The sequence below is a fragment of the Rhodococcus sp. UFZ-B548 genome, from assembly GCF_903819475.1.
In the GTDB taxonomy this organism is placed as follows: domain Bacteria; phylum Actinomycetota; class Actinomycetes; order Mycobacteriales; family Mycobacteriaceae; genus Rhodococcus_F; species Rhodococcus_F erythropolis.
In genome coordinates, this window is the sequence record NZ_CAIJDS010000002.1 from 334602 (window position 1) to 391518 (window position 56917).

Annotated in this window: 60 protein-coding genes (2 of these 60 only partly in view); 18 read left to right on the forward strand and 42 right to left on the reverse strand. The window is 63.4% G+C overall.

Annotation, left to right across the window (positions count from 1 at the left end; genetic code table 11):
• Together H7C86_RS04355 and H7C86_RS04360 are read left to right on the forward strand one after the other, a co-directional pair.
• Positions 1-130 carry the 3' portion of a DEAD/DEAH box helicase gene (locus H7C86_RS04355; RefSeq protein ID WP_029537929.1) on the forward strand. It extends 1475 nt beyond the left edge of the window, so the window shows 130 of its 1605 coding nt (coding positions 1476-1605); its start codon lies off the left edge, out of view; its stop codon occupies positions 128-130.
• 9 nt (positions 131-139) lie between these two features.
• A complete protein-coding gene (locus tag H7C86_RS04360) occupies positions 140-1342 on the forward strand; it encodes a PQQ-binding-like beta-propeller repeat protein (RefSeq protein WP_019747803.1) in 1203 nt (400 codons plus the stop codon).
• Between the two features lie 15 nt (positions 1343-1357).
• On the opposite strand, the gene H7C86_RS04365 is transcribed toward H7C86_RS04360, so the two are convergent.
• The gene (locus H7C86_RS04365) at positions 1358-2155 is read right to left on the reverse strand and encodes a ParA family protein (protein WP_003940948.1); all 798 of its coding nucleotides are present in this window, start codon (positions 2153-2155) and stop codon (positions 1358-1360) included.
• 71 nt (positions 2156-2226) lie between these two features.
• On the opposite strand from H7C86_RS04365, the gene H7C86_RS04370 reads away from it, so the two are divergent.
• Complete coding sequence (locus H7C86_RS04370; RefSeq protein ID WP_182261142.1) at positions 2227-2850, forward strand: acid phosphatase; 624 nt, start codon at positions 2227-2229, stop codon at positions 2848-2850.
• 17 nt (positions 2851-2867) lie between these two features.
• On the forward strand, positions 2868-3347 hold the full coding sequence (locus tag H7C86_RS04375; protein ID WP_003940724.1) for a GNAT family N-acetyltransferase: 480 nt from the start codon (positions 2868-2870) through the stop codon (positions 3345-3347).
• A gap of 26 nt (positions 3348-3373) precedes the next feature.
• Here the strand turns inward: H7C86_RS04375 and H7C86_RS04380 are convergent, their stop codons facing one another.
• The gene (locus H7C86_RS04380) at positions 3374-3844 is read right to left on the reverse strand and encodes a membrane protein (protein WP_019747799.1); all 471 of its coding nucleotides are present in this window, start codon (positions 3842-3844) and stop codon (positions 3374-3376) included.
• A gap of 41 nt (positions 3845-3885) precedes the next feature.
• On the opposite strand from H7C86_RS04380, the gene H7C86_RS04385 reads away from it, so the two are divergent.
• The gene (locus H7C86_RS04385; protein ID WP_019747798.1) at positions 3886-4842 is read left to right on the forward strand and encodes a diacylglycerol kinase family protein; all 957 of its coding nucleotides are present in this window, start codon (positions 3886-3888) and stop codon (positions 4840-4842) included.
• A 255-nt stretch (positions 4843-5097) separates the two neighbouring features.
• The gene (locus H7C86_RS04390; RefSeq protein WP_003940950.1) at positions 5098-5352 is read left to right on the forward strand and encodes a WhiB family transcriptional regulator; all 255 of its coding nucleotides are present in this window, start codon (positions 5098-5100) and stop codon (positions 5350-5352) included.
• Between the two features lie 119 nt (positions 5353-5471).
• Here H7C86_RS04390 and H7C86_RS04395 read toward each other — a convergent pair whose 3' ends face one another.
• The gene (locus H7C86_RS04395; protein ID WP_019747797.1) at positions 5472-6974 is read right to left on the reverse strand and encodes a sensor histidine kinase; all 1503 of its coding nucleotides are present in this window, start codon (positions 6972-6974) and stop codon (positions 5472-5474) included.
• Between the two features lie 8 nt (positions 6975-6982).
• Entirely contained in the window at positions 6983-7198 is a 216-nt protein-coding gene (locus tag H7C86_RS04400; RefSeq protein WP_007731208.1) for a biotin/lipoyl-binding carrier protein, read from the reverse strand.
• 136 nt (positions 7199-7334) lie between these two features.
• On the opposite strand from H7C86_RS04400, the gene H7C86_RS37920 reads away from it, so the two are divergent.
• The gene (locus H7C86_RS37920) at positions 7335-7409 is read left to right on the forward strand and encodes a 50S ribosomal protein bL37 (RefSeq protein ID WP_022597109.1); all 75 of its coding nucleotides are present in this window, start codon (positions 7335-7337) and stop codon (positions 7407-7409) included.
• A 102-nt stretch (positions 7410-7511) separates the two neighbouring features.
• Here H7C86_RS37920 and rsrA read toward each other — a convergent pair whose 3' ends face one another.
• Both rsrA and H7C86_RS04410 read right to left on the reverse strand, forming a co-directional pair.
• Positions 7512-7793: a mycothiol system anti-sigma-R factor gene (rsrA, locus tag H7C86_RS04405; RefSeq protein ID WP_003940722.1), complete on the reverse strand. Its 282-nt coding sequence runs from the start codon at positions 7791-7793 to the stop codon at positions 7512-7514.
• Positions 7790-8488 carry a sigma-70 family RNA polymerase sigma factor gene (locus H7C86_RS04410; RefSeq protein WP_019747795.1) on the reverse strand — a complete coding sequence of 233 codons (699 nt, stop codon included), beginning with the start codon at positions 8486-8488 and terminating at the stop codon, positions 7790-7792. The genes rsrA and H7C86_RS04410 overlap by 4 nt, the downstream gene beginning before the upstream one ends.
• A 207-nt stretch (positions 8489-8695) precedes the next feature.
• On the opposite strand from H7C86_RS04410, the gene ybaK reads away from it, so the two are divergent.
• Both ybaK and H7C86_RS04420 read left to right on the forward strand, forming a co-directional pair.
• Positions 8696-9190: a Cys-tRNA(Pro) deacylase gene (gene ybaK / locus H7C86_RS04415; protein ID WP_019747794.1), complete on the forward strand. Its 495-nt coding sequence runs from the start codon at positions 8696-8698 to the stop codon at positions 9188-9190.
• A 24-nt stretch (positions 9191-9214) separates the two neighbouring features.
• Positions 9215-9928, forward strand: coding sequence for an SIMPL domain-containing protein (locus tag H7C86_RS04420; protein WP_182261143.1), 714 nt, complete (start codon positions 9215-9217; stop codon positions 9926-9928).
• Between the two features lie 3 nt (positions 9929-9931).
• On the opposite strand, the gene H7C86_RS04425 is transcribed toward H7C86_RS04420, so the two are convergent.
• A complete protein-coding gene (locus H7C86_RS04425) occupies positions 9932-10684 on the reverse strand; it encodes an SOS response-associated peptidase (protein WP_020969226.1) in 753 nt (250 codons plus the stop codon).
• A gap of 49 nt (positions 10685-10733) precedes the next feature.
• Here H7C86_RS04425 and aroA point away from each other — a divergent pair, with 49 nt between their 5' ends.
• Entirely contained in the window at positions 10734-12047 is a 1314-nt protein-coding gene (aroA, locus tag H7C86_RS04430) for a 3-phosphoshikimate 1-carboxyvinyltransferase (RefSeq protein ID WP_182261144.1), read from the forward strand.
• Positions 11996-13033 (forward strand): ribosome small subunit-dependent GTPase A, encoded by a 1038-nt coding sequence (gene rsgA / locus H7C86_RS04435; RefSeq protein WP_084326448.1) that lies wholly within the window; start codon positions 11996-11998, stop codon positions 13031-13033. Before aroA ends, rsgA begins: the two co-directional genes overlap by 52 nt.
• Positions 13034-13125: 92 nt before the next feature.
• On the opposite strand, the gene H7C86_RS04440 is transcribed toward rsgA, so the two are convergent.
• From H7C86_RS04440 to H7C86_RS04465, 6 genes are all read right to left on the reverse strand, one after another.
• Entirely contained in the window at positions 13126-14367 is a 1242-nt protein-coding gene (locus H7C86_RS04440) for a fatty acid desaturase (RefSeq protein ID WP_182261145.1), read from the reverse strand.
• 138 nt (positions 14368-14505) lie between these two features.
• Complete coding sequence (locus tag H7C86_RS04445; protein ID WP_020907111.1) at positions 14506-15768, reverse strand: acyl-CoA desaturase; 1263 nt, start codon at positions 15766-15768, stop codon at positions 14506-14508.
• 24 nt (positions 15769-15792) lie between these two features.
• Complete coding sequence (locus H7C86_RS04450; RefSeq protein WP_003940928.1) at positions 15793-16911, reverse strand: ferredoxin reductase; 1119 nt, start codon at positions 16909-16911, stop codon at positions 15793-15795.
• Positions 16912-17003: 92 nt separating this feature from the next.
• The gene (locus tag H7C86_RS04455) at positions 17004-17504 is read right to left on the reverse strand and encodes a DUF6912 family protein (protein WP_029255041.1); all 501 of its coding nucleotides are present in this window, start codon (positions 17502-17504) and stop codon (positions 17004-17006) included.
• Positions 17505-17527: 23 nt separating this feature from the next.
• Entirely contained in the window at positions 17528-18937 is a 1410-nt protein-coding gene (locus H7C86_RS04460) for a wax ester/triacylglycerol synthase family O-acyltransferase (RefSeq protein WP_003940935.1), read from the reverse strand.
• Positions 18931-19356, reverse strand: coding sequence for an HAD-IA family hydrolase (locus H7C86_RS04465; RefSeq protein ID WP_021343720.1), 426 nt, complete (start codon positions 19354-19356; stop codon positions 18931-18933). The genes H7C86_RS04460 and H7C86_RS04465 overlap by 7 nt, the downstream gene beginning before the upstream one ends.
• 55 nt (positions 19357-19411) lie before the next feature.
• On the opposite strand from H7C86_RS04465, the gene H7C86_RS04470 reads away from it, so the two are divergent.
• On the forward strand, positions 19412-20005 hold the full coding sequence (locus H7C86_RS04470) for an Rv3235 family protein (RefSeq protein ID WP_020969220.1): 594 nt from the start codon (positions 19412-19414) through the stop codon (positions 20003-20005).
• Positions 20006-20057: 52 nt separating this feature from the next.
• Here H7C86_RS04470 and secA read toward each other — a convergent pair whose 3' ends face one another.
• The 18 genes from secA to H7C86_RS04560 form a co-directional block, all read right to left on the reverse strand.
• A complete protein-coding gene (gene secA / locus H7C86_RS04475; RefSeq protein WP_019747784.1) occupies positions 20058-22901 on the reverse strand; it encodes a preprotein translocase subunit SecA in 2844 nt (947 codons plus the stop codon).
• A 130-nt stretch (positions 22902-23031) separates the two neighbouring features.
• Positions 23032-23712, reverse strand: coding sequence for a ribosome hibernation-promoting factor, HPF/YfiA family (gene hpf, locus H7C86_RS04480; RefSeq protein ID WP_003940893.1), 681 nt, complete (start codon positions 23710-23712; stop codon positions 23032-23034).
• A 175-nt stretch (positions 23713-23887) separates the two neighbouring features.
• Positions 23888-24619 carry a ComF family protein gene (locus H7C86_RS04485; RefSeq protein ID WP_182261146.1) on the reverse strand — a complete coding sequence of 244 codons (732 nt, stop codon included), beginning with the start codon at positions 24617-24619 and terminating at the stop codon, positions 23888-23890.
• Positions 24620-24652: 33 nt separating this feature from the next.
• A complete protein-coding gene (lpqB, locus tag H7C86_RS04490; protein ID WP_182261147.1) occupies positions 24653-26431 on the reverse strand; it encodes an MtrAB system accessory lipoprotein LpqB in 1779 nt (592 codons plus the stop codon).
• Positions 26428-28167 (reverse strand): MtrAB system histidine kinase MtrB, encoded by a 1740-nt coding sequence (gene mtrB / locus H7C86_RS04495; protein ID WP_019747781.1) that lies wholly within the window; start codon positions 28165-28167, stop codon positions 26428-26430. The genes lpqB and mtrB overlap by 4 nt, the downstream gene beginning before the upstream one ends.
• Positions 28164-28841: an MtrAB system response regulator MtrA gene (gene mtrA / locus H7C86_RS04500; protein WP_003941013.1), complete on the reverse strand. Its 678-nt coding sequence runs from the start codon at positions 28839-28841 to the stop codon at positions 28164-28166. Before mtrA ends, mtrB begins: the two co-directional genes overlap by 4 nt.
• Before the next feature lie 116 nt (positions 28842-28957).
• The gene (locus H7C86_RS04505) at positions 28958-29599 is read right to left on the reverse strand and encodes a dTMP kinase (protein WP_182261148.1); all 642 of its coding nucleotides are present in this window, start codon (positions 29597-29599) and stop codon (positions 28958-28960) included.
• 80 nt (positions 29600-29679) lie between these two features.
• Positions 29680-31158 carry an adenosylhomocysteinase gene (gene ahcY, locus H7C86_RS04510; protein ID WP_021332564.1) on the reverse strand — a complete coding sequence of 493 codons (1479 nt, stop codon included), beginning with the start codon at positions 31156-31158 and terminating at the stop codon, positions 29680-29682.
• 60 nt (positions 31159-31218) lie between these two features.
• Complete coding sequence (locus H7C86_RS04515; RefSeq protein ID WP_182261149.1) at positions 31219-31860, reverse strand: TetR family transcriptional regulator; 642 nt, start codon at positions 31858-31860, stop codon at positions 31219-31221.
• Between the two features lie 48 nt (positions 31861-31908).
• Positions 31909-32091, reverse strand: a complete 183-nt coding sequence (locus H7C86_RS04520; protein ID WP_003940894.1) for a rubredoxin — start codon at positions 32089-32091, stop codon at positions 31909-31911.
• The gene (locus H7C86_RS04525; protein ID WP_081098345.1) at positions 32088-32273 is read right to left on the reverse strand and encodes a rubredoxin; all 186 of its coding nucleotides are present in this window, start codon (positions 32271-32273) and stop codon (positions 32088-32090) included. Before H7C86_RS04525 ends, H7C86_RS04520 begins: the two co-directional genes overlap by 4 nt.
• The gene (locus H7C86_RS04530; RefSeq protein WP_020907102.1) at positions 32273-33499 is read right to left on the reverse strand and encodes an alkane 1-monooxygenase; all 1227 of its coding nucleotides are present in this window, start codon (positions 33497-33499) and stop codon (positions 32273-32275) included. Before H7C86_RS04530 ends, H7C86_RS04525 begins: the two co-directional genes overlap by 1 nt.
• Positions 33500-33610: 111 nt before the next feature.
• A complete protein-coding gene (locus tag H7C86_RS04535) occupies positions 33611-35107 on the reverse strand; it encodes an amino acid permease (protein WP_182261150.1) in 1497 nt (498 codons plus the stop codon).
• Positions 35108-35193: 86 nt separating this feature from the next.
• The gene (locus tag H7C86_RS04540; protein WP_019747775.1) at positions 35194-36153 is read right to left on the reverse strand and encodes a cation diffusion facilitator family transporter; all 960 of its coding nucleotides are present in this window, start codon (positions 36151-36153) and stop codon (positions 35194-35196) included.
• Positions 36154-36181: 28 nt separating this feature from the next.
• Positions 36182-37414, reverse strand: coding sequence for a mannose-6-phosphate isomerase, class I (gene manA / locus H7C86_RS04545; protein WP_020907101.1), 1233 nt, complete (start codon positions 37412-37414; stop codon positions 36182-36184).
• Positions 37415-38509 (reverse strand): hypothetical protein, encoded by a 1095-nt coding sequence (locus tag H7C86_RS04550; RefSeq protein WP_021332559.1) that lies wholly within the window; start codon positions 38507-38509, stop codon positions 37415-37417.
• 163 nt (positions 38510-38672) lie between these two features.
• Positions 38673-40046 (reverse strand): phosphomannomutase/phosphoglucomutase, encoded by a 1374-nt coding sequence (locus H7C86_RS04555; RefSeq protein ID WP_182261151.1) that lies wholly within the window; start codon positions 40044-40046, stop codon positions 38673-38675.
• Between the two features lie 127 nt (positions 40047-40173).
• On the reverse strand, positions 40174-40560 hold the full coding sequence (locus tag H7C86_RS04560; protein ID WP_020969213.1) for a DUF3499 domain-containing protein: 387 nt from the start codon (positions 40558-40560) through the stop codon (positions 40174-40176).
• Positions 40561-40640: 80 nt separating this feature from the next.
• On the opposite strand from H7C86_RS04560, the gene H7C86_RS04565 reads away from it, so the two are divergent.
• Entirely contained in the window at positions 40641-41129 is a 489-nt protein-coding gene (locus H7C86_RS04565; protein ID WP_003940797.1) for a metallopeptidase family protein, read from the forward strand.
• A 175-nt stretch (positions 41130-41304) separates the two neighbouring features.
• Here H7C86_RS04565 and H7C86_RS04570 read toward each other — a convergent pair whose 3' ends face one another.
• The gene (locus H7C86_RS04570; protein WP_020907098.1) at positions 41305-41583 is read right to left on the reverse strand and encodes a WhiB family transcriptional regulator; all 279 of its coding nucleotides are present in this window, start codon (positions 41581-41583) and stop codon (positions 41305-41307) included.
• A gap of 380 nt (positions 41584-41963) precedes the next feature.
• Between H7C86_RS04570 and cofD the strand changes: the two genes are divergently transcribed.
• From cofD to H7C86_RS04585, 3 genes are read left to right on the forward strand one after another with little or no spacing between them, the layout of a single operon-like run.
• Positions 41964-42956: a 2-phospho-L-lactate transferase gene (gene cofD, locus H7C86_RS04575; RefSeq protein ID WP_003940958.1), complete on the forward strand. Its 993-nt coding sequence runs from the start codon at positions 41964-41966 to the stop codon at positions 42954-42956.
• Complete coding sequence (locus tag H7C86_RS04580) at positions 42953-44338, forward strand: coenzyme F420-0:L-glutamate ligase (RefSeq protein ID WP_182261152.1); 1386 nt, start codon at positions 42953-42955, stop codon at positions 44336-44338. Before cofD ends, H7C86_RS04580 begins: the two co-directional genes overlap by 4 nt.
• Positions 44339-44341: 3 nt before the next feature.
• A complete protein-coding gene (locus tag H7C86_RS04585; RefSeq protein WP_182261153.1) occupies positions 44342-44902 on the forward strand; it encodes an NUDIX hydrolase in 561 nt (186 codons plus the stop codon).
• On the opposite strand, the gene H7C86_RS04590 is transcribed toward H7C86_RS04585, so the two are convergent.
• Genes H7C86_RS04590 through rfbD form a run of 4 tightly spaced genes read right to left on the reverse strand, consistent with a single transcriptional unit; the run spans position 44893 to position 48572 of the window.
• Positions 44893-45663 carry an SGNH/GDSL hydrolase family protein gene (locus tag H7C86_RS04590; RefSeq protein ID WP_019747767.1) on the reverse strand — a complete coding sequence of 257 codons (771 nt, stop codon included), beginning with the start codon at positions 45661-45663 and terminating at the stop codon, positions 44893-44895. The genes H7C86_RS04585 and H7C86_RS04590 overlap by 10 nt on opposite strands.
• Before the next feature lie 32 nt (positions 45664-45695).
• Complete coding sequence (locus H7C86_RS04595) at positions 45696-46778, reverse strand: sugar phosphate nucleotidyltransferase (RefSeq protein ID WP_019747766.1); 1083 nt, start codon at positions 46776-46778, stop codon at positions 45696-45698.
• On the reverse strand, positions 46775-47689 hold the full coding sequence (locus H7C86_RS04600; RefSeq protein WP_019747765.1) for a glycosyltransferase family 2 protein: 915 nt from the start codon (positions 47687-47689) through the stop codon (positions 46775-46777). Before H7C86_RS04600 ends, H7C86_RS04595 begins: the two co-directional genes overlap by 4 nt.
• A 43-nt stretch (positions 47690-47732) precedes the next feature.
• A complete protein-coding gene (rfbD, locus tag H7C86_RS04605) occupies positions 47733-48572 on the reverse strand; it encodes a dTDP-4-dehydrorhamnose reductase (RefSeq protein WP_020907092.1) in 840 nt (279 codons plus the stop codon).
• A gap of 114 nt (positions 48573-48686) precedes the next feature.
• Here rfbD and H7C86_RS04610 point away from each other — a divergent pair, with 114 nt between their 5' ends.
• Positions 48687-50171, forward strand: coding sequence for an LCP family protein (locus H7C86_RS04610; protein WP_182261169.1), 1485 nt, complete (start codon positions 48687-48689; stop codon positions 50169-50171).
• 21 nt (positions 50172-50192) lie between these two features.
• Positions 50193-50906, forward strand: a complete 714-nt coding sequence (locus H7C86_RS04615) for a TIGR03089 family protein (RefSeq protein ID WP_182261154.1) — start codon at positions 50193-50195, stop codon at positions 50904-50906.
• Positions 50907-50909: 3 nt separating this feature from the next.
• Here H7C86_RS04615 and H7C86_RS04620 read toward each other — a convergent pair whose 3' ends face one another.
• The 6 genes from H7C86_RS04620 to purE all read right to left on the reverse strand — a co-directional run.
• On the reverse strand, positions 50910-53360 hold the full coding sequence (locus tag H7C86_RS04620; RefSeq protein ID WP_182261155.1) for an ABC transporter permease: 2451 nt from the start codon (positions 53358-53360) through the stop codon (positions 50910-50912).
• On the reverse strand, positions 53357-54154 hold the full coding sequence (locus H7C86_RS04625) for an ABC transporter ATP-binding protein (protein WP_020969206.1): 798 nt from the start codon (positions 54152-54154) through the stop codon (positions 53357-53359). Before H7C86_RS04625 ends, H7C86_RS04620 begins: the two co-directional genes overlap by 4 nt.
• Positions 54155-54288: 134 nt before the next feature.
• A complete protein-coding gene (locus H7C86_RS04630; RefSeq protein WP_019747759.1) occupies positions 54289-54981 on the reverse strand; it encodes a response regulator transcription factor in 693 nt (230 codons plus the stop codon).
• A gap of 35 nt (positions 54982-55016) precedes the next feature.
• A complete protein-coding gene (locus tag H7C86_RS04635; RefSeq protein WP_019747758.1) occupies positions 55017-56204 on the reverse strand; it encodes a sensor histidine kinase in 1188 nt (395 codons plus the stop codon).
• A 35-nt stretch (positions 56205-56239) separates the two neighbouring features.
• The gene (locus H7C86_RS04640) at positions 56240-56617 is read right to left on the reverse strand and encodes a hypothetical protein (protein ID WP_020907086.1); all 378 of its coding nucleotides are present in this window, start codon (positions 56615-56617) and stop codon (positions 56240-56242) included.
• 7 nt (positions 56618-56624) lie between these two features.
• Positions 56625-56917: the 3' portion of a 5-(carboxyamino)imidazole ribonucleotide mutase gene (gene purE, locus H7C86_RS04645; protein WP_019747756.1), read on the reverse strand. Its footprint extends 220 nt past the window's final position; 293 of the gene's 513 nt are visible here — the last part of the coding sequence; its start codon lies beyond the right edge, outside the window — the gene reads right to left on this strand; it ends in the stop codon at positions 56625-56627.

Genomic DNA, 56917 nt, shown 5'->3' on the forward strand with positions numbered 1-56917 from the left:
CACCACAGCTCCCCCTTCGGCACCGGCTGCAACCGCTACCGAGAACTCGGACGAAGACGGAGCGGCCAAGCCGCGTCGCCGTCGGCGTCGTCGCCCCGCGGCTTCCGCGACGGCAGGCGCCGCAGAGTAAGCTGCCGATGTGCTGGCTCCCGAAAGGCGTACTCGCTCAGATGTGATCGGTGCGCTGGCAATCGCGCTGGCCGTAATCGTGGCGGTGACCGTGGTGTGGTTGCGCAGTGATGCGCGCGGAACCACCTCGGTCACCGCCGAATCTCCACTCCCACCTCTGTCGACGTCGGTGTTGTTACCCGACATCCTGAAGCAGATGTGGGAATCTCCCAGTGCCGACTCGACGGCACCGATCACCGTCGGAAATGCCGTCGTCACCGCCGACGGTTCCGACGTGATCGGCCGCGACCCGGCAACAGGCGAAGAAGTGTGGCGATACGCGCGCAACATTCCCCTGTGCGGTGCGATCGGTTCGTGGGATCGCGTCGTCAGCGTCTATCAGGACAATCGCGGTTGCTCTCAGGTCACGTCACTGGTCGCCGACACCGGCGCCCGAAAGGACCAGCGCAACAGCGACGCCGATTCCGCGGTCAGTTTGTCGGCGGACGGCACCTATCTGATCTCACGCGGCAGTGAGCGAATGGAACTGTGGCGCTCGGACCTCGTCCGAACTCTCGAGTACGGCCGGGTCGACGCGAAGGTCAATCCGAACAAGCAACCCCGCACCGGATGCACACTGCTCGACGCTGCGTCGAGCGCCAACCGAGTCTCGGTACTCGAGCGTTGCCCGGGTGAAGCCTCCAACAGGTTGACGGTGATGAACCCCGCACCGAAGGACGCCCAGGAACCCGAAGAATACGGATCATCGATTCTCCTCGGCTCCGAAGGCGCCCGCCTTCTTGCCGTGGCCGGCGAGAAGACGGCGGTCTACCTCCCTGCCGCCAACGGAACCGCTTCTCGCATCACCATTTTCGACGGAACCGGCAATCCGATCGTCGACTATCCGATCGAGGGAGCGGTGACCGAAGGGGCCCGCACCCACGCCGACAAGGCTTCGATCACGTGGTGGACCGGCTCTCAGACGGTCAACCTCCGCCTGAGCGACCTGGCTCCGACGTGGATCGTCAACGGAACGTCAGGGCCCGGAAGCATGGTCGCCGGTCAGATGCTCATCCCCGTTCCGGGCGGCATTGCAGCCGTCAGCCCGTCGGACGGAGCGGTGCAGCGCATGATCGCAGTCGACCGCGGTGAGACGACGACGCCGATCGTGCTCGCCAGTGCGGGCGAGACGATTCTGGAACAGCGCGGCGATACCTTGTTTGCGCTGCGCTAGAAGCTCTCGCCTTCCTCAGAGCGCCAGTTCCGGCGCGAAAGTCACGACTTCATTTCCAGCCCAATGCTTTACGAGATTGTCGGCGAGTTCTCGATAGGCATCCGCGCCCTTGTTCTTTCGCCCGGCAAGGACCGTCGCGCCGGAAGCAGAGGCCTCGGCGAACTTGACGGTGCGTGGAATCGGAGGCGCCAGAACGGCGAGGGAGTAGCGGTCACTGACGTCAGCGAGTACGTCGCGACTGTGCGTGGTTCGAGCGTCGTACAGAGTCGGAAGTGCGCCGAGCAGAACAAGATCCGGGTTGGTGATGGCTTGGACTTCACGAACCGTACGCAGCAACTGTCCGACGCCGCGGTGTGCGAGGGTTTCGCATTGCAGTGGAACCAGAACCGACTGCGCCGCAGTCAATCCGTTGAGTGTGAGCACACCCAACGACGGTGGGCAGTCGATGATGATGACGTCGTAAGAACCCAGGAGCGGAGACAGCGCCCGCTTGAGCGCGAACTCTCGACCGGGTCGCATCAGGAGCAGCGCTTCGGCGCCGGCGAGATCGATGGTGGCCGGCAGGAGATCCATACCGTCGTCCGTTTTCAGCACGGCGTCGACCGCGTCGAGATCACCCGCCAGGACCTCGTTGACCGAACGCTCGAGGCGATCCGGGTTGTGTCCGAGCGAGAACGTCAGGCAGCCCTGCGGGTCGAGATCCACCACCAGAACTCGTTGTCCGAGCGCGGACAAAGCCGCACCGAGAGAAGCGACGGTAGTGGTTTTAGCCACGCCGCCCTTTTGATTCGCCACTGCGAGAACCGTCGTCACACGTAGATCCTTGCGCACTTCGCGCCAGGAGGCGAGCTACACACGCGAGGCAGCCTGCAATGATGGTCGACATGACCTCCCAGTCCGCCCCCTCGTCGATCCCCCTCGGTGCTCGCGTCGTACTCATGCGCCACGGTGAAACCGAGTGGGCACGCACCGGGAAACACACGGGCCGGACCGAGGTTCCGCTGACTCCGCTCGGCGAGATGCAGGCAACCGCGACCGGAAATCGCTTGCGAACCCTCGACCTCCGGAACCCCATGATTCTGACGAGTCCGCGGCTGCGCGCACAGTTGACGGGTGATCTCGCCGGCCTGCCGGAAGAGCGAACCTGGGTTGCACTTTCCGAATGGGACTACGGCGACTACGAAGGCCTCACGACGCCCGAGATCCGCGCAACGGTGCCCGATTGGACCGTCTGGACACACCCGTGCCCCGGCGGCGAGCAGACCGATCAGATCCATGCCCGCACCGACATGGTGCTGTCGATGGTGCGTTCGCAGCTACCCGAGCGGGACGTGATCCTGATCGGGCACGGCCACTTCTCACGCGCGCTCATCGCCCGCTGGCTCGAGCTCCCGGTCACCGAAGGAAAGCGTTTCGCGTTGTTCCCGGGCGCTTACACGGTTCTCGGTTACGAGCACGGCGCCAGCCACCTCGTCCATCACAACGTGCCGCCGCTCGTGGAGGCTTGAGGCTTAAGATTCTCCCCATGATCCGACGCGCCACGCCCGCAGACGTCCAGCCGATCACCGACATGATCTACGAGTTGGCGGACTACCAGAAGGCCCTCGACGAGTGCACCGTGAAGGCGGAACAGATCGGCGAGGCATTGTTCGGGCCGGCCGCGACGGCCTTCGCGCACGTCGCTGTGAATTCGGCTGACGACGTCGTCGGCATGGCGCTGTGGTTCCGCAATTTCTCCACGTGGGACGGCGCCCACGGCATCTACCTCGAAGACCTGTACGTCAAGCCCAGCCAGCGCGGATCAGGCCACGGAAAGGCTCTTCTGGCCGCGCTCGCCAAGGAGTGCACCGACAACGACTACACCCGGCTGTCCTGGTCGGTGCTCAACTGGAACACCCCCTCGATCAAGTTCTACGAGTCACTCGGTGCCGACGCGAAGACGGAGTGGACCACGTATCGCCTGACCGGCACCCACCTCGGGGCTCTTGCCGCCGAAGCCGAGTAGGACTGAAGCAGGGTAGGCGTTCCGCCCTACTTGTCCCGCGGCTCTTCGGTCTCGTCCGGGCGTCCCTCTTCCGGCGACACCTCGTCTGCGTACGCTCCGTACTCCGCTGCCATCCATCGAGACGTCGGAGCCGAGAACAGGCAGCCCAGAGCGCCGAGAACGACGACACCCAGAACGATGCCGAGCGGCACCTGATGCGAATCGGTCAGGAGCGACCAGGCGACCGGCAGGAGCAGCAACTGCGCGACGACGGCGATTGCCCGGCCCCACCGGCGGCCCGTCAGCAAAGCGATACCGGCAGCCAACACCGCGCCGCCGAGGATCGCGACCCAGGCGGCAAATCCGTATCCGTTGGTGACGCTCTGATCGTGACCGGTCGCGCCGCGAATCACTGCGACGATCGCGAACCCGGCGGCAACCAGCCCTTGCAGCGTCACGAGGGCACCTGCCCATGTGACTGTCTTGGGCAGGGCGTTCGGACTGGCGGTATTCGGCACGAGGCCAGCCTAGAACACGACACCGGATAGGCTCATGCCCCGTGCGCGCACTGCTGATCGTCAACCCCAATGCCACCTCCACCACTGCTGCCGGTCGTGACCTGTTGGCACACGCCCTCGAGAGTCGGGTGCGACTTACTGTGGCGCACACCACACATCGGGGACACGCCGCCGAACTGGCGCGCGAAGCCCACGAAGACGGCTTCGGCTCGGTGATCGTCCACGGCGGCGACGGAACGGTCAACGAAGTGGTCAACGGACTGCTCGGGTCACCGCATCCGGCGTCGATGAAATCGGTTCCGGTCGGTCCGATCCCGACGATCGCTGTCGTCCCGGGAGGCTCGGCAAACGTTTTCGCGCGCTCACTCGGTATTGCCGCCGACCCGATCGACGCCACAAACCAACTCGTCGATCTACTCTCGGAACGAACGAGACGCCGAATCGGGCTCGCACACTGCGACAACCGTTGGTTCACGTTCAACGCCGGAATGGGCCTCGACGCCGATGTATGCGAGGCCGTCGACGCCAGCCGTAAGAACGGTGACGCCGCCACACCCGCCCGGTATGTCCGAACCGCAATCGCGGCGTTCTTCCGTGCCAAGCGAGCCGAGCCCGCCCTGACAGTCCACCTCCCCGATCAGGATCCCGTCTCCGGAGTCCACTACGCGTTCGTGTCGAACTCGAGCCCGTGGACATATCTGGAAGAGCGTCCCGTACACACCAATCCGGGAACGACCTTCGACAGTGGACTCGGCATCTTCGCCATGACGAGCACCAAAGTCCTACCGTCTCTGCGGGTTGTGCGACAGCTCCTCGCACGCGGCGCAGAACCGAAATCGAAGGTCCTTCTACGCACCGACGACGTCCCGACAATCACCATCGAATCGTCGCGACCGATCGGACTGCAGATGGACGGCGACTACATCGGACTTCGCGAAAAAGTCGAATTCACCTCGGTCCCGGATGCACTGGAAGTGTTCGCACCGATTCCGACGTGAGTCAGGCAACACGTTTGACCTGCAAAAACTCTGGTGCCGAATAGTCGAAATCGGGTAAAATGCCGGTGACGCCCAGGTGGCCGTCAGGTGTGTCACAAATTAGTGAGTTGGCCCACGAACCCGTTCAAACCTATTGACATACCGCGAGTTCGTGAAAGCATTCACAAGTAACAGTGCGGAAACATTGATGACGCACACACAAACTCATTGGTACCAAATGGTGTGAATACACACCCAATTAAGGAGCGAAAAAAGATGGACTGGCGCCACAACGCAATCTGTCGCGACGAGGATCCCGAACTGTTCTTCCCGGTGGGAAACAGTGGACCGGCCCTCGCTCAGATCGCTGATGCCAAGGTTGTCTGCAACCGCTGCCCCGTCACCGCCGAGTGCCTGTCCTGGGCTCTCGAGTCCGGTCAGGATGCAGGCGTCTGGGGCGGAATGAGCGAAGACGAGCGTCGCGCACTCAAGCGTCGTAACGCACGTACCCGTGCACGCACTTCCGTCTAGGTAGAACCGAGACGTTCGACTCGCGGCGGAGAACAGCCCCTCCGCACAGTCGAAGACGACAGCCCGACACCACATGGTGTCGGGCTTTTTGTCTGCTCGAATCGCTAACGCTGCTCGAATCAGTAACGCGCAGTGCGTCTACCGAGCGGCACACGCAGAACCGCGTCGGTGCCGCCACCGCTTCCCGGGTGCAGTCCGAGCGAGCCACCGAGTTCGGCGCCCAGCAAAGTCCGCACGATCTGGAGTCCGAGCCGATCGGACTTCTCGAGGTCGAAGTTCTCCGGCAGGCCGCGCCCGTTGTCGTGGATGATCACGTCCAACCAGCGCGCAGAACGCTCGGCGCTGAGTGTGACCGTGCCGGTCACTCCCGGATCGAAAGCGTGCTCGATCGCGTTCTGCACCAACTCCGTCAGCACCATGACCAGCGGGGTGGCGCGCTCGGCGGAGAACACTCCGAAACTGCCCTCACGCCGAATCGCCACCGGCACACCCACTCCCGCGACATCTGAGAGCATGGGAACCAACCGGTCGATCACCTCGTCGAGATCCACCTCTTCGTCCACCGACATCGACAAGGTGTCGTGAACGAGGGCGATGGACGTCACGCGCCTCACCGACTCTGTCAACGCCTGTCGCGCTTCGTCGTTGCCGGTTCGCCTGGCCTGTAGACGCAGAAGCGCCGCGACGGTTTGCAGGTTGTTCTTCACTCGATGGTGAATCTCGCGGATGGTTGCGTCCTTGCTCAGGAGAGCGCGATCACGACGCTTGACCTCGGTGACGTCGCGGACGACGACCGCCGCACCGACATGCCGGCCGCCCGGCTTGAGAACCAGGGCTCGCAGCAGAACGGTCGCCCCGCGCGCCTCGATCTCCATACGGCGACCGGGCTTGTCCGCCAACGTATCTCGGATGTATCCCGCAGCTTCCTGAGACTCGAACGGGTCGGTGACCAACGAACGGGTCAACGCCGCGAGGTCTTGGCCCACCAGATCCGAACTCAGACCCATCCGGTGATAGGCCGAGAGCGCGTTCGGGCTGGCATAGACGACGGTGCCTTCGGTATCGAGACGGATGAAGCCGTCGCCCGCACGTGGGCTCGAGTTCGTGTCGGAGCGCGATTCTCGGATCGGGAAGGTTCCGTCGCTGATCATCTGACACAGGTCTTCGGCGCAATCGAGATACGCGAGCTCGAGCGGACTCTGCGCTCGCTGGTGCGACAGGTTGGTGTCGCGGCTCAGAACCGCGATGACTCGCCCGTCCAGACGCACCGGAACGGCTTCCCGACGCGGCGGCATTCCTTCACGCCACGTCTCGTCTTCCCCGCGCACGACGCGGCCCTCGACGAGAGCGCGAAGAACCTGCGGGTGCTCGGACTCGGAAACGACCGTTCCGACCGCGTCCTCCGGAAAAGCCGTCGATGCCGTTGTCGGCCGGCAATGCGCGACGCAGATGACCGTCCCCTCGGATCGGTTCTTCTCCGATTCGGTGCCCACCCACAGGAGAACGTCGGCAAAGGAGAGGTCGGCGAGCAGTTGCCACTCCCCCACGACGCGCTGGAGATGGTCGACCGCCGCACCGGGAAGATCGGTGTGTTCGGCGAGGAGGTCACTGAGAGTGGACATCGTCCGGCTTAGGAGATCACGGCGATCAGATCGCCTTGCTGAATCACGTCGCCGACCTTGACGCCCACCGTCGTCACCGTTCCCGGAACCTCGGCCAGGACGGGAATCTCCATCTTCATGGATTCGAGGATGACCAGGGTGTCGCCGTCCGCAACGACGTCTCCCTCGCTCACGACGACCTGGTAGACCGTCGAAACCATCTCGGCGCGCACGTCTTCTGCCATCGTGAACCTCACTTCTGTCGGAACTGCACTCTGACCACGAAAATACGTCGACGGATCACTCGATCGACCTGCCAATGGAACCACACCGGCATCGGCGTGAAACAATGACGCGAAAGAAACAGAAGGGAGACCAATCATGGGTAAGCGTGGTCGTAAGAAGCGCAGCCGTAAGGGCAACGCCGCTAACCATGGCAAGCGTCCAAACGCCTGACATGTAGCGCAACAAAACGTCCGAGGGGCGGGGAAGCATTGCTTCCCCGCCCCTCGGCGTTACTGCCTTCCGACTGCTGCCGCTCAGATCTTCGCTGACGGGTTAGCTGTCGGTTTCGGTAGTCGTTATGACGATGGTCCGACGCAACTCGACGGTGAGCCGCTGACGCAGGCTTTCCGGCGCGTGATCTCCACCGCACTTACGGTTGATCAGGCTCTTGACCTTCTCCTCGATCCCGTAGGCCTCGAGGCACGATCCACAATCGTCGATATGACGCTGCAGGCGAGCACGACTTGAATCGTCGCATTCACCGTCGAGCATCAACCAGACGTCGGCGATGACTGCCGAGCAGTCGAGCCTTTCGAATTCGTCCTGCTCACTCATCGTGTGACACCTTCCGTCTCGGTGGCTGCGACTGTGGCTGTGTCGACCGCGCCGTCCCGATTGAATCCCCGGTCTTTTGCGACATCGGCCAAAAGACCACGCAATTGCTTGCGACCACGGTGCAGTCGCGACATCACCGTTCCGATGGGTGTGCCCATGATCTCCGCGATCTCCTTGTACGGGAATCCTTCGACATCGGCGTAGTACACGGCCATACGGAATTCCTCGGGAAGCGACTGCAGCGCCGCCTTGATGTCATCGTCAGGCAACGCGTCGAGCGCCTCCACCTCGGCCGATCGCAGCCCCGTCGAGGTGTGCTCGGCGGTGGCAGCCAACTGCCAGTCGGTGATCTCGTCCGTCGGATACTGCGCGGGTTGGCGCTGCTTCTTGCGGTACGAGTTGATGTAGGTGTTCGTGAGAATCCGGTACAGCCAGGCTTTCAGGTTGGTACCGGCACGGAACGAACGGAAAGCGGTGTACGCCTTGACGTACGTCTCCTGCACGAGATCCTCGGCATCAGCCGGATTCCGCGTCATGCGCAGGGCAGCGCCGTACAACTGGTCGAGCAGCGGGAGCGCGTCGCGCTCGAACCGGGCAATCAACTCATCCGCAGTTTCGGGCGTTTCGGACACAGCGCCGTCGATAGGTTCAGTTACCCCTGACGGTTCGTCCTTGGGCCGGTCGTGTTCCAGCACTCTGATCCCTTCACTAGCCGTAGGGATCAAGGTTACCGCCAACTGAAGATCCGACCCACGGGCCGGTGGTGGCTCACACACAGCCAGCACGGTCGCTCCTTCGCTTCTCGGGACAAGTTTCATCAACTGGTACCAACACGGGAGTCTGCGACTCTGTTCCCGGCCTGGTCGGATGTACCTGTCGGCGATCCACATAGGGTGTTCCTCATGGCCGGAACAGCGACCCCTGCGACCGTACTTCTCGACAAGTCGAAGACACCGCACCGCGTTCACAGCTACGACCACGATCCTCGCGCCGAATCGTTCGGCGACGAGGCGGTCACTGCACTGGCCGAGTTGGTAGGAGTCGAGGCCGCACAGATCTTCAAGACCTTGGTCGTCAAACTCGACACCGGCAAGCTCGCCGTCGCGGTCCTGCCGGTCCCGAACAAGCTCTCGCTCAAAGCCGCAGCCGCTGCCCTCGGTGCAAGCAAAGCCGTCATGGCCGATCGCGCCGAAGCCGAGCGCTCGAGCGGCTACGTCTTCGGCGGTATCTCACCGCTCGGCCAACGCAAGAAACTGCCGACCGTGATCGATGCGTCGGCGCTCGACTGGGACCGCATTCTCTGCAGCGCCGGACGGCGCGGGCTCGAGATCGAGCTGGCTCCGACGGACCTCGCGCAGTTGAGTGGCGCGGTCACGGCGCAAATCACGGCGGGCTGAGTATCCGGTCGCTACGGTCTCACCATGCGACCACACCTGAAAACTCTTGCACTGACCGCTGCAGCGGCAGCTCTCACCGTCTCGCTGACGGCCTGCGGGAGTTCGGACAATGCCGCCAAGGAAGTCACGGTAGCCGGATCAGGGCAGGTCCGCGGGGCGCCGGACATCCTCAATGCCGACATCGGCATCGAGGTGGTTGCCCCGGATGTATCGGGAGCGGTCTCGGAGGCGAATGACAAGGCCCGTCAGATGATCGACGCGATAGTCGCCGCCGGTGTGGCCCCCGAGGACGTGCAGACAAGCGATCTGTCCGTCCAGCCGCAGTACGACGCCAGCGGCGGACCGTTCGTCGGCGGCAACGTGACCGGCTACCGGGCAACCAACTCGGTACGAATCGTCGTGCGCGATCTCGACAAGGCCTCTTCTGTCCTGGACGCCGGCATCGCGGCGGGTGGAAACGCGGCACGGCTCGGTAACGTCGCCTTCGCCATCGACGACGACTCTCAGCTTCTGGCCGACGCTCGCACCCGGGCCTTCGAGGACGCGAAGAACCGTGCCGAGCAGTACGCGGATCTGTCCGGTACGTCGCTCGAGAACGTCGTGACCATCACCGAGGCACACGACACGAGCGGCGGTCAGACCATGCGCGCTCCCGACGCCTCGATGTCCGACATGGTTCTCGCCCCGGGAACCCAGCAGGTCTCGTTCGAGGTGACCGTTACCTGGGCTCTCGGCTGACCACTAGAGCAGGCTGATCTGCTCGCCGGCACGGTCGACGTCCGGCTCGATCAACTCGTGCCCGTTGTTCTTGACACTGTTGACCAGCGGCCGGACTCGATCGACGTCGATCCGCTCGAAGAGGTCCGGCACCGGTTCGAGCAGAGCCGAATCGACGGTGTTGTCGGGATCGAGCCACGCCTCCCAGCGGTCACGAGGCAGGGCGAGGGGCATGCGGTCGTGAACCTGCTCGAGGTGACCGAGAGAGTCGACTGTGACGATCGAGCAGCTCAGGACGGGGCTCGCGTTCTCGACCCTCGGGTCCCGCCAGGCAGACCACACGCCCGCCATGAACAGCCGTGATCCGTCGTCGGGGTGCATGTAGTAAGGAATCTTCGCTGCCTTTTTCCCGCCGGTGGCCTCGGTCTGCCACTCGTACCACCCGTCCATGGGGACCAGGCAACGCTTGAACTTGAAGGCGGTCCGAAACGCCGGCTTCTCCGCCAGCGAGTCGGCGCGGGCGTTGAACAGGACCGGGCCTTTGCCCAGTTCCTTGGTCCACGACGGCACCAATCCCCACCGCATCCGCCGAATCCTCTTGGTCGGATCGCTGTCGGGGTTCTCCCGATCGTGGCGTTCGACGACGGTCAACACCTCGGTCGTGGGGGCCACGTTGTAATCGGCTTCGACGGGCGCCGAGTGGTCCGTCTCGTCGAGCGCATCGAGTTCCACCGCCAGGGTGGCCGGGTCCGCTGTGGTCGCATACCTTCCGCACATGACACCCAGGGTGGCACGGTTTCGACCATTCCCCCACCGATGAGAGAAGATGGACCATGTGAGTCTGAGTCTGTGGAGCGCCCCGAGGGCCCAAGCACCCGTCGATGCAGTGGTGACGCTGCCCGGATCCAAGTCCATCACCAATCGAGCTCTGATTCTTGCCGCACTTGCGGATGGCCCGTCCACGATCACCGGTGCACTTCGCAGCCGTGACGCCGACCTGATGATCGCAGCTCTGCGTGACCTCGGCATCGGCGTCGAGGAAGCCGGCGATCCGACCACGCTTCGCATCACCCCTGGGCCCCTGCGCGGCGGCGAGGTCGACTGCGGCCTGGCCGGCACCGTGATGCGCTTCCTGCCGCCACTCGCCGCGATGGCCGACGGCATCGTCCGCTTCGACGGCGACGAGCAAGCACGCACACGCCCCCTCGGCACCATCTTGGAGGCACTGCGCGGTCTCGGCGCTCGGATCGAGGGTGACGCACTCCCGTTCACCGTCACCGGAACCGGATCCCTACGCGGAGGAACGGTCACCATCGACGCATCCGGCTCGTCGCAGTTCGTCTCCGGTCTCCTGCTCTCGGCTGCTGCCTTCGAAGAGGGTGTCACCGTTCACCACGACGGCAAGCCCGTCCCGTCCATGCCACACATCGACATGACCGTCGAGATGCTCCGCCAAGCCGGAGTCTCCGTGACGACACCAGCCACGGGCGGAGACGCAGACACGTGGCGGGTGGCACCGGGGCCGGTGCGCGCCGTGGACTGGGCGATCGAACCCGATCTCTCCAACGCCACACCGTTCCTGGCCGCAGCCGCTGTTACCGGCGGAACCGTCAGCGTCCCGATGTGGCCGTCGTCGACGACGCAGCCCGGCAACGCGATCCGCGGGATCCTCGCCTCGATGGGCGCCGACGTCACTCTTGCCGACGGCGTGCTAACCGTTCGCGGCCCGGAGAAACTGCGCGGCATCGACATCGACCTCCACGACGTGGGAGAGCTGACCCCCACCGTCGCGGCCCTGGCTGCTCTCGCCGAGGGCACCTCGCATCTACGAGGTATTGCACACCTGCGCGGGCACGAGACCGACCGTCTGGCCGCCCTCGCCGACGAGATCAACAAGCTCGGCGGCTCCGTCACCGAAACCGACGACGGCCTGACGATCGTTCCCGCGGAACTCCACGGCGGACAATGGCTTTCGTATGCCGACCACCGCATGGCAACAGCCGGCGCCATCATCGGCCTGGTCGTCGACGGCGTCGACGTCGACGACGTCGGAACCACAGCCAAGACACTGCCCGGCTTCGAGAACATGTGGATCGACATGCTCGAGAGCTCGCCGGCGACACCGAAGGCAAGCTTCTGAGTCCGCGGCAGTACGACGAGTCCGACGTCCGGGTACGTCCCGGCCGCGGATCCCGCCCCCGTACGAAGACTCGGCCCGAACATCTCTCGGCCGAATCGGGGATGGTGGTGTCGAAGGATCGTGGCCGTTGGGGTTGCGTCCTCGGCGGCGATCCCGACCGGCTGATCGTCACGATGCGCGCCCGCGAACTTGGCCGCACCCCCATCGTCGTCGGCGATCAGGTGGACATCGTCGGCGATCTGTCCGGCAAAACCGATACCCTCGCCCGCATTGTCCGGGTCTCCGAGCGTTCTACGGTTCTGCGACGGACGGCCGACGACACTGATCCCTTCGAACGCATCGTCGTCGCGAACGCGGAGCAGTTGCTCATCGTCGTAGCACTCGCCGATCCCCCACCGCGCACCGGTTTTGTCGAGCGCGCACTGGTCGCCGCCTACGTGGGTGGCCTGACACCGATCGTCTGCCTGACCAAGAGCGACCTCGAACCACCCGAGGAATTCGCGAGCACATTCGCCGACCTCGACATCCAAGTGGTCGTCGCCGGTCGCGACGATCCCCTGGACGAACTGACGCAGATCCTCGAGCACAAGTTGACCGCCCTGATCGGACATTCCGGCGTCGGAAAATCGACATTGGTCAATCGCCTTGTCCCCGATGCCAATCGAGCGGTCGGCATCGTATCCGGCGTCGGCAAGGGCCGGCACACATCGACGCAATCGGTGGCACTCCCCCTCGCCGGTGGCGGCTGGGTGATCGACACCCCTGGCATCCGTTCGTTCGGTCTGGCGCACATCTCGCCCGAGAACGTGGTGGCTGCATTCTCGGATCTCGCTGCGGCGATCGAGGATTGCCCGCGCGGATGCACGCACCTCGGGCCGCCGGCAGACCCCGAATGCAAGCTCGACCTGCTGGAGGGCAAATCCGCTCGACGCGTCGTCGCTGTGCGACAACTGCTGGAAGCGATCAAGTCCAACGATCAGTACTGAGCGACACCCCTTAGCGAGAACAGCAAAGCGGCCCGGCACCATGTCGAATGGTGTCGGGCCGCTTGTTGCGTCTGGTCAGCGCAGGCGGGAAATCAGCGCAGGCCGAGGAGGCTGCGCAGCTTTCCACTCTTGCGCTTACGTGCGATGGCGCTCTTGAGACCGTTACGACGCCCGGTCACGGGATCGACAGTCGACGTCAGTTCGCCGTCGAACATCCGCTCCGACGCCGTCTCGGGCGCATTGTCGACGGTGTCCTTGAGGTACTTGTTGGGCAGCGACAGCTTGGCGATGGTGCGCCAGGACTTGGCGTACTGCACGGCAAGTGGGCCCGTCGTGTACGGCAGGTCGTACTTGTCCGCGAGCTGACGCACCGTGACCGCGATGTCCTTGTAGCGGTTGCTGGGCAGATCGGGGAACAAGTGATGCTCGATCTGGTAGCTCAGGTTGCCCGTCATGAAGTCCATGAGCGCGCTGCCCTCGATGTTGGCGCTACCGAGCATCTGACGCAGGTACCACTGAGCCTGCGTTTCCTTGTCGATGTCTTCCTTGGTGAACTTCTCGGCACCGTCCGGGAAGTGACCGCAGAAGATGACCGCGTTGGTCCACACGTTCCGCAGGGTGTTGGCGGTGAAGTTGGCCGACAACGTGCTCTTCCACGCCGGGCCGGTGATGGCCGGGTAGATGACGTAGTCGCGCAGGACCTGCTTGCCGATCTTCTCGCCGACCTCGCGGAGCTTGCGCTGGGTCTCTTCCTTGTCGGCGCGGCCCTTGGCCACCTTGCCGAGCTCGAGGTGCTGTGCGGCGATGCCGTACTCGAAGAACAGCGCGAGCAGCGTGTTGTAGACCAGATTGCCGGCGTTGAAGGGCTTCCATCGCTGATCGCGGGTGACGCGCAGGAGTCCGTATCCGACGTCGTCGTCCATTCCGAGGACGTTGGTGTACTTGTGATGCAGGTAGTTGTGGGTCTGCTTCCAGTGCGCAGACGGGCCGGTGACGTCCCACTCCCACGAGGTGGAGTGGATCTCCGGGTCGTTCATCCAGTCCCACTGCCCGTGCATCACGTTGTGCCCGAGTTCCATGTTCTCGATGATCTTCGAGAGCGTCAGCAGGCCAACTCCGGCGAGCCACGCCGGACGACGACGGCTGGCGAAAAGCACTGCGCGGCCGCCAATTTCGAGTGAACGCTGCAGGCGGATGACGTTGCGCACGTAGCGCGCGTCCTTCTCGCCACGCGACTCCTCGACGTCGCGACGAATCGCGTCGAGTTCGCGGCCGAGCGCCTCGATGTCGGCGTCCGTGAGATGTGCATATTCCTTGACATCTGCAATCGCCATGGAAAGCCTCCTAGCAGTGAGTTAGGCGCAAAGTAGTAAGTGCAGAACGATCATGACTTCGAATCGTTCAGATCAACTGCACCTACTGTAGCGTAACTTACGACACCGTAGGTTAGGTTTTTCCCGATGTAACCTATATCACTTCCGGCGCTTCGGCATGCGAGAACGCGCCTGCGACTTGAGTGCGGTCAACAATCCGAGGCGCTTGCCGGTGACCGGATCGGTACGCAGGTCCTCGACCATCGCCATGGCTGCGTCCCGGAACCCTGAGTCACGGAACCGTAGTTCCGAGGACGTTTCCGGAGCATTGTCCGAGGTCGCAGTCAGCCACTTGTCCGGCAAGGCCAGCTTGTGGATCGTGCGCAGCGCCAGGAGATACTGCTTGAAGAGCGAACCGGTGGTGTACGGGAGATCGAACTTCTCGCACAATGCACGCATCTTCACGGCAATTTCGGGGTAGCGGTTGCTCGGCAGATCAGGGAAGACGTGGTGCTCGATCTGGTAGCTCAAGTTGCCGCTCATGAGTCCCATGAGCTTGCCCGAATTGAAGTTCGCGCTACCGAGCATCTGGCGCAGGTACCACTCGTGACGAGTCTCCTGCTCGAATTCGGCAACGGTGAACTTCTCGGCGCCGTCCGGGAAGTGACCACAGAAGATGACGACGTACGCCCACAGGTTGCGCACGAGATTCGCGGTGGCATTGGCCGTCATGGTCGACTTCCACGCCGGCCCCGTCAGCGCGGGGAACAAGATGAAGTCCTTGCCCACCTGACGAAAGATCTTGCGCGCGAAGTCTTTGTTCGCCTGCGAGTTCAGTTGCCCCTTTTCCGCGCCCTCCAACTCGGCTGCCGCCGTGAGGTCGTGCAGCGCGATGCCCCACTCGAACGTGGCCGCCAAGATCACGTTGGCGATCGGCTGGAAGAGGTTGATCGGCTTCCACGGCTCGTCCCGCGTCATACGCAGGATCCCGAAACCGAGGTCCTCGTCCATCCCGACGACGTTGGTGTACGTGTGGTGCTGGTAGTTGTGCGCACGCTTCCAGTGCTCGGAAGGACCGGTCTGATCCCACTCCCACGAGACGGAGTGAATCTCGGGATCGTTCATCCAGTCCCATTGCCCGTGCATGACGTTATGCCCGAGCTCCATGTTCTCGATGATCTTCGACAGGCTCAGCAGGGTCGTGCCGACCAGCCATGCCGGTCGGTACCGACTGCCGAACAGCGCGATACGCCCACCGAGCTCCAACGCCCGCTGGACGCGAATGACGCGACGAATGTAGCGGGCGTCCCGGATTCCACGAGAGTCTTCGATGTCGAGTCGAATCTGATCGAGTTCACGTCCGAGAGCTTCGACATCGGCCTCGGTGAGGTGCGAAAACTCTTTGATATCGGTGATGGCCACCGTGGTCCTCCGTGTGCCTAGAAGCTATGCGTCCAGCGTACAGTCGCCGGCGGCAGCGGAGATGCACGTCTGAATGCGCTCGCCCTCCGCGTGCTGTTTTCCCGAGCGTAGGTCGATTGCGTGGCCGGCGACGAGAGGCACGACACACGTCTGGCAGATGCCCATGCGGCAACCGAAGGGCATCAAGGCGCCGGACTGCTCGCCGGCTTCCAGAAGCGTCGTCGCGCCGTCGACGGTGATCGTCTTACCCGACTTCTCGAACGTGACCGTGCCGCCGTCCGCCGAGGCGTCGATGCGCGAAACCGCGAATCGCTCCATGTGGAGTCGATCCTCGATGCCTTCCGCCTTCCAGACGTCTTCGAGCTCGTCGAGCAACGGAAGGGGTCCGCACGCCCAGGTGTGGCGCTCACGCCAGTCGGGGCAGACCGTGTCGAGGGAACTGAGTTTGAATTTTCCGTCGCGGCGCGTGAGCTGAACGTGACTCACGAAGTCCTCGTGCTCGGCGTGCAGTGCCGTGAGTTCGTCGGCGAACATCACGTCGGATTCCGTCGGAGCCGAGTGGATGTGCATGACGTCGGGCAATTGACCGCGCCGGTTCATCGTCCGCAACATGCCCATGACCGGAGTGATGCCACTGCCGGCGGTGATGAACAGGATCTTCTCCGGCGGCGGATCCGGCAACGCGAAGTTGCCCGAAGGCGTGGCCAGTCGAACGATGGTTCCCGACGGCACGGCCCCGCTGACGAGGTGGCTCGAGAGAAAGCCCTCTGGCATGGCCTTGACCGCGATGGAAATGCGCTTGTTCTCCCAGTTGGGAGGCGAAGTAAGTGAGTACGACCGCCAATGCCAGCGTCCGTCGATATGCAGACCGATGCCGATGTACTGCCCCGGCTGGTAGTTGAAGTCGAATCCCCACCCCGGCTTGATGACGATGGTCGCCGAATCCGTGGTCTCAGGCCGGACTTCGACGATCTGACCACGCAGCTCGCGGGCGGACCACAACGGATTTGCGAGGTGCAGATAGTCGTCGGGAAGCAATGGTGTGGTCAGCCGAGCCGCCGCACCACGAAGCAGATTGAGCTTCGACCGCGCTGCCGGAACTACCGACGCTGCCGGTGCCTCGATCCAGTCCTTCAGACCCATCAGACCTCCACCTCTCACCTTCCGAACCCACTGCCTACGGTACCGTAGGTTATCAGGTTACGGTACCGTAGGTTACTTCACGGTAAGCACATTCACAGCAGGTCGAGCAAGAACGGCAACTCCTGCGCGGCGTACCACGCCAACTCGTGGTCCTCCGCGTCGCCGAGCGTGAACTCGGCATCAGCATCGCCGAGATCCGCCGCGTCGACTATGCCAGCAGCGCGCTCGATGTCCGATTCTGCCTGTTCGAGGTCGACATGCACAGATGCAACCTGAGCCATCGTCAGAGGACCCGCCAATCGAACTACAGAATCGTCGAGATCGGGCCGCAACTTCACATCGGCATCGTCGACGTCGGCGGCAACGACAGCACGCCGGAAGGTGACGTCACCCTCGGTTCCGGCGATAAGCCGCAGCGACGCACGCGCAGCCTCACCCATGGCGACCTCGGCCAACTCGTCGTCATCGCCCGCCGCGTACGACTCACGCAGAGTCGGGGTGACCGCAAAAGCCGTCCGGCTCATCGGGTCGAACTCCTGATCTGCGACCAACTTCTGCAAAATCTCGACCGTCGCCGGTACGTACACCCTCATGAGACCACCTTCATGCTCGTTCGTCACCGACTCGCATCCGTCAATTCCTCGAGTGACTCGAAGATCAGCGAACGAACGACGTCGACGTCCGACATCGCGTCACGGTCGGCATTCAAACCGTAGTAGACATTTCCGTCGTACGACGTCAGGGCGATGCTGAGTGTCTGATTCTTGAGCAGTGGCGACACCGGATACATCTCCAGCATCCGAGCCCCACCGAGGTAGAGCGGGAACTGTGGCCCTGGCGCATTGGTGATCATCAAGTTGAACATTCGCTGCGACAGACTACTGGCCGCACGGGAGCTCATCGCATGCAGCGTCGCCGGCGCAAACCCAGACATTCGCACCATCGTCTGCGCGGTGACCCGCCGACCCTGACGCGCGAATGCCTCCGTCGCATGCGCCACGTGAGAGAGCCGAACAACCGCGTTGGGTTCACCGACAGGCAGGTCGATGAGGAACGAGGAAACATGCCCCGGCGCCTGCGGATCGTCGACGTCGGGACTCTCGGGGCCGTCCGTGTACACCGACATGGGCACCATCGCCCGCACGATGGTCGCCTCGGTCACCGGCTCACCACGCGAGAGCAGCCAGTTCCGCATCGCACCTGCGATGACGGTGAGAATCACGTCATTGATCTCGCACCCGTACCGCGCGCGAATACGTCGATAGTCCTCGAGAGACGTCTTGGCCACCGCAAGGCGTCGATTGCGCGAGATGGTGGCGTTGAGCGGGCTCGACGGGGCCACCTGGGTCGCCGTTCGAACCACTTCTGCGAGTTTCCCGAGTGCACTCACAGCCTCGGTGACGGATGTGGTCACGTCGTTGAACGCTGCACGCGCCCGTGCGATCCCCTCCCCCGGGCTCGTCACGAGATCTGCCATTGCACTGACCAACAAGCTGGTATCGCTCGGCGGCCTGGCGGGCATCCACAATTCTTCGGGGCCTGGCGCTCGATTCTTCTCCGGATCGAAGATCACCTGACTGATCTCTGGAGCCGCCTCGCCGTCCACCAACGACGAATGAGACTTCGTGAAGATGGCAAATCTGTTTCTGGTCAGCCCCTCGACCAGGTACATCTCCCACAACGGCCTCGTGCTGTCGAGTGGTCTCGACGTCAGCCGCGCGATCAGATCCATCAGCTGTTCGTCGGAACCTGGTTTGGGCAGAGCCGATCGGCGTACGTGATAGGTGATGTCGAAATCCGAGTCGTCCACCCAGACGGGGCGGGCCAGGCCGAACGCCACCTCACGCACTCGCTGGCGGTAACGCGGAACCGATCCGAGCCGCTCTTCGACCAGACGAAGCAATTCCTCGTGATCGATCCCGTTTCGCAGTTGCCTGAAGATCCCCAACGAGCCGACATGCATCGGCGTCGTCCCGGCTTCGAGGAAGTAGAAAGCAGCATCCTGAGTCGTCAGCCTGTTCACCATGGCTTCGTGTCCCCTCCGTCGCCGAGATCGAACAGAATCGACAACTCCTCGATGGTCGATTCCGAACCGACGTGGTGGACCCCGACCATCCCGACTGCCACCGCCGCCCGGACGTTGATTTCGAGATCATCCACGAAAACGAAGTCCTCCGGCTCGACGCCCAAACGACTCGCCGCCAACAGATAGATCTCGGCGTCGGGCTTCGCCATCTCGACATCACCGGACAAGATCACGTCGTCGACCAAGACCCCGTCTCCGAGATCCCGCAACCACTGAGCATTGGCACCGCCGGGATCGTTGCTGACGATTCCCGTCACGATTCCGCGGGCCTTCACCGCGCGCACGACCGCGCTCAAGCCGTCGAGATCCGATCCCGGACCGAACAGCACGCCACCGACATCCAACAGAAGTCCCCGCACGCCATCACCCTAAGTCGCGATGGTGATCACGGCGACATCTCGAGCGTTTCGTGTCATGCTTCTCACCATCGCTCGGGGGAGCGAAGTCCGAGACGACCACCTCGGACGCACGATCATCCGGGGGGATGTCATGGAGCAGGACTGCACAATCATTCTCGAGCCGGCACCACAATTCGAGCCTCACGCGCATACCGTCGCGCTTACGCGGCCGCAGTGCCGACCCGACCGAGCGCAGTGCCGAACAGACCGAATGCTGCGTCGCCCACGAAAGTCGCCACACAACGGGACGTCGCCCAGTGCCGGTTTCACTCACGTGCTGGAACCGCAGTTGGCGGGTGCCGACATCTTCTGGAACCGATCGCTTCGCCTGGTTCTCGAAACCGTCGACCGGCGACGAAATCCGCGGCAACTCAAGGGCGTATTGACGCCGTCCGTCCTGGAAGTTGTTGCGCGACTTTATACTTCGGAATTCTCGGCCCGGAAGCTGGGCGGCGCGGCCGTTCACCGCACCCACGTTCAAGCAGTGTCGAAGAGTACCGCCGAAGTCTGTGCGACGTACACACGAGGCACGCAGACATTTGCCGTCGCGGGTCGGATCGACCATACAGACGGAACAGGCTGGACGGTCACCGCACTACACGTGGTGTGACCGTCCAGCCTGCTGAGCACTAACTGCGCTGGTAGCTCAGCTGTACTGAACCTCAGCGCTTGCGCTTGGACTTCGGAGCTCGATTGCTCTTCGACTGCGTCCGTGCTGCTTCACGACGTTCGCGGCGCGAGGCGGCCCCGTCACCGGAGTCGGCGGCCGAGTCACGCGTTGCCTTCGCCTTGCCGTCCTCGTCCGGGCCGGTGTACGTCAATCGCGACGGACCTTCGTCGTCAAGTCCCTTGGCGCGCAACGCCGTCGGGGCAGCAGTTCCGGTTGTCCTGGCTGCGGCTTCCTGCGTCGGGAGCGGCTTGGGCGCCGTGGCGGACGCCGCAGCGGCCGAGCCGGCCGTGACGGAGATTCCGCTCGCGGGCTGCGCCGGAGCTGCCTCGACCTGCAAGTTGAAGAGGAATCCGACGGACTCTTCCTTCAATCCGTCGAGCATGCCGATGAACATGTCGTAACCCTCGCGCTGGTACTCGACCAGCGGATCGCGCTGGGCCATCGCACGCAGACCGATTCCCTCCTTGAGGTAATCCATCTCGTAGAGATGCTCTCGCCACTTGCGGTCCAGGACCGAGAGGAAGACACGACGCTCGAGTTCACGCATACCGTTTTCGCCGGCGATCGCATCGATCTCGGCTTCGCGCTTCTTGTACGCCGCGTGGGCGTCTTCGAGCAAAGCGGTTCGCAGGTCGTCACGGCTCAGGTCACTGTTGATGCCTGCGCCGTCCTCCCCTGCCAACGTCTTGTGATCGATGCCGACCGGGTAGAGCGTCTTGAGCGCGGTCCACAGCTGCTCGAGATCCCAGTCCTCGACGTATCCCTCGGCGGTGGCACCGTCGACGTAGGCGGTGACCACGTCAGTGATCATCTGCTCGACCTGGCCCTCCATGTCCTCACCCTCGAGGATCTGGCGGCGCTCCTTGTAGATGACCGTTCGCTGCTGGTTCATGACCTCGTCGTACTTGAGGACATTCTTGCGAATTTCGAAGTTCTGCTGCTCGACCTGAGTCTGAGCGCTCTTGATGGCCTTCGAGACCATCTTGGCTTCGATCGGGACGTCGTCGGGAAGGTTGAGGCGCGTCATGATCGACTCGAGGGCCGAACCGTTGAAGCGACGCATGAGCTCGTCACCGAGCGAAAGGTAGAACCGCGATTCGCCGGGATCACCCTGACGTCCGGAACGACCGCGCAACTGGTTGTCGATACGACGCGATTCGTGACGCTCGGTACCCAGAACGTACAGGCCGCCGGCGTCGCGGACCTTCTCCGCGTCTGCCTTGACCTCAGCCTTGACCTCGTCCAGGACTGCGTCCCAGGCTGCTTCGTACTCGTCCGGCGTCGTGACCGGATCGAGGCCCTTCTTGCGCAGCGCGATGTCCGCGATGATGTCCGGGTTACCACCGAGAACGACGTCGGTACCGCGGCCGGCCATGTTGGTCGCGACGGTGACCGCACCGGAGCGACCGGCCTCGGCGATGATGGTCGCTTCCTTCTCGTGGAACTTCGCGTTGAGGACGTTGTGTGCAACGCCGCGCTTGGTGAACTGCTTGGACAGGTACTCCGAGCGCTCGACGCTGGTGGTACCGATCAGGACGGGCTGGCCGTTCTCGTGGCGCTCGACGACATCGTCGACCACCGCGTCGAACTTGGCTTCCTCGGTCTTGTAGATGAGGTCGCCGTTGTCGACTCGGACCATCGGACGGTTGGTCGGGATCGGGATCACACCGAGGGTGTAAGTCTGGTGAAGCTCGGCAGCTTCCGTCTCGGCGGTACCCGTCATGCCCGACAACTTGTCGTACAAACGGAAGTAGTTCTGCAGCGTGATGGTGGCGAGAGTCTGATTCTCCGCCTTGATCTCCACCTTCTCCTTGGCCTCGATCGCCTGGTGCATGCCCTCGTTGTAGCGACGGCCGACCAGCACGCGGCCGGTGAACTCGTCGACGATGATGACCTCACCGTCGCGGACGATGTAGTCCTTGTCCTTGGTGTAGAGCTCTTTGGCCTTGATCGCATTGTTCAAGTAGCTCACCAGCGGAGAATTCGCGGCTTCGTACAGGTTGTCGATACCGAGCTGGTCCTCGACCAGTTCGACGCCCGCCTCGTGCACACCGATGGTGCGCTTGCGGATGTCGACCTCGTAGTGGACGTCCTTCTTCAGCAGCGGCGCGATGCGAGCGAACTCGCTGTACCACTTGCTGGAGCCGTCGGCGGGGCCCGAGATGATGAGCGGGGTTCGGGCTTCGTCGATGAGGATCGAGTCGACCTCGTCGACGATGGCAAACGCGTGGCCACGCTGGACCAGGTCGTCCAGCGAATGCGTCATGTTGTCGCGCAGGTAGTCGAAGCCGAACTCGTTGTTGGTGCCGTACGTGATGTCGGCTGCGTAGGCGACGCGGCGCTCGGCCGGCGTCATACCCGAGAGAATCACACTGGTCTCGAGACCGAGGGCGCGGTGAACGCGACCCATCCACTCGGAGTCACGCTTGGCGAGGTAGTCGTTGACCGTGACCACGTGGACGCCGTCGCCGGCGATCGCGTTGAGGTATGCCGGAAGAACACAGGTCAGGGTCTTGCCCTCACCGGTCTTCATCTCGGCGACGTTGCCGAAGTGCAAGGCCGCGCCGCCCATGATCTGCACGTGGAAGTGCTTCTGGTCGATCACGCGCCACGACGCCTCGCGGGCCACGGAGAATGCCTCGGGCAGCAACTCGTCGAGGGTTTCCCCGGCGGCGTAGCGCTCACGGAACTCGGTGGTCTTGGCTTTGAGTTGCTCGTCTGTCAGGCCTTCGACATCGGGCGACAGAGATTCCACATGCTCGGCGATGTGCTTGAGCCGCTTGACCATGCGACCTTCACCAACACGGAGCAGCTTCGATAGCGACAGCGACGGCACAGTCTTCTTCGTCCTCAATCTTCGGCGACAGGGGTCACACACTGAAAATCCGGCCGGGGTCCGAAAACTCCGGCCGGATTCCATGGTAGGCGCTACCGGCGGCGAGCGAGCAAACCCACCACCGATTGGGTCATGTCAGGCGGATCAATCCGTAGTCGAAAGCGTGACGACGGTAGACGACGGACGGCTTGTCCGACTCCTTGTCATGGAAGAGAAAGAAGTCGTGTCCGACCAGTTCCATCTCGTACAGAGCGTCGTCGATGGTCATCGGCTCGGCCGGGTGATCCTTCGTGCGGACCACGCGTCCCGGGCCGTCGTACTCGTCCGGCTCTTGGCCGTTCAGCGAAATGTCCGGTGTGACTCCGAGCGAGTCTGCGTCGACGAGGGAGGCGGTTGCCTCCGCGACGGACACCGGTCGCTTGTCGCCGTAATGGACCTTCTTGCGGTCCTTGGTTCGACGGAGGCGGCTTTCGAGCTTGTCGATCACCGATTCGAAGGCGGCGTAGAAGCTGTCTGCGGACGCTTCGGCTCGGGCCACCGGGCCTTTACCTCGAGCGGTGATCTCGACGCGCTGGCAACTCTTGGCCTGTCGTCGGTTGCGTTCATGTTGAAGTTCCACGTCGAAGTGGAATATGGAGGGGTCGAAGTGTTCGAGTCGCGCCAGCTTTTCCGAAACGTAGATTCGGAAGTGATCGGGGATCTCGACATTTCGTCCCTTGACTACGACGTCGGATCTCGGAGCTGCGGCATTCTCGGAACGCTCGATGGTGGCGTCCTCGATGAAAAACGAGGCTTGCGAAGGGGTCGTCACTCGTACCTCCCAATTACGGCCCCGCCCCACGGTGGGCGGCGGCAAATTCTGCAAGTACCGAGAGGGGATCCGCCCGGCACCAGTATCGAAGTACCACCTCCTACCAGTATTTTCGGGTGTGCCGCCGACGCTAGTACGTAACGCGCGCGAGTGCCACTGTTCCAACGAAATTCATCTAAGCCCCTGCAAGAACAAGCACGAGAGTTGTCCGAATCCCACTGAGCGCGAGAGCCCGAACCGACTCTGCCGCAGTCGCTCCCGTGGTCAGGACGTCGTCGAGCAGGACGATGTCGCCGTCCCCGACAATCGAAGAGACTGCAGTGGTGTCGAGAGACACATGACCGTTCACATTGGTCACCCGGTCGGCCGCGGACAGTCCGACCGAGTCACGTACGCCTCGCGTCATCCGGAGAATCGGACAGACACCTACCGGACACCCCTCGACAGAACCAACTTCCCGCTTTTCGCGCACACTCTCGGCTATCCGGCGAACCGGATCACCCCCGCGAGAACGCGCCGCTCGGGCGCGTGTGGGAGCAGGCACCAGCATGATCGGCGTACGACCCCCGCCGCCGACCTCGCCCCACCGTTCCAGAGTGGCCAATGCGCCGGCCACAGCGATCCCCAGAGGCGTCGCGAGGTCTCGACGACCCCGTTCCTTCATCTCGATCACACTGCGCCGCCTGGGGCCGTCGTAGCGGCCGAGTGCCCAGACCGGCACGCCCGGGTCTACGCGCGGACTCAATTGAACCGGATGGTCACGCAGCAGTTCCGCGCACTCACCGCACCACAGTGTCCCCGTGCGGCCACACCCACCACACTCGCGTGGCAACAGCAGATCGAGCAATCCGGCACCGAATTTCTTGTCCCCCATGGCCGAATCATGAATCAGAGCACCGACATGCATCAGAGCACCGACATGCACCAGAGCACAGAGACGTCAGCCAGGTAGAACCGGAATCGCCTTCTGTCCGGTCAGCACAGTCACTTCACGCCAGCGTCGATCCCCGGCGGGGTCGTTGTTGTTCAGTTGGAACACCGCACGCGCGTCGGCGACGTACTCGGTGGTCGGCGACGCATCCACGGAGGTGACGGGAGCGGTCAGGTTTCCACTCGGCAGCGCGTCCATTCGCGAACCGTCTATGGCGACCTGGACGACCGGTATGTCGGCTCCACTGCGCGCGATCACGATGGTGTCGCTGTTGCTCCAGTCGAGTGAGAGCGCGGTACTGCCCAAGCCGGACGCCACCGCACGCGGACTCGTCAGGGCGTAGACCCCGCTGGGTGTGCGCACGACCACGGCCAGGTAGACCTTGCCGTCGATGATCATCGCGGCTCGCACGCCGTCGCGAGAGAGACGCAATTCCGAGATCGTGGAGCCGACCGACGTCAAGGCCCCGACATCGACGTTGGTGACCGACACCCGACCGGTTCCTGGTTCGCGGACGACCCGAACGACGGTATTGCCGTTCACCGCCGCCCAGACCGCGTTGTTGTCCAGCTCCCACGAAGGTCGGGTGATGGCGCTGCCTTCGAGCACCGGAGCGGAACCATCGCCGTATGTACCGAGCGACAAGTCGAACCGGGTGGCTGGATCCGGCCGAGCCGTGTCTGCGACGGCTGCTACCAACTTGCCGTCCCGCGAGAGTGCAGCCGCCGTGAGGTTGCCCGCATTGCCCGCGAAACCGGGCACCGGAGTCGCCTCCTGCTCGCTGACGCTCACCAGTGAACCGTTGCGCAGTGCGTGCAGTCCGACGGTCGCACTCGTGGTGGCCAGCGGGTTGGTCGACGCGACGTCGGCGGTGGTCCAGCCTTCCGCATGAGCAGCGTCCAGCGGTTCGCCGTCGATCTCCAGAACGTACGGTCCCGCGACATCGGCATTGGCGAGCGTCCAGATGACTTGCGCTGCAAACAAACCGCGCGTCGCAGCATCCATCGGGTTGTCCAGACGGAAGTTGATGCGCACACCGCCGAGACCGACTCCGACCTGTCCCGGCTTGCCGTCGGCCTTGGTGATCGGACCGATCACCGACACGCCATTGCCGAGTTCGTTTCGTACAGCCGGCGCCAGCGCTGCCTTCGGTCCGTCGATCATCAGGCCGATCAGCTGAGCTGCCACCTGGTCCTGTCCGCCGGAGATCCAGCGAAGGTCGGGGACGACTGTCTGGCTGGTCGGGTCGAGGAAGAACAACGACTTCCGCTGATATGCGCCGAGGAACTGCGGACGCTCCATGATCACGCCGGGTGGCAGATCGCTGATACGCCATTCGCCATCGGTCAACGTCAGCGTCATCTTCGCTTCGAAGCTGCCCTCTTCGGGGACGTACAGCCCGCCGGGGTCGAGGCGACCGACCTTGTCCACACGAATCGTGTACACCGCTTCGGAACTGGTTCGCGACGCCGACAGGGTGTCGATCTTGTCGACGATGACGGCACTGGCCGCGTCGTCCCAGCGCGCCGACGCGTCTTTGGTGAGGTACTGACGGGCTGCGGCATGCCGGTTGGACGGATCGGTACTCGCCTTGACGAAGTCACGTACCAGCAAGTCCGGCTCTCGCCCCGATGCCGGTGATTCGACGGAGGTTCCGGGCACAGCGGTTGCCAGAGTTCCGATTGCCTGCGGCGAGGAGGATTCCGGCAAACTCGTGCACGCGCCGGTCAGCAACAGCACGCTGAGCGTCGTTGCGAGAAGTGCCAGACGGCGGCGGGTTCCGATCATGATCGATCCCCACCGTTGGACTCGTTCCGCGAGTCCGATTCGCGCGGAGTCGGCAGGGACGACGTGACCTCGCCGACGGTATCGGCGACGATGTCGGCTTCGCTCGGGGTGCGGACGAACTTTGTGGTCGTCGGCTTGAGAGGCAGTGGGCTCGACACGACTTTCTTGCCACGGGTGCGCGAGAGCGTCAGCCGGAAGCAGGCGCCGACTCCCGGTTCGCCCCAGGCCTCGAGCTTGCCGTCGTGCAGATTCGCGTCTTCGACGCTGATCGCGAGGCCGAGTCCGGTGCCGCCACTGCGGCGCACGCGGGACGGGTCCGATCGCCAGAACCGGTTGAAGACCAACTTCTCCTCGCCCGGACGCAACCCGACGCCACTGTCGCGGACGATGAAGGCGAGGGCATTGTCGTCGGCGCGAAGGCGAAGCAGAATCGGCTTCCCCTCACCGTGGTCGATGGCGTTGGCCAGGAGATTTCGCAGGATGCGTTCGACGCGGCGCGGATCGACATCTGCCATGACGGGCTCGTCCGGCATGTCCACGATCAATTCGGTGCCGGATTCGCGGGCGAGATGGCGAACCGTGGAAACGGCCGCTCGCGCACACATACGCACGTCGAGTTGTTCGGATGCGAGTTCCGCGACACCGGCGTCGTGGCGGGAGATCTCGAGGAGGTCCGCCAGAAGCCCCTCGAACCTGTCCAGTTCGGCGACAAGCAGTTCCGACGACCGACGCAGCATCGGATCGAGGTTCTCGCTGCCGTCGTAGATCAGGTCGGCTGCCATGCGGACCGTGGTCAGAGGTGTGCGGAGTTCATGGCTGACATCGGAGGTGAAGCGTTTCTGGAGACTGCCGAACTCCTCCAACTGGGTGATCTGTTTGGACAGACTCTCGGCCATCTCGTTGAAGGACATGGCCAGGCGCGCCATGTCGTCCTCGCCGCGGACCGGCATTCGTTCCTTGAGTCGGCCGTCTGCGAAACGCACCGCGATTCGTGAGGCCGATCGGATGGGAAGCACGACCTGCCTGGCAACCAACAGCGAAATCGCAGCCAGGAGCACCAGCAACACGGCTCCACCGATCAGCAGGGTGCTTCGAACAAGCGACAGACTCCGGTCTTCGCTTGCGAGCGGGAAGATCAGGTACAGCTCGAGTCCCGATATCGACGACGCGGTGGGGCTACCGATGATCAGCGCGGGACCGGAGTAACCGTTCGGGTTGGACACCGTCGCGAATTGGTAGCTGATCTGGCCGCGTTTGACGAACTCGCGCAGGTTGTCGGGGATCTGATCGACCGGTCCCGAACTCGTCGGCTGGCGCGGCCCGTCCCCGGGCACGATGAGCACCGGGTCGAAGGTGCCGGCCGACCCGGAGGCCTGGCCCGAGGTCTGGTTTCGACGGCTCGTCAGTCCGGATGCAGCGCTTTCCAATTGAACGTTGAGCGCCGTCGAATCGTCGACGCCCGCGAGTTGGTCTTCGACGATGCCGCGGGCACGGTCCATTTCTTCGGTCGCCGCGGTGATTTTCGTTTCCAACAGTCGATCGGTGATCTGACTGGTCAGCACGACACCGAGAATGACGATGACGATCAAGGACAACGTCAAAGTCGAGACGACCACTCGCAACTGGAGCGAGCGTCGCCACGTGTGCGCGAGGGTGTTGCTCATCGAGTGACACCACCGCAGAAATGGCGTCAGCCGTCGATTGAGACGACGACGCCACCTGGAAACTCCGCTCACGGCGGTCCGGCCTTGTAGCCGACCCCCCTGACCGTCAGAACCACTTCGGGATTCTCGGGATCAGTTTCGACCTTGGCGCGCAAACGCTGAACGTGCACGTTCACCAGACGGGTATCGGCGGCGTGGCGGTATCCCCACACCTGCTCGAGAAGGACTTCACGGGTGAACACCTGGCGCGGCTTGCGCGCCAACGCGACCAGCAGGTCGAATTCGAGTGGTGTGAGCGAGATCTGCTCGCTGCCGCGGCTGACCTTGTGCGCCGGAACGTCGATCACGATGTCGGCGATGCTCAGCAGCTCGGCCGGTTCCTCTTCGGTGCGGCGCAGGCGAGCGCGAACTCGCGCCACCAATTCCTTCGGCTTGAACGGCTTCATGATGTAGTCGTCCGCACCGGATTCGAGGCCGAGCACGACGTCGACGGTGTCGGTCTTGGCCGTCAACATCACGATGGGCACACCGGAATCCGCACGCAGAACCCGGCATACGTCGATCCCGTTCATTCCGGGAAGCATGAGATCGAGCAGGACGAGATCGGGGCGCGTCTCACGCACTGCCGCGAGCGCCAGGGTTCCGTCGCCTACCACGTAGGGATCAAAACCCTCACCACGCAGCACGATCGTGAGCATCTCGGCGAGTGCCGTGTCGTCGTCGACAACCAGAATCCTTGGTTTCATATCCCTATCGTTGCATCTCGGAGCGATGAATCAGACCGTTACGAGGCCGTGCGGCGTGCCGCGTCTTTCCCTCTACTGTGCCGGAAAGTTCGAATCCCGGCTGCCAGGGTGACCGATCACGCGAAATCCGCGAGCCTGCGTGCCAGATTGGCCGGGTCCGTCTCCGGCCCCACGATCCACCAGGGTGAGGCCCAGTTCGTCGCTGCCAACTGCTTGTAGAGCTCACCGGTTCTGGCCTGCAGACCGCCGTCGCGCTCGTAGGCGTCGAGCTGACGCGACGCGTCTTGGGCCTCACGGGAGCGGGCGCGCTGCTCGGCCAGAGCTACCGGTACGTCGAGGTACAGCTGCAGGTCGGGAGCGGGGAGAGCGAGACGACCCAACTCCAATTCACGGATCCAGGCGACCATCTCGCCGTCCACGCTCTGATGCACGCGCGCCGCGTTGTAGGCAGCGTTGGAGGCAACGTAGCGGTCGAGGAGAACAATGTCGTTGGTGGACAACAGTTCCGAGATCCGATCCGCAGCACCGGCGCGGTCCAAGGCGAACAGGACTGCCATCGCGTTCACGGATTCAGCCAGGTCTCCGTGTGATCCTTTGAGCGCCTCGGCAGCAAGATCCGCGTGGATCGACTTCCCGTACCGCGGAAAATCCAGAGTCGCGATCGACGTGCCGCCGCGGCGGAGTTCGGTCTCCACTTTGCCGATCAACGTTCGCTTTCCAGCTCCGTCGAGGCCTTCCAATGCCACCAGTGTTCCCACGGCGGCCAAGCCTATCCCCCGGCCTGCTTGCGCAGACCAGGGGACGGCGGGCACTACATTCTCAGCGACGAATCGCCGGGTCAGTAGCGGTAGTGCTCCGGCTTGTACGGGCCTTCGACGTCGACGCCGATGTACTCAGCCTGATCCTTCGTGAGCTTGGTCAGCGTGCCACCGAGTGCCTCGACGTGGATCTTGGCGACCTTCTCGTCGAGGTGCTTCGGGAGGCGGTAGACCTCGTTGTCGTACTCGTCCGGCTTCGTCCACAGTTCGATCTGTGCGATGACCTGGTTGGAGAAGCTGTTGCTCATCACGAACGACGGGTGGCCCGTCGCGTTGCCGAGGTTGAGCAGGCGGCCTTCGGACAGCACGATGATCGAGTGGCCGTCGGCGAAGGTGAACTCGTCGACCTGCGGCTTGATGTTGATCCGCGTGACGTCGCCGGACTTCTCGAGGCCTGCCATGTCGATCTCGTTGTCGAAGTGACCGATGTTGCCCAGGATGGCCTGGTGCTTCATGGCCTTCATGTGCTCGAACGTGATGATGTCCTTGTTACCGGTGGACGTGATCACGATGTCGGCCCAGCCGATGGCCTGCTCGACTGTCTTGACCTCGAAGCCGTCCATGAGCGCCTGAAGGGCGTTGATGGGGTCGACCTCGGTGACCGCGACGCGAGCGCCCTGGCCACGAAGTGCCTCGGCACAACCCTTGCCGACGTCTCCGTAACCACAGACCAGCGCAGCCTTGCCGCCGATCAGAACGTCGGTGCCGCGGTTGATGCCGTCGAGCAGCGAGTGGCGTGTGCCGTACTTGTTGTCGAACTTGCTCTTGGTGACCGAGTCGTTGACGTTGATCGCGGGGAACGTGAGTTCGCCGGCAGCGGCAACCTGGTACAGACGCAGAACGCCCGTGGTGGTCTCCTCGGTGACACCCTGGACGGACTCGGCGATCGCAGTCCACTTGCCCTTGTCAGCGGCGAGCGACTGACGCAGAAGCGCAAGGAAGACCTTGTACTCGTCGGAATCCTGATCGTCGTCCGTCGGCGGCACGACGCCGGCCTTCTCGAACTGTGCGCCCTTGAGCACCAGCATGGTGGCGTCGCCGCCATCGTCGAGAATCATGTTGGCGGGCTCGCCCGGCCAGGTCAGCATCTGCTCGGCTGCCCACCAGTACTCTTCGAGGGTTTCACCCTTCCAGGCGAAAACCGGAACGCCCTTGGGCTCTTCCGGGGTGCCGTGCGGACCGACGACGATGGCGGCGGCAGCATGATCCTGCGTGGAGAAGATGTTGCACGAAGCCCAGCGGACCTCGGCGCCGAGCGCCGTCAGCGTCTCGATCAGAACCGCGGTCTGAATGGTCATGTGCAGCGAGCCGGAAACGCGAGCGCCCTTGAGCGGCAACACCTCTGCGTATTCGCGACGAAGCGCCATGAGGCCGGGCATCTCGTGCTCTGCCAGACGGATTTCCTTGCGACCGAACTCCGCGAGCGAAAGATCTGCAACTTTGAAGTCGATGCCGTTACGGCTCTCGGCCACGGGCGTTGTTGAAACTGAGGTCGTCATCTGCCTCTCCTGGTTGACGTGCAAACTATGCACAAGCCTATCGGTGTACCAGGCTATCGGTTAGACGCCCTCTCCCGCCCACCCCTCTGCTGCCCGGCCCTCGCGCGCCACGTCGATGAAGGGCCCGAGCAATGTGCCCAGATCCTCCGCCACCGAAACCTCGGACTCCGGCGGCATCGAAATGTAGCTGAGTCCGAGACGCGCAATCGCCCTGGCCAGAATCCCGGCATCGGCGGGTGACGCCTGAATCCACCCTCGCTGGAAGCTCTCCGCAAGCCGCGACGACGCGCGTTCGATGATGACCGCGCTGTCAGTGGTGATCAGGCGAAGAAGGTCCGGCTTGGCCTCACCGGTGAGCAGAGAGATCACCAACGGGTCGGTTGCGCTGGAGGCGAAAAACGATCCGAAGCCCGCCGTCAGTGCCTCGACTGCACGTCCGTCGTTCGCCACCATGGCCTCGTCCACCGCATCGACGAATCCGTCGGCAAGGCGAAGCGCGTATGCCTCGGCAAGCCCTTGCCTCGAACCGAACTCGTTGTAGAGCGTCTGACGACTCACACCGGCATGCTTGGCCAGAACTGTCAGCGTCACCTCGGACCAGTCACGCTCGGTCAACAACTCACGCATCGAATCGAGCACCGACGTACGCAGCAGCAGGCGCGACGCTTCTTTCTGCGGCAGACGAGTTGGCGTCGAAGTCATGGTGACGACACTACCGCCGCGCTCAGGTCCGTTCGACGCCGACGCAACTCACCGCCGCTCGACCTCCACCATGAAGAAGTCGCTCTTCGCCGCGCCGCAGTCCGGGCAACTCCAGTCTTCGGGAATGTCGTCCCAGCGAGTTCCCGGTTCGATACCGTCCTCCGGCCAGCCGACTGCCTCGTCGTACTCGAATCCGCATTGCGCGCACTGATACAGCTTGTAGTCGTTCATGATTCATTCCCCGCCGTCGCCGGCATCGGTTCGAAGTCGAGCTTTTCCCGGACGCCGCAGTCCGGGCAGCACCAGTCGTCCGGCACGGCATCCCACGGCGTTCCTGCCGGAAACCCTTCTCGTGGTGCACCCTTCGACTCGTCGTAGACGTATTCACATACCGGGCATCGGTAGCTGCTCATCACGCTGCTCCGTACCGGGCGAGAATGCGATCACGCTTGGACGGCTGAACGTTGACTCGCGTGATGTCACCGCCGTAATGGGCAAGGACCTTGGGATCCATGACTTTTCGCCACAGCGGCGGAACGTAGGCGAGCATGATCATGCTCGCGTACCCACTGGGCAGGTTGGGTGCACCGTCCATGCTTCGAAGCGTCTGATAACGACGTGTCGGGTTCGCATGATGGTCACTGTGACGCTGGAGGTGATACAGGAAGATGTTGGTGCAGATGTGATCGCTGTTCCAACTGTGCTCCGGTGCGGCGCGCTCGTACCGCCCACTGTCCAGACGGCGACGCTTCAGTCCGTAATGTTCGAGGTAGTTGACGGTTTCGAGCAGGCAGAATCCGAAGACGGCCTGCAGCACCAGGAACGGCAGCACCGAGAGCCCGAAGACGGCGACGAGGACACCGAAGAGTACGACGGACATCAACCACGAATGCAGGACGTCGTTGCGAATTGTCCACGGCTTCTTACCCAGTCGATCGAGCCTGGCTTTCTCCAGGGACCACGACGAGCGCAGAGATCCCCACACACTGCGCGGCAGGAAGGTCCAGAAGCTCTCGCCGAAGCGAGACGACGCCGGGTCCTCGGGCGTGGCGACCCGCACGTGGTGTCCACGATTGTGCTCGATGTAGAAGTGGCCGTAAAACGACTGCGCCAGAGTGATCTTCGACAACCAGCGCTCGAGATCATCCTTCTTGTGACCTAGTTCGTGTGCGGTGTTGATCCCGATTCCTGCGACGCAACCGATACTGATCGCCAGACCGATCTTGGAGATCAGCCCCAGTCCCCCGTCGATTCCGAGCCAGGACAGGTCGGTCGCCGACCAGAGATAGCAGGCCAGGACCAGGCTGGCCAACTGGAACGGTATGTAGATGTAGGTGCAGTACCGGTAGTACTTGTCGTTCTCGAGGCGCTCCATCACCTCGTCCGGCGGATTCTCGCCGTCCGGACCGAAGAAGATGTCGAGGATCGGGAGCAGGATGTAGACGAGCAAAGGCCCGATCCACCACCACACCGGCGAGACCGCGTTCCACCCGAGACTGTTGAACAACGCGACCAATCCGACGGCAATGAAGACCGCCGTCGGCGGCACCAGGCCGAGCAGCCAAAGATATCTCTTCTTGTCACGCCACTGCTCGGGCGGGAGTGTCTGCCCGGACTGCGAGTTCACGTGCGTCGACACGGTCTACCTCCTCGATTCGGACCGACTCGACAACTGTGAGTCAGTTCACCTTGAGATAGACAGTACTACGCTATTTGTACAAGTGATAGACAAATCATAATCTTTGTACATTTACTCGATTTCGCCGCGTTCACGCTTCCCGATCAACGAATGCTGCCTGCTGTAGGCGAAGTAGATGACAACACCGAGGGCCATCCAGACCACGAACCTCATCCAGGTCTCCACCGACAGGTTGAACATCAACCAGAGACACGCGAGGACAGCCAGGATCGGGATCAGCGGGACCAGCGGCACCCTGAACCCGCGGGGTAGGTCCGGCCGCGTCCGACGAAGCACGAGAACCCCCAACGACACGAGAACAAACGCGAACAACGTGCCGATATTGACCATTTCCTCGAGGGTGCCGATCGGGAACACTCCGGCGAGCACCGCGACCACAACGCCGACCAAGATCGTGATCCGCACGGGAGTTCCGTGCTTGCCGGTCGGCGCCAGGCGTCGCGGCATCAGACCGTCGCGTGCCATCGCGAAGAGCACCCTGGTCTGCCCGAGCATCAGCACCATCACCACGGTCGTGAGACCGGCCAACGCGCCGAACGAGATGACGTTTTTCGCCCACATGATGTCGTGGAAGGCGAATGCCGTTGCCAGGTTGGAAGTATCGCCCTCGAGTTCGGTGTACTTCACCATCCCGGTCAACACGAGTGTCACTGCCACGTACAGAACCGTGACGATCAAGAGCGAGCCCAGGATGCCGCGTGGCAACGCCTTCTGCGGCTCCTTCGCCTCCTCCGCAGTCGTGGCGACGACGTCGAAGCCGATGAACGCGAAGAACACCAGACTGGCTGCCGCGAGCAATCCGTACCACCCGAATGTGCTGCCACCGGCCCCGGTCACGTACGAGAACAACGACTGGTGGATGCCCTCTCCCGTCGAGCCCGGCTCCGACGGCGGAATGTACGGCGAGTAGTTGTCGGTGTCGATGTAGAACAGACCGACGATGATCACCAGCAACACCACCGCGACCTTGATCGCCGTGATCACCAGTGACACCCTCGAAGAGAGTTTTGTGCCGGTCGCGAGCAGGATCGTGATGACGGCGATCACCAGCACCGCACCCCAGTCGAACGAGATCGGCCCCAACTCGACGATCGGGCTGCGTGAACCCATCACTTCGCCGAGGTACAGCGACCAGCCTTTTGCCACCACCGAAGACGCCAAGGCGAATTCGAGGATGAGATCCCAGCCGATGATCCAGGCGACGAATTCGCCGAATGTCGCGTACGAGAACGTGTACGCGCTACCGGCAACCGGGACCGTCGACGCGAACTCGGCGTAACACAGCGCTGCCAGTCCGCAGGCGATTGCCGCGATGACAAAAGCCAGGGAAACCGACGGCCCGGCGACGTTTCCCGCCGTCCGAGCCGTGAGTGTGAAGATGCCCGCACCGATGACCACTGCGACACCGAACACCGTGAGATCCCACGAGTTCAGCTCTTTCCGGAGTTTGGTTTCCGGCTCGTCGGTGTCCTTGATGGACTGCTCGATCGATTTGGTTCGAAACAGCTTCGACCGTCCAGATCCGGCCTGCTCGTCCTTGACAGCCATTGCCGCCTCCTTGCTGGGGACCAGCAGGTCCCACCATGGGCAAGTAGAGAGATGGCATCAGCCTAAGCCCGCAGGCGCGGCTTTGTTCAGGGTTTGTCGGGAGCCTGTAGATCTGTTTCAGGGCGATCTCCTGCGCTGAGACGATCCAGGTCCGGCTCGAGGTAGATCACCCGCGCCGCAGGCACTGCAGCGCGCACGCGAGACTCGGCCTCGTCGATCGCCGTCGCCACATCCGAGATCGTCGATCCGACCGGCACCGCAACCTTGGCAGCAACAAGGATCTCCTCGGGACCGAGGTACTGCGTCTTGCAATGAATGACGCGTTCGATACGAGTTCCGTCGACCAGTGCGTTGAGGATCAGTTCGGTCTCCACCGCCGTTGCGCCCTCACCGATCAGCAGCGACTGCATTTCGATGATCAGAATGACCGCGATGATGCCGAGCAGGACACCGATGCACAGAGTTCCGATGCCGTCGAAGACCGGATTTCCGGTCACCATCGTGAGGCCGACGCCGCCGAGTGCAAGGACGAGACCGATCAATGCGCCGGTGTCCTCGAGCAGCACAACCGGGAGTTCCGGGCTACGAGAGGTTCGGATGAAGTTCCACCACGACGCATTTCCCTTGAGCGGTCGTGATTCCTTCGCTGCGGTCCGGAAGCTGTAGCCCTCCAGGCAGATCGCGATGAACAGGATCGCGATTGCCACGAAAGCCGAATTGAGTTCTTCCGGATGCTGAATCTTGTGAATACCTTCGTAGATCGCGAACAGCGAACCGAGGGTGAAGAGCACCAGTGCAACGACGAACGAATAGAAGTACCGGTTGCGCCCGTAACCGAACGGGTGCAGTTGATCTGCCTCACGTTCTGCCTTCTTCTGCCCCAGGAGCAGCAAACCCTGATTGGACGTGTCGGCCACCGAGTGCACCGATTCGGCGAGCATCGACGACGATCCGGTGATCAAGAATCCGGCGAACTTGGCTACGGCAATTCCGGCATTGGCTCCGAGGGCCGCCAGAATTGCCTTCTTGCCACCATGAGCCGACACAATGTCTCCTCGCTATCGACCGAGATTCCTATCGACCGACCACTGCACTGAAAACCTGCGCAGTCGGGGTTCGTGTGGTCAGGTGTACTACGGGCTCGTCGGCAGCAATCCACGCGGCTCGGCCCCGATCGAGGTCGAGAGTGTCGGCACCGCACGTCGCAGTGACCGCGCCGTCGGTGCAGATCAGAATCCGCGGGCCGCCGGCTTCGACAACGAGGTCGGTGGCATTCGAGTCGAACTCCAGACGCGTCAAACGAAATTCAGGTGCGGGCGTGACGTACTCGTATCTACCTGACCCTGACTGACCTGATCCTGATGACGGGGCCGGATCGAGCACTTCGATATCGGCCCCGACGAAGTCCAGAACCCTCAACAGTTCGGGCACGTCGACGTGTTTGGGCGTCAGCCCGCCGCGCAGCACGTTGTCGGAGTTGGCCATGATCTCCACCGCGAGTCCATGGAGATACGCGTGGAGATTTCCGGCAGCGAGAAACAGTCCTTGGCCGGGCTCGAGTGTGACGCGGTTGAGCAGCAGTGCCGCCAGAACGCCGGCGTCGCCGGGGTACGCCTCGCTCAATTCCAGCGCGGTGCGGATCTCGGTCACGAATTCGGCGTCGTGGTGCGCGACGTAGGTGATGCACCCCGCAAGCACGGCAGGGAGCAACGTCCCGAGCACCGTAGACGGCAGCGTGATCCATGTCGTGAACAACGCCCGGAGTCCGTCGGAATCGGGTTGGCCTTCGAGCAGACCGATGTACGGCTCCAACTCGTCGACGGCCAGAGCGCGCAGCAGTTTGACAGTCCGCGTCGGCTCGCGGAATCCGGCAAGCGCTTCAAATCTGCTCAGCGCGACAACGAGTTCGGGCTTGTGGCTGCCGTCCTTGTAGTTGCGAATCGGCGATTCCATGGGAACGCCGAGTGCGTTCTCACGACGAAAACCCTCGTCGGCTTGAACGGCGCTGGGATGCGCCTGAAGCGACAGCGGTTCTTCCGCCGCAAGCAACTTGAGCAGGAATGGGAGTCGCTCACCGAATGCCTCGAGGTTCTCACGGCCGAGTTCACGCTCGGGTTCGCGGTGCAGGACCTCGAGCAACGACTCGCTTCCGGATTCGGTGATCACGCGCGCCGGGTCACCCGGGTGCGCGCCCAACCACAACTCCGCTTCGGGATGATTCGACGGGGTCGCAAGACCGCGTAGTTCGGCAATTGCCGTTCGCGAGCCCCACGCGTAAGAACGAAGTGCACCTTCGAGTTCACGCACTTACTTCGCACCGCCCGTCAACTGCACGTACGCCGCGGCCATGTCTACTCGAGACGCCAACACGAATACCTGCTCCATCTCCGATATCACCACGTTGGTCTGGTCTTCGTCTGCCGCCACCACCAGATCGGCGTCGGCCAGTGCGTCCATCCGGCGTCTCGCCTCCCCGCGCGTGGATTCCGTCGCGAAGACGAACGCCCGCGCCGGTGGGGTCGGCAATGCGCCGTCCAGTTGCGGATCGTGAAAGAACGGGTCGTGGAACACCGAATCACGCGAAGCTGCGTCCGGCGCGAACAGAGCTCGTGCCGAACGAATCACCTCCGACATCTCGGCGGCAGCGGCATTCAGGCCAGAACTCATCAGCGAAACGCTCGAGAACTCTGCGAGTGCTGTTGTCACGGAACCACTCCCACATAGAACGACTCGCCTGCCGCTCATTCTGGTGGCCAACGACTTGGCCGGGTTGTGGAATACCTCGTTGGCCGGCCCGTCCCGCAGCGCCTCCGCATCAACGGCGTCGGCGATCCGACCGAGCACCGCCGAACGGTCCTCGATCGATCCCTTGCCCTCGATTTCGGCGGCAACGGCGAGGAAGACGGCGAGGAACCGCGTCATCGTGTGCCTCGGCGAGGCGTAGAGCCGCGGCGGCAACGACATGGTGCGCCCGGCCGCCACAGCCCGCATGGGCCCCTCGTCCGGAACGGCGACAACAACTTCGGCGCCACGGCGAACTGCACTGTCGACGGATTCGACCAGGCGCGGATCACCGGCATCGTCACCGGCAACGACGATCACGTCCAACGGTCCGGCCCACGACGGCGTCCGGTCGAGTACGAGGAGCGGACAACCGACCGAATCTCCGACGAGAGCAAGCGCGATCCTGGCTCCGTGCCGAGCGCCACCGGCACCGGCAATCAGCACGACGCTGCGCGGGCGCAGGCCGGCCAGCCGAGAGATCACACCCTCGCCGACGGCCGATGCGGTGGCCCGAATCTGCGCGCCCCCCATGGCCACAGACCGCAGTAGCCCTTCCGAATCGGCAGCCGACAAACCCTCGCTGTCGTCGAGGTCGAGAAGCGGCATCGGCGCTGTCATCTCACCGCACCCCCTTCTCCGTTAGCAGTTCCCGCACCATCCAGCATTCCAGCTCTACGCGGTCCGTGGTGGCAAAGCCCTCGTTCCCGAGGCAGTCGTTCCCGAGATAGTCCCCCAACTATCCCAGGGCTTCGGCTCACCGACAAACCGATCAGACTCGGATTCAAGCCCGGACGATCGCCAGAATTTCGTTCACCAATGCGTCGACATCGGCGGACGTGGGTGCTTCGACGTTGAGTCGCAGCAAAGGCTCGGTATTGGACGCGCGCAAGTTGAACCAGGCATTTCCCTCGAGACTGACTGTGACACCGTCGAGGCGGTCAACCGACTCGGTGCGGTCCGCGAATGCTGCCAGCACAGCGGCAGTGCGATCGGCCGCGTCAGCCACCGTGGAGTTGATCTCACCCGAGGCCGCGTAGCGGGTGTACTCCGCCATCAACTCGGAGAGCGGACGGTCCTGCTCGCCCAGTGCGGCGAGTACGTGCAACGCCGCGAGCATGCCGGAGTCGGCGCCCCAGAAATCGCGGAAGTAGTAGTGAGCTGAGTGCTCGCCGCCGAAGACGGCACCGGTCTCGGCCATCTCCTGCTTGATGAACGAGTGGCCGACTCGGGTACGGATCGCGACGCCGCCGAGTTCTTCGACCAGTTCGGGCACTGCCCGCGACGTGATCAGATTGTGGATGATCGACGCGCCCGGTTCCTTCGCGAGTTCGCGCTTGGCGACAAGTGCCGTCACCGCGGACGGAGAGACGGGGTCGCCCTTCTCGTCGACGACGAAGCAACGGTCCGCGTCACCGTCGAAAGCCAAGCCGATGTCTGCTCCGGTCTCACGCACGGAGGCCTGCAGGTCGACGAGGTTGGCCGGATCGAGCGGATTGGCTTCGTGGTTGGGGAACGTGCCGTCGAGCTCGAAGTAGAGCGGGAGGACTTCGAGAGGCATCGGCCCGAATACGGCCGGCGCGGTATGGCCGCCCATGCCGTTTCCTGCATCGACTGCGACCTTCATCGGGCGTAACGCAGCCAGGTCGACCAATCCGCGGAGGTAGCTCGCGTATTCCTCGAGGACGTCCTTCGTGCTGGCGGTACCTGCCGGTCCGTCGTACGCGGGAACACCCGAGACGACCTCGGCGGAGATGACTGCCAGGCCGGTGTCCTGACCGACGGGCTTGGCGCCGGCCCGGCACATCTTGATGCCGTTGTACTTGGCCGGATTGTGGCTCGCCGTGAACATCGCGCCCGGGCAGTTCATCAAACCGGATGCAAAGTAGAGCTCGTCGGTCGACGCCAATCCGATGTAGACGACGTCGAGTCCTTGAGCGAGCACGCCGTCACCGAAAGCAGAAGACAGTGTGGGCGACGATGCACGCATGTCGTAGCCGATCACAACCGTCGTGGCAGCGCCGGCCTCGTCACGGACCAGACGGGCGAACGACGCTCCCACGTCGCGGACAAAATCTTCGTCGATCTGCTCACCGACCACGCCGCGCACGTCGTACGCCTTGATGATTGCAGCAACCGACTCGGCTGTTCGCCCCACTGAAAACTCTCCTTGTGCATGCACCCTCACAGACGGGAACGTCCGGGCGCATGGCGTCCGGAGATTCGCAGTACTCGGGTGTGGAAGTACTCGGTCGAGCCTAGCGTCTGCGGCGACGAATCTCGCGTCAGTTGGATGGGTCGGGCAGTACGCGGAGGTGTCCACGACGCCCTGTACGGGCAGTACTCGGAGCCGCGGGACGTATGTCCTCATCTGCGTCGACGTTGGACTTGTTGCGATCTCCGAGACCGGCTTCACGTACAGCTTCGGCCAAAGCGGTCAGATCGTCTTCGTCGGGAGTGCTCGACGCGAATCCGCCTTCGTGGCGGACAAGTTCCCAGCCCTTGGGGGCGGTGATTCGAGAGCCGTGAGTGTCACACAAATCCCATGAATGGGGCTCGGCGACGGTTGCCAGCGGCCCGACAACCGCAGTGGAGTCCGAGTAGACATACGTAAGCGTCGCGACGGCGGGGTTCTTGCACCCGGGGCGGCAGCAGCGACGCAGAGATCTCACAGGTACGGAGCCTAGCCCTCCCCACGTCCGGAACCTACTCGGACACACCGAGCAGTTTCTTCTGTCGTAATCTGGGCGCCATGCCACAAGCCCGCCGCCGACGCTCGGTCACCACTCGTTCCATCGAGCGACACGGCCGTGGCCTGCGCGGACCACTACTTCCCCCGGAGGTGCCCGCCAGGCGTACCCGGGCTGAGAAGTTCGATCTCCTGGTGCTCGACGCCTTCTCGCCCGTCGACCTCGCGTGGCACGACCGGTTGACGAAACTCGACATCGCGGTGGACGAAGTTCCGAAGATTCACGCGCACGATCCGGAGTCCGTCACATGGCCGCCGGAGGTCATCGCAGACGGCCCGGTTCCACTGTCACGACTGATTCCGGCCGGAATCGACCGTCACGGAAATACGACTCGCGCAAGAATTGTGCTGTTTCGCCGCCCGTTGGAGCAGCGCGCGAAGGATCCGGAAGAACTCACGGATCTGGTGCACGACGTGTTGGTCCATCAAGTCGGCACGTATCTGGGCGTCGACCCACAGGTCATCGACCCCACACTGCCCGACGAGGACTGATACTGCCCGACGAGGACTGACGCACCGTCAGACGAAAAAACTGATGTCACACGAAGAAGTAAATCCACACGAAGAACAAAACAGTCGTTGCTTGACCTGCAATTCCCCGTTGCAGGTCAGACTTTCGAAGACCGCCCGTCAGCCCCGACGCTGACAGAACCGATTCAGCAGCAGATCAGATGATCCCCCGCTTGAGTCGCCGACGCTCGCGCTCGGACAACCCTCCCCAGATTCCGAACCGTTCGTCGTTCGCGAGCGCGTACTCGAGGCACTCGTCACGAACTTCACAACCGAGGCAGATCCGTTTCGCTTCCCTCGTCGATCCACCCTTTTCAGGGAAGAACGCTTCGGGATCGGTCTGCGCGCAGAGAGCACGCTCCTGCCACTGATCCTCGATGGTGTCGAACAATTCTTCGAAGCCGGTGACGAGACTCAGCACTGGCCGAGTACTCATACCGTCGAACTCACTGCTGCAGGCACCTTCTGCTGCGCCTGCTCGGGAATCGGTCTGCGGTTCGTCGCTTACTGTCATTGCGAGAGAACTGATCTCGACATTTTCATTGGGCATCGTTCCGCCTCCTCACCTGTAATAGCGCAGAATTTTCACTCCATCTTCAACCCCACCCCGTCGACCGTTCGAAACTGTGTTCGAAACCGGCCCCGCTGCAAGTGAACTCACAAGTAGCGGTTGGAATGACACATTTGAGATTACACACGTCCAGCGTGTCGCGGTCAAGCTAAACGAGATGAATCCATTAGTATTCCGGCCCCCAATTGACGGGACCTTCTGCCCGCCAGACACGACGACGCGCCGACCGCCTAGGCTCTGATGTCGTGAACGTGACTGTATTGGTTGGCGGCGTCGGCGGGGCCCGTTTCCTTCAAGGTGTGCAAAATGCGCTCGGAATCGCCGGTGGTGAATCCCTCGAGAAATACGAAGGCCCACATCGCATCACGGCCGTCGTCAACGTCGGAGACGACGTCTGGATGCACGGTCTGCGCATCTGCCCCGATCTGGACACTTGTATGTACACACTCGGCGGCGGTATCGACACCGAACGCGGGTGGGGGCACGCCGGCGAAACCTGGAATGCGAAAGAAGAACTCGCGGCATACGGAGCGAAGCCGGACTGGTTCGGCCTCGGAGATCGCGATATCGCAACGCATTTGATTCGCAGCCAGATGCTCCGCACGGGATATCCGTTGTCCGCGATCACCGAAGCATTGTGCAATCGCTGGAATCCGGGTGTCGCACTGCTTCCCGTGAGCGACGACCGCAGCGAAACACACGTCGTGATCACCGATCCGGAAGACGGTGAACAGAAGGCGATTCATTTCCAGGAGTGGTGGGTACGCCATCGAGCACAGGTGGAAACTCACAGCTTCGCTCACGTCGGCGCCGAGCAGGCCAAGCCCGCGCCGGGGGTGGTCGAGGCGATCGACGGTGCCGACATCGTGCTGATCGCACCGTCCAATCCCGTCGTGAGCGTCGGCGCGATCCTCGCGGTGCCCGGCATTCGCGGAGCCCTGCGGACCACCGCGGCCAAGGTTGTCGGCCTCTCCCCCGTCATCGGTGGAAAACCGTTGCGCGGCATGGCCGACGAGTGCCTCGAAGTGATCGGGGTCGAGACGACTTCCGAGGCGATCGGTCGCCACTACGGAGCTCGCTCGATCAACGGCATTCTCGACGGCTGGCTCGTCGACGAAGGTGACACGGCCGACATCGACGGGGTGGACGTGCGAAGCATCCCACTTTTGATGACGTCCCCCGAAGAGACCGCAAAAATGGTTCGAACGGCTTTCGAGATCGCCGGAGTCGAACTGTGACCGAGCCCGGAACCGAAGCAAGCCGCGACAGAAATCACTCTCCCGGCGATCACTCCCCCGGCGCCGCAATCGAAGTCATTCCCGTGCTCGGCCTTCCCGAGTTCCGACCCGGAGACGACTTGGCCGCCGCTGTCGTCGACGCGACACCGTGGCTCGAGAACGGCGACGTCGTTGTCGTCACGAGCAAGGTGTTCTCAAAAGTCGAGGGTCGCATCGTTTCCTCGCCGACCGATCCGGAAGAGCGCGACGCAGCACGACGCCTCCTGGTGGATCAGGAAGCCGTCCGCGTCGTGGCCCGCAAGGGCCGCACTCTGATCACCGAGAACAAACTCGGCATCGTGCAGGCCGCATCGGGCATCGACGGCTCCAACGTCGACGGTGCCGAACTGGCCCTGCTCCCCGTGGATCCCGATGCGAGCGCAGCGGGGCTGCGTGCCCGAATTCTCGAGAGCACGGGCAAGTCCGTCGCCGTCGTCGTGACCGACACGATGGGTCGTGCGTGGCGCAACGGGCAGACCGATGCCGCGATCGGTTCCTCCGGCATTCCGGTCCTGCACGGCTACCTCGGGGCACAGGACAGCCAGGGCAACGATCTTATCGTCACCGAGATCGCGATCGCGGACGAGATCGCCGCTGCGGGCGATCTGGTCAAGGGCAAGCTCGGCGGCGTTCCCGTCGCCGTCGTGCGAGGACTCCGATTCGAGGACGACGGTTCGAGTGGCCAGGATCTGATCCGTCGCGGCCCGGACGATCTGTTCTGGCTGGGAACCGAGGAGGCTACGGCGATGGGCCGCGGCCAGGCGCTGCTGTTGCGTCGGTCGGTTCGGCAGTTCGCAGGTGATCCCGTCGACGCGGAGATCATTCGCAGCTCGATCGCCGAGGCACTCACCGCTCCAGCACCCCACCACACGAGGCCGGTTCGATTCGTGTGGCTGCGGACCGAGTCGGTCCGCACGTCGCTCCTCGAGAAGATGCGTGAGAAGTGGGCCGCCGATCTGCGTGCGGACGGTCGTAGCGACGAATCCGTCGACGCGCGGGTTGCCCGCGGAAACATCCTGTTCGATGCCCCCGAGGTCGTCATTCCCTTCTGCGTGCCCGACGGCGCACACAGTTATCCGGATGCCCGACGTACCGCGGCGGAGTCCACGATGTTCACCGTCGCTGCCGGCGCGGCAGTGCAGGGACTGCTGGTCTCGCTGGCCACACGCGGCGCGGCAAGCTGCTGGATCGGATCGACGATCTTCGCCGCCGACCTCGTACGCGAACAACTCGATCTCCCGGCCGATTGGCAACCACTCGGTGCGGTGGCAATCGGGCACCCCCTCGAACCACTGACTCCGCGCACGGTCCCCGCCCCTGGGGACGCGTTGGTGGAGCTGTAGGTCATGTCAGCCGAATCGCTGCACGCCTCCGCCAAGGGCGTCCTGGAGGGCTGGTCGACGTCCTCCGAAGCGGACGAGTCACTGCGGCACACGATGCTCGCGTTCCTCGATTCGGCTCCGGACGGCTGCCTTCGTCGCCATGCCCCAGGACACATCACCGCGTCGTCTCTGGTTCTCGACGAGAGTGGCTGCCACGTCTTACTGACCCTGCATCCCAAGGTGGGCAGGTGGATTCAGCTCGGAGGTCACTGCGAGCCCGACGACGAGACGGTAGTCGATGCGGCATTGCGGGAGGCTCGTGAGGAGTCCGGAATTCACGACGTTCGGATAGACGCGGACCTACTCTCCGCCCACACACATCCGATCACGTGCTCACTCGGGGTCCCGACCAGACATCTCGATCTACGGTTTCTTGTTGTGGCGCCGGACAATTCACATATCGTCCGCAGCGCGGAGTCCACCGACCTCCGGTGGTGGCCGGTGGACGCGCTACCGCCGACTGCCGAACGCGAGACCATCGACCACCTGGTAGCGCTCGCCCATCAGCGCAGGAATCAGGACTGAATCGGAGACAGCTCGGGCTGCTTGGCGCTCACGCCGTCGCCCGAAGATGTTCCCTTCACGCGCCGAGCTACCCACGGCACCAAGAACTCTCGCGCCCATTGACGATCCTCGCGACGAGTTTCCGCTTTCGTGAGAACCGGCGCAGGCCCGAGGTCGGGCGCGATCAATCCGTGTTCGACGCCCAGTACGTCGAGCACCCGCGTCGCCATGTTCTCGTGCCCGGCGGGCGACATGTGGAGGCGATCCCAGTCCCACATCCGTAGGTCCTGATATTCGGAGAATCGCCAGAAGTCGACGAGGGTCGCGCCGTGGCGGTCCGCTACCTCGCGAACAAGCTCGTTGTAAATCGCCAGGCGTCCGCGGAGCTTGCCGAAGAAGGCGGACCATCCGGTGTCGTATGCGGTGAACATGAGAACCTGCGCACCGGAAGCAGTGAGCTGGCCGATTGCCGAATCGTAGCGGGCGACCATCGCGTCGATGTCGAGCTTCGGACGCATCATGTCGTTTCCGCCGGCGTAGATGGTCACCAGATCGGGCTTCAACGCCAGAGCGGGTTCCAACTGCTCGTCGATGATCGGTCCGAGTAGGCGACCACGAATCGCCAGGTTGGCGTAGCGGAACTCGGGGTTGTTCACCGCCAGCTGCTCGGCCACTCGGTCTGCCCACCCGCGCAGACCGTTGGGGAATCGTTCGTCGGCGTCGCCGACGCCCTCGGTGAACGAGTCACCGAGGGCAACGTAACGGCTCGGAAGAGAAGTCATACCCGCCAGTATTCCAGTAGGTCAGCTAACGATCACACATCTGTGCTGAAGCGCACGCCACCGTCCGGCAGCGTCACCCCCGGCCACACACGTGCGCCGCGCAACAATTCGCACCGCGCACCGATGTCCGCGCCGTCTCCGATGACGGCGTCGCGGACCAGTGCTCGTGGTCCGATACGGACGCCGAATCCGAGGATCGATCGTTCGACTACCGCACCGGCTTCCACAACGGCGCCGTCGAAGAGAATCGCACCGTCGAGGCGCGCGCCTGCGCCGACTTCTGCGCCACGGCCGACAACCGTGCCGCCGATCAGGACGGCGCCAGGCGCAATTCCCGCCCCGGGGTGAACGAGCGACTCGCCGCGCGGACCTTCGAGAGCCGGCGAAGGCGCGATGCCTCGCACCAGGTCGGCGGAACCGCGAACGAAGTCCTCGGGGGTTCCCATGTCACGCCAGTACGACGAGTCGACGTGGCCGAACACCCGCTTGCCCTCGGCCAGGAGATTCGGGAACACCTCGCGCTCGACCGATACCGGTCGTCCCTCCGGGATCTGCTCGATGATCTCGCGCTTGAAGACGTAGCAGCCGGCGTTGATCTGATCCGTCGGCGGATCCTGGGTCTTCTCCAGGAATGCCGAGACTCGTCCGTCCTCGTCGGTCGGAACACAACCGAATGCACGCGGGTCTCCCACACGAACCAGGTGAAGGGTCACGTCGGCGTCCGTCTTCTCGTGGGTCTCGAGAATGGCGTTCAGGTCGGTGCCACCGAGCACGTCACCGTTGAACACCATGACGTTGTCGCCGCGCAACTTCGGGAGTACGTTGCGGATTCCGCCACCGGTGCCCAGCGGCTCGGTCTCGAAGACGTAGTCGATCTCGAGCCCCATCTTGGAGCCGTCGCCGAAGTAGTCCTCGAATACCTCTGCCTTGAAAGATGTTCCGAGCACCACGTGCTTGATACCGGCAGCCTCGATCCTGGCAAGTAGATGCGTCAGGAACGGAAGGCCGGCGGTCGGAAGCATCGGCTTGGGCGCCGACAGCGTCAACGGACGCAGCCGAGTGCCCTTGCCGCCTACCAGGATTACGGCGTCGGTCGGATTCGGATCGGACATCATTTTCCCCCGTGGTTCGAAACTGATGGGTTGTCGGTCGAGTCGTCGGTGCGAGCGCGCTCGCGAACAGCAGAAGCTACGGCGATCTTGGACCGCACGGCGAGGCCACCGCGCAAGGCAAGTCGCAGCGGAGCCTGCCACCAGTGCGGATGACGATCAGCCTGGAACTGGTATGCGCTGCGATGATGAGCGGGCAGCATCAGTTCCGGATGCCGGCCTGCCGCATGGCCTTTGGCATGGGTCACGACAGCGGAGGGAACAAAGACATTGAGCCACCCGGCTTTTCCGAGGCGATCACCGAAATCGACGTCCTCCATGTACATGAAGTATCGCGAGTCGAACCCGGAGATGGCGTCGAAGGCATCACGTCGGACCAACAGGCACGACCCGGAAAGCCAACCGACGGAGCGCTCGGTGACGGCCTCGTTCTCCTGACGGTAACGGGCAGTCCACGGGTTCTTCGGCCACACGGTGCCGAGCAACGCGTGCCCGACGCCCGAGGTGATGTCGGGCACCGTTCGTGCCGACGGATAGACGCTGCCGTCCGGTTCGAGGACCTTCGGCCCCAGTGCACCGGCCCTTGGCCACCGATTTGCCGCAGCGACCAATTCGTCGAGTGAACCGGGTGCCCATTGGACGTCAGGATTGGAAATCACGACAAATTCGATCGACGAATCGATCTCCGCCACAGCCCGATTTATCGCTCCGCCGTAGCCGATGTTTCCCCCTGTACGAAGCAGACGAACATGCTCGTACTTGGCATCCGCCGCCTCCGGCGCACCATCGGTCGACCCGTTGTCGGCCATGATGACCTGGGGTTTTTCTGTCGTCGCCGCGGCGAGCGTGCTCAAGAAATTCTCGAGATGCTCGCCTGGGGAGTACGTCACCGTTACCACGGCCAGCTTGGGACTCACGCCGGTCAGCCTAGCCGCCCACGGGCACTGCCCCGAACAATGCTCACGCCAGAGCGGCGTGCAGAGCCTCTCGCCACGGACGCAGCGGCGTCATTCCCGCGGTAACCCACGCGCGCTCGGACAAAACCGAATATGCCGGGCGGGGCGCAGGGCGCACGAAGTCCGCGCTGCTGCACGGGCGCACCCGCGCCGGGTCTGCTCCGATCTCCTCGAACACCGCTCGCGCCAACTCGTACCAACTGGCTTGTCCGCCGTTGGTCAGGTGGAACGTCGACGCACCCGTGAAGTCCCGCAGCGCGAGTTCGACGATGCCGCCGGCCAGATCGACGCTGTACGTGGGTGACCCGATCTGGTCGTCCACGACGTTCACGAATTCTCGTTCGGCTTCGAGCCTGCGCATCGTGGCGACAAAATCCGTACCGACACCCGAATACACCCACGCGGTACGGACAACGGCCACGTCGGCGCCCGACTCTCGTACTGCGATCTCGCCGTCCAGCTTGGTTCGGCCGTAGACCGTCGCGGGACCGGTCGGTGCATCGACGTCGTATGGAGTGCTCGCGTCACCCGGAAAGACGTAGTCCGTCGAAACGTGGATCAACCGCGAACCGGCCCGCGCACACGCTCGCGCGAGATTCAGCGGTCCGATCTCGTTGACCGCCCTCGCTGCCTCCTGGTCGGTCTCGGCGGCGTCGACCGCCGTGTACGCAGCGCAGTTGATCAGCACCGAATCGGGCGAGACGAAGTCGTCGACCGCGCGGCTGTCTGTGATGTCGAGCTCGCGGGAACCGACGGCCGTCACAGTGTGACCCGCCGACGTTGCGAGAGCATCGATACGTGTTCCGAGCTGCCCTCGGGCGCCGGTGAGCAGGATATTCGTCACATGGTTGAGTCTGGCACGCCGCGTCGAGGTACCCGCGGCCGAGCATCGGACCAGTAACCTGAAGGGGTGTCCCACCAGCAACCGCAGCGCCGCGCGCGTCCACGACCTGCGCCGATTCGGACCAAGACGAGCCCGGCTCGCATAGCGGTCGCGGTGCTCTCCGTGCTCGTACTGCTGGTCACCGGGTTCGCATGGCGGGGTGTGGACTCGTTGAGAAACAGCCTTGCCACTGCAAGCGGACTCGGCCTCGGTGGCGGCAAGGACGGAGCCATCGACATTCTGATGGTGGGAACCGACAGTCGCACCGACGCACACGGCAACCCGCTCTCACAAAGCGAGCTCGACTCGTTGCGCGCCGGCGAGGAAGTCGCCTCCAACACCGACACCATCATCTTGATCCGCGTCCCCAATGACGGAAGTTCGGCAACCGCGATCTCGATTCCCCGAGACGCGTACGTCAACGTCCCCGGTATCGGTATGTCGAAGATCAACGCCGCGTTCGGTGCCACCAAGGAAACCGAGCGACTGAAGTTGGTCAACAACGGGTCGTCCGACAGCGACGCAGACAAGAAGTCGACGGAAGCCGGCCGGACCGCGCTCATCGGAGCGGTAGGGAACCTGACCGGCATCACCGTCGATCACTACGCCGAAGTCGGTCTACTCGGATTCGTCCTGCTGACCAACGCAGTGGGCGGAGTCGACGTCTGCCTCAACGCGCCAGTCGACGAGCCGATGTCCGGAGCCAACTTCGCAGCCGGGAAACAGACACTCGACGGCGCCGACGCGCTGAGCTTTGTGCGACAACGACATGACCTTCCTCGCGGCGACTTGGACCGGATCGTGCGCCAGCAGGTGTTCATGGCGTCCCTCGTCAGTAAGGTACTCAGCGCAAAAACCCTCAGTGACCCGGGCAAGCTCAGTCAGTTGACCTCGGCCGTTCAGCGTTCCGTCGTCATCGACGACGACTGGGACATCATCGAATTCGCCAAGCAGTTGCAGAATCTGGCCGGCGGAAAGGTGCAATTCGAGACCATTCCCGTTCTCGACATCAACGGCATGACCGATTACGGCGAGTCCATCGTCAAGGTCGATCCCAAGGCCGTCAAGAAGTACATCGCCGGATTGGTCGGCGCCGACAGCGAGGACTCGGAGGAGACCTCCGAGGCACCGACCACCGTGAATGCATCCTCGATCACGGTCGACGTCGCTAATGCCAGTGACGTCGCGGGGTTGGCCAGCGGGGTTTCCGAGGCATTGAGTGCCCTCGGGTACAAGGAGGGTCAGGTCGGCAACAACACCGGCTCCGACGTCTCCGAATCGACGGTGTTCGCAAAGTCCGCGGACGGCGACGCTGCACTCGCGGTGGCCGAGGCACTCGGCGGTCTGACGGTCAAGGCGGATTCGTCATTGTCCTCGGGCAAGGTTCGGGTTGTCATTGCCGAGGACTACTCCGGGCCGCAATCCGCGGACGCGGTATCCCCGTCCGAAGGCGCGACAAGCACGACTGAATCGGCGAGCACCACCGAGACCAGTCCCACCCCTGCCCCTCCCGGTCCGCCGATCGACGCAGCCTCCAACGGCCCGCGCTGTGTCAACTGAACGGCTGCGTAAGCTGATTACGTGCCTTCGCCTGTAGACAACCTGACCGACGCCCTCCTCGGACCGATCCTGGCTGCCGACCCGGCCGGCCCTCGCGTGACCTACTACGACGATGCCACCGGCGAGCGCATCGAATTGTCTGCGAGCACGCTGGCCAACTGGGCGGCCAAGACCGCGAACATGGTTCGGGACGAGTTCGCCCTCGAGCCCGGCGGCAAGGTCGCCGTGCTGCTGCCCGCACACTGGCAGAGCGTCGCCGTCTTGTTGGGTGTGTGGTGGGCAGGCGGTGAGGTGGTCCTCTCCCCCGACGCCGACGCCGAACTGGCTTTTGTCACTGCCGACCGCCTGGACGATGTTGCGGACGTACCGGAAGTAGCCGCACTCTCACTCGACGCGTTCGGCAAGGGATTGAGCGATCTTCCGCTCGGCGTCGCCGACTACGCAACCTCCATTCGTGTCCACGGGGACCAGTTCCGTAGCGCCGGAGCCGGTTCGGCGCTGGAAGGCCGGTCCGTAGCGGACACGATCGACGCCGCACGGGCATCGGCGAAGAACGTCGAATTGGCGTCGACGGATCGTGTCCTCTCCAGCCGCACGTGGGACACGGCAGACGAATTGATCGACGGGCTTCTGTCCGTTCTCGCCGCGGGCGCCTCACTCGTGCAGGTAGCCCACCCGGACACGGAAGCTACCGCGCGCCGAGTGGGCACCGAAAAGGTCACGAAACAGTTCTGAACGCTAGCTCGCGAGAGCTGTCACCGGTGACACCAGCCCCGCCCGCCTGGCGGGGAGCAGTGACGCGATCACACCGCAGATTCCGCCGATCAACACGATGGCTACCAATTGCGCCCACGGCACTGCGCTGAGGGCGACGTCCTCGATCCCGAACACCGATGCGGTACCGGCTACACCGAACACCATCCCGAACAGCACTCCGATCACCGATGCGACTCCTGCCACCAGCAGTGCTTCCCAGATCAACATGGCTCGAATTCCCTTCTTGGTCAGTCCGAGTGCGCGAAGCAGTCCGGATTCGCGGCGCCGTTCGAGAACCGACAGTGCCATGGTGTTTCCGACGCCGATCAGAGCGATCAACACCGCTACCGACAGCAACCCGGCAACCACCATGAGCATGGTGTCGAGGATCGAATCGAGCGCCGAGCGCATTTCGGTCATTCCTTGAACATCGCTGCCCGGAGCTTCCTGGCGTGCCAGTTCGGTGATGCGGTCGGTGGCAGCGAGCGCCTCTTCGTCGGTGTCCGTCCCCAACCTGACCCAGTAGGAATCGGTGGTCGACGTGGTGGCGGCTGCACCCAGATCGCCTCGATCCAACAGCGCTGGTTGACCTTTCACACCTTCGATCACGCTGACGTTCACGGCACCGCGATCCCCACGCACCGTCGCCGTCTCACCCGCCGAGAGTTTGTATTCGGTCAGGTCAGCGGGCGAGAGCACCAACTGACCGGCCGCGGGTACCGAGATCTCGGTACGCAGAACATCTTTCAGCCGAGCAGCGTCGACACCGAACCCGGCCAACGAACCGCGCCCGTCGATCGTCAGTTCGGCCTTGTCCAGACCGCTCACCGCGCCGACGCCGTTGACCGCGGCGATGTCTGTGCCCAGCCCTGCGGGAAGCGGTGCCGAACCGGAACTGCTCACCATGACGTCGACGGGGAATTGACTGTCCATCGCCGCGGGTGCGGCTTCCTTGACCGTCGCGATTCCCACGACGAGCGTGCTCGTCAAGGCCACCCCGATCAACAGGGCCGTGGCTGTCGCCGAGGTCCGGCGTGGGTTCCGACCGGCGTTGCCTGCTGCCAGGCTTCCCACCGGACCTATCAGTCTCGCCAGCACTCCGCCGGCGGCATTGATCAGCGCGGGCACGATTCGCCCGGACAGTGCTGCGATCCCCAGGAACGAAAAGAGTCCACCGGCAGTCGCCGCCGGCACCTGCTGATTCGTCACTCCCAGAACGGTCATCGCGATGCCCGCGAGCAGTATCACGACGCCCAGAACCCGGCGCACGACCGACACCTGAACGCTCTCGGGCTTGGACTCCATCGGCTGCAGTGCCGCCAGCGGGGAGAGCCTCGTTGCCGCCCGCCCGGGCGCAGATGCAGCGAGCATCGTCATCACGATGCCGACGGCAAGACCGACCAGCACGGTCACCGGGGTGACGCTCAGTGACGAAAGAGGCACCGGCACATCTGCGGCCGTTGCTACGCGACCGATCGCCCAGGCAAGTCCGACACCGAGTCCGACGCCGATCACCGAGGCGATCACGCCGACCGCAGCGGCTTCGCTGCGAATGCTCCGGCGAACCTGTTTGGCTGTGGCGCCGACGCATCGCAGCAACGCGAGTTCCTGAGTGCGCGCGGCGAGCAGAACGGCAAACGTGTTGGCGATCACCAGCGCGGCAACAACAACGGCGATGGCACCGAAGGCGAGCAACACCGTGCTGAGGATCTTGGTGCCACCCATGTATTCCGCTGCCGCGTTGTCGGTTGCTTCTTCTCCTGTCAACACGGTGGAGTCCGCGGGCAACGCGCTCGCGATCGAATCCACGAGTTGTTGCTGAGAGCGCGAACCGTCACCGGCGACACGGAACTCACGTTTGGCGCTGTCCCCGGCCCACGCGCTCACCTGCTCGGCGGTGGTGAATATCTTGATCCCGCCCAGTCGTTGCGCCGAACCGGAGAGATCGACCAGTCCGACCACCTGTGCGGTGGGCGCAGCGGCACCGACCGTCGAATCCCTTGCCGTGACAGTGATTCGGGCACCCGTCGGTATCCCGGAGTCCGCGCTCACCAACACCTGCCCCAGACCGGCCGGAAGCGAACCCTCCGACAAGTTCTCCCAACGCAATTCGGGATTGTCGGCGATCGAGAGAGCATCCCCATAGGACGCGCCCTTTGCCTCGGAGTCGACACGAACATACGTCGACACGTCGTCGGCGACTGCCGAAACGCCCGGCACCGCACTCAGCAGTGCTTCCGTCACGCCTGGACCGGAGGCGACGACATCCGTGGTTTCGTATTGCGTCGCAAGTGATTTACTCACACTCGCATCGACCGTCGAGCTCAATGTCAAAGTCGCGACGATGTATCCGACTGCGATCACCACGGCGAGTATCGAAGCCACATAGCGCCCGGCATGTGCCCGCGCCTGGGCAAAAGCCAGACCCCTCATCGCAGTGCACCCGAAACTGCAGGAACATCAGCCAGGTCGTCGGCACCGAGTGCTCGCATGGCACCGATCACCGAGTCGACGGTGGGATGGTCGATCTCTCCGGCAATACACCCGTCCGCGATCAACACGACTCGGTCCGCATACGACGCCGCCACCGGATCGTGTGTCACCATGACAACCGTCTGACCGGTCTCCCGAACACTGGTGCGCAAGAGGCCCAGAACCTCGGTCCCGGAACGGGAATCCAAATTTCCGGTGGGTTCGTCGGCAAAGATCACGTCGGGCTGCGGCAGTAGTGCGCGGGCGACAGCTACACGCTGCTGCTGACCACCGGACAACTCGTGCGGCAGGTGGTCGAGGCGCTTCGACAGGCCCAGTTTCCCGATCACCTCGTCCATCCACTCGGGCGAGGGTTCACTACCCGCCAGCTTCATCGGCAGCAGCATGTTCTCCCGAGCAGTGAGCACCGGTAGCAGGTTGAACGCTTGGAAGACGAATCCGATTCGCTCGCGTCGAAGTTCGGTGAGTTCCGTGTCGCCGAGTTTCGTGACTTCGGTGTCGCCCAGGAAGACCTGTCCGCCCGAAACCGTGTCGAGCCCGGCCAGACAGTGCATGAGCGTCGACTTTCCGGAGCCGGACGGGCCCATGATCGCGGTGAACCGCTCACGACCGAAGTCCACGTCGACCCCGCCGAGCGCGTGAACCGTGGTCTCACCGGTGCCGTACACCTTGGTGACACCGCGGGCAGTGATCGCCGGCACTGCGGCTGGTTCCGTCGTGGTGTGCGCATGCATTTTTTGCCCTCCGTAAAGCTTCTCGCTATGACGGAATCGACGTTATTGCAGCGCAAGTGGTCTCCGCGTCGGAGCGCGGGGCGATCTTGGAGAGCCCGGTGTCATCCCGGGGTAGGACTGAACAGGGCTGCGCGTCAGCCCTCGGTGCCGAGGAGATCTGCGCGCCGGACCAGTCCGATCTGGAAGGCAAAGACGACGGCCTGCACACGATCACGTGAATGAGTCTTCGAAAGAACCCGTCCGACATGGGTTTTCACTGTCGTTTCGGAGACGTGGAATTTTGCGGCGATCTCCGAATTCGACAGCCCGTACGCCATGGCCTCGAGCACCTCGACCTCGCGCGGTGTCAACTCTTCGGGCAACTGCGATTCGGGCGCCGAACCTTCCAGGAGAGGTCCGACGTGCTGAAGCAGTCGCCGAGTGGCCCGAGCTTCGATCACCGCGTCCCCGCGATGCACGGTGCGGATGGCGTCGAGCAACTGTTCCGGTGGCACGTCCTTGAGCAGGAAACCGCTGGCGCCCGCCCTGATTGCCGACATCACGTACTCGTCGTTGTCGAAGGTGGTGAGCACCACGACCTTCGGCGCATCGGGGTCGGCCAGGAGCCGACGGGTCGCCTCGATGCCGTCCATCTTCGGCATCTGGACATCCATCAGGACGACGTCGACATGACGGGCCGCCAACTCGGTCAATGCCTGCTGACCGTCCGAAGCCTCGACCACCACGGACAGATCCGGCTGCGAGTCGATGACCATTCGAAAACCTGCGCGGACCAGCTGCTGATCGTCGATCAGTGCCACTGCGATCGGAGCCACGTGTTCGTCCATGCCACTCACCTTAAGACCTTCAGACATTTCAAGACCTACCCAGACGTTCGTTCATACGGCAGGACGGCCCGGACACTGTATCCGCCGCCTGATTTCGGCCCGGCGGTTACTTTGCCTCCGTGCAGCTTGGCGCGCTCGGCCATTCCGATCAGTCCCTGTCCGCCTGGTGACGATTCGACCAGCGCGGCGCTGCCGCCTCGTCCGTCGTCGGTGATGCCGAGAACGAGTTCGGTTTCAGCCCACGTCATCTCGACGCTCGCCTGTGCTCCTGGCCCGGCATGTTTGAGAACGTTCGTCAGCGATTCCTGGACGATGCGATACGCCGTCAACCCCGCACCCGCAGAGAGTTCGCGTGGTTCACCGGTCACGCTGACGGCGATGTCGAGTCCGCTGCTGCGTAACTCGTGGAAGAGACTGTCGATATCGCCGGCGCCCGGGATGACCGAGAAATCACGGGGCGTGTCCTCACGCAGGACGGACAGAAGCGATCGCATGTCGGTCAACGCTTGGCGACCGGTGGAGGCAATGGTTTCGAGCGCCTGGATTGCAGCCTGAGGATCCTTGGCCGCGCTGTAGCGTCCGCCGTCGGCCTGAGCGATGACAACGGTCAACGAATGCGCGACGATGTCGTGCATCTCGCGCGCAATCCTCGAGCGTTCGCTGATCGTCGCGATTTCCGCTTCCTGCGCACGCTCGAGTTCGAGCAACCGTGCGCGCTCGGTCAGACCTTCCAATTGTTTGGTGCGAACTCGACGCAAATCACCGAACGCCCAGACCGCGAGCATGAAGATCATGACGGCCACGGACTGCATGACCTGCGAAGACACCGGGATTCCGTCGTAGCCGAAGTATCGAACAGTTCCGGCAATCGAGCCGAGCAACGCGAGCACCAGGCCGGTGAGCGAACTCCACCGAGCGCCATAGGCGGCCAGCGCGTACAGGGAGATGGGCACGACAACGGCCGATGCGAGCAGTGTGTTGCCGATGAAGATCACGTGTAGAACTGCGAACCCTGCGATCACCATGCCGGAGAGTTCGGGGCGCGAGCGTCGCCATGCCAACGGAACGGTCATACCCAGCGAGACGAACACCGCCAGCGGACTCGCCTCGACCGCAACGACAACGCTGAACAGTGCGGCAACCGTCGCAATGCAGATGTCCACACCGCGAGCATGTTCCGCGCTCCAGCGGACGAAGCGTTCACTAGTCGGAAAACGAGCCATGCCGCCAAGAGTAGCTTTTACTGACGAGCTTTCACTCAGGTGCGGTAACCGCCGTCTTCGAGACCGGCCTCGATTTCGAATCGGTTCCGCGGACCGCGATGACGCAACTCCTCACGCAGGTACAGCAGCCCGAATACGATTCCGTACCTGGCCCATTGGTCCGCGTGAACTGCCTCGTGGCGAAGGACGGATCGAGTCGTGTTTCGCCGGGTGAGGTACACACCACCGAGAGTTGTTCCGCCTCTGGCGAACCCGCCGCGCAGCCCGGAAGCGACAAAGATCCCGGACTCGTCGTCGAAGCGGATGTCCGCGCCGAGAATCCCGGCGTAGAACAGCGCGACGCGAGTGACGAATGCGGACTGCGCGCTGCCCCGACTCGCTCGGATCAGCGGCAGTCCGCGCCGTGCACACACGAGAAGATCAGCCCAGCAGTTTCTCGCGGAGCGCCTTGTCCTTGTCGAGCACCATCGCCTCGAGGCTCTCCTGGAAAGCCACCATCCGCTGCTGCAGTGCGGGATCCGAAGCGCCGAGGATCCGAGCAGCCAACAGACCGGCGTTGCGAGCGCCGCCGATCGAGACCGTCGCCACCGGGACGCCGGCCGGCATCTGCACGATCGAGAGGAGTGAATCCATACCGTCGAGGTACTTGAGCGGCACCGGAACACCGATGACCGGCAACGGTGTAGCCGAGGCAACCATGCCCGGAAGATGCG

Excerpts from the sequence above, each read along its gene's own strand:
- H7C86_RS04370 (WP_182261142.1), top strand. The coding sequence starts at position 2,227 with ATGACCTCCCAGTCCGCCCCCTCGTCGATCCCCCTCGGTGCTCGCGTC.
- H7C86_RS04375 (WP_003940724.1), top strand. The coding sequence starts at position 2,868 with ATGATCCGACGCGCCACGCCCGCAGACGTCCAGCCGATCACCGACATG.
- H7C86_RS04390 (WP_003940950.1), top strand. The coding sequence starts at position 5,098 with ATGGACTGGCGCCACAACGCAATCTGTCGCGACGAGGATCCCGAACTG.
- H7C86_RS04395 (WP_019747797.1), bottom strand. The coding sequence starts at position 6,974 with ATGTCCACTCTCAGTGACCTCCTCGCCGAACACACCGATCTTCCCGGT.
- H7C86_RS04400 (WP_007731208.1), bottom strand. The coding sequence starts at position 7,198 with ATGGCAGAAGACGTGCGCGCCGAGATGGTTTCGACGGTCTACCAGGTC.
- rsrA (WP_003940722.1), bottom strand. The coding sequence starts at position 7,793 with ATGAGTGAGCAGGACGAATTCGAAAGGCTCGACTGCTCGGCAGTCATC.
- ybaK (WP_019747794.1), top strand. The coding sequence starts at position 8,696 with ATGGCCGGAACAGCGACCCCTGCGACCGTACTTCTCGACAAGTCGAAG.
- H7C86_RS04420 (WP_182261143.1), top strand. The coding sequence starts at position 9,215 with ATGCGACCACACCTGAAAACTCTTGCACTGACCGCTGCAGCGGCAGCT.
- H7C86_RS04425 (WP_020969226.1), bottom strand. The coding sequence starts at position 10,684 with ATGTGCGGAAGGTATGCGACCACAGCGGACCCGGCCACCCTGGCGGTG.
- aroA (WP_182261144.1), top strand. The coding sequence starts at position 10,734 with ATGGACCATGTGAGTCTGAGTCTGTGGAGCGCCCCGAGGGCCCAAGCA.
- H7C86_RS04440 (WP_182261145.1), bottom strand. The coding sequence starts at position 14,367 with ATGGCGATTGCAGATGTCAAGGAATATGCACATCTCACGGACGCCGAC.
- H7C86_RS04450 (WP_003940928.1), bottom strand. The coding sequence starts at position 16,911 with ATGGGTCTGAAGGACTGGATCGAGGCACCGGCAGCGTCGGTAGTTCCG.
- H7C86_RS04455 (WP_029255041.1), bottom strand. The coding sequence starts at position 17,504 with ATGAGGGTGTACGTACCGGCGACGGTCGAGATTTTGCAGAAGTTGGTC.
- H7C86_RS04460 (WP_003940935.1), bottom strand. The coding sequence starts at position 18,937 with ATGGTGAACAGGCTGACGACTCAGGATGCTGCTTTCTACTTCCTCGAA.
- H7C86_RS04470 (WP_020969220.1), top strand. The coding sequence starts at position 19,412 with ATGCTTCTCACCATCGCTCGGGGGAGCGAAGTCCGAGACGACCACCTC.
- H7C86_RS04485 (WP_182261146.1), bottom strand. The coding sequence starts at position 24,619 with ATGCATGTCGGTGCTCTGATTCATGATTCGGCCATGGGGGACAAGAAA.
- lpqB (WP_182261147.1), bottom strand. The coding sequence starts at position 26,431 with ATGATCGGAACCCGCCGCCGTCTGGCACTTCTCGCAACGACGCTCAGC.
- mtrA (WP_003941013.1), bottom strand. The coding sequence starts at position 28,841 with ATGAAACCAAGGATTCTGGTTGTCGACGACGACACGGCACTCGCCGAG.
- ahcY (WP_021332564.1), bottom strand. The coding sequence starts at position 31,158 with ATGACGACCTCAGTTTCAACAACGCCCGTGGCCGAGAGCCGTAACGGC.
- H7C86_RS04515 (WP_182261149.1), bottom strand. The coding sequence starts at position 31,860 with ATGACTTCGACGCCAACTCGTCTGCCGCAGAAAGAAGCGTCGCGCCTG.
- H7C86_RS04520 (WP_003940894.1), bottom strand. The coding sequence starts at position 32,091 with ATGAACGACTACAAGCTGTATCAGTGCGCGCAATGCGGATTCGAGTAC.
- H7C86_RS04525 (WP_081098345.1), bottom strand. The coding sequence starts at position 32,273 with ATGAGCAGCTACCGATGCCCGGTATGTGAATACGTCTACGACGAGTCG.
- H7C86_RS04535 (WP_182261150.1), bottom strand. The coding sequence starts at position 35,107 with ATGGCTGTCAAGGACGAGCAGGCCGGATCTGGACGGTCGAAGCTGTTT.
- H7C86_RS04550 (WP_021332559.1), bottom strand. The coding sequence starts at position 38,509 with ATGACAGCGCCGATGCCGCTTCTCGACCTCGACGACAGCGAGGGTTTG.
- H7C86_RS04565 (WP_003940797.1), top strand. The coding sequence starts at position 40,641 with ATGCCACAAGCCCGCCGCCGACGCTCGGTCACCACTCGTTCCATCGAG.
- H7C86_RS04570 (WP_020907098.1), bottom strand. The coding sequence starts at position 41,583 with ATGAGTACTCGGCCAGTGCTGAGTCTCGTCACCGGCTTCGAAGAATTG.
- H7C86_RS04585 (WP_182261153.1), top strand. The coding sequence starts at position 44,342 with ATGTCAGCCGAATCGCTGCACGCCTCCGCCAAGGGCGTCCTGGAGGGC.
- H7C86_RS04590 (WP_019747767.1), bottom strand. The coding sequence starts at position 45,663 with ATGACTTCTCTTCCGAGCCGTTACGTTGCCCTCGGTGACTCGTTCACC.
- H7C86_RS04595 (WP_019747766.1), bottom strand. The coding sequence starts at position 46,778 with ATGATGTCCGATCCGAATCCGACCGACGCCGTAATCCTGGTAGGCGGC.
- H7C86_RS04620 (WP_182261155.1), bottom strand. The coding sequence starts at position 53,360 with ATGAGGGGTCTGGCTTTTGCCCAGGCGCGGGCACATGCCGGGCGCTAT.
- H7C86_RS04625 (WP_020969206.1), bottom strand. The coding sequence starts at position 54,154 with ATGCATGCGCACACCACGACGGAACCAGCCGCAGTGCCGGCGATCACT.
- H7C86_RS04630 (WP_019747759.1), bottom strand. The coding sequence starts at position 54,981 with ATGGACGAACACGTGGCTCCGATCGCAGTGGCACTGATCGACGATCAG.
- H7C86_RS04635 (WP_019747758.1), bottom strand. The coding sequence starts at position 56,204 with ATGGCTCGTTTTCCGACTAGTGAACGCTTCGTCCGCTGGAGCGCGGAA.